48 protein-coding genes and 1 other RNA gene (2 of these 49 cut by a window edge) are annotated in these 57,671 nt (G+C 49.8%); 29 read left to right on the top strand and 20 right to left on the bottom strand.

Features of this window, described 5'->3' with window-relative positions:
• The 5 genes from GL2_RS08590 to GL2_RS08570 all read right to left on the bottom strand — a co-directional run.
• On the bottom strand, positions 1-190 hold the 5' end (the start) of the coding sequence (locus GL2_RS08590; RefSeq protein ID WP_143730264.1) for a rhomboid family intramembrane serine protease. 773 nt of this gene lie to the left of the window's left edge; the window shows 190 of its 963 coding nt (coding positions 1-190); the start codon lies at positions 188-190; its stop codon lies beyond the left edge, outside the window.
• Positions 191-314: 124 nt separating this feature from the next.
• Complete coding sequence (locus tag GL2_RS08585) at positions 315-1,550, bottom strand: UbiH/UbiF/VisC/COQ6 family ubiquinone biosynthesis hydroxylase (RefSeq protein WP_143730263.1); 1,236 nt, start codon at positions 1,548-1,550, stop codon at positions 315-317.
• 41 nt (positions 1,551-1,591) lie between these two features.
• Entirely contained in the window at positions 1,592-2,833 is a 1,242-nt protein-coding gene (locus tag GL2_RS08580) for an FAD-dependent monooxygenase (RefSeq protein WP_143730262.1), read from the bottom strand.
• 66 nt (positions 2,834-2,899) lie between these two features.
• Positions 2,900-4,249 carry a Xaa-Pro aminopeptidase gene (gene pepP / locus GL2_RS08575; protein WP_143730261.1) on the bottom strand — a complete coding sequence of 450 codons (1,350 nt, stop codon included), beginning with the start codon at positions 4,247-4,249 and terminating at the stop codon, positions 2,900-2,902.
• Positions 4,249-4,806, bottom strand: coding sequence for a UPF0149 family protein (locus GL2_RS08570; protein WP_143730260.1), 558 nt, complete (start codon positions 4,804-4,806; stop codon positions 4,249-4,251). The genes pepP and GL2_RS08570 overlap by 1 nt, the downstream gene beginning before the upstream one ends.
• A gap of 207 nt (positions 4,807-5,013) precedes the next feature.
• Here GL2_RS08570 and GL2_RS08565 point away from each other — a divergent pair, with 207 nt between their 5' ends.
• From GL2_RS08565 to GL2_RS08550, 4 genes are all read left to right on the top strand, one after another.
• The gene (locus GL2_RS08565; RefSeq protein WP_143730259.1) at positions 5,014-5,217 is read left to right on the top strand and encodes a TIGR02449 family protein; all 204 of its coding nucleotides are present in this window, start codon (positions 5,014-5,016) and stop codon (positions 5,215-5,217) included.
• Positions 5,217-5,555: a cell division protein ZapA gene (locus GL2_RS08560; RefSeq protein WP_143730258.1), complete on the top strand. Its 339-nt coding sequence runs from the start codon at positions 5,217-5,219 to the stop codon at positions 5,553-5,555. Before GL2_RS08565 ends, GL2_RS08560 begins: the two co-directional genes overlap by 1 nt.
• Before the next feature lie 64 nt (positions 5,556-5,619).
• Positions 5,620-5,800, top strand: a non-coding RNA gene (ssrS, locus tag GL2_RS08555) — 6S RNA.
• A 26-nt stretch (positions 5,801-5,826) separates the two neighbouring features.
• On the top strand, positions 5,827-6,405 hold the full coding sequence (locus tag GL2_RS08550) for a 5-formyltetrahydrofolate cyclo-ligase (protein WP_143730257.1): 579 nt from the start codon (positions 5,827-5,829) through the stop codon (positions 6,403-6,405).
• Between the two features lie 85 nt (positions 6,406-6,490).
• On the opposite strand, the gene GL2_RS21460 is transcribed toward GL2_RS08550, so the two are convergent.
• Both GL2_RS21460 and ilvA read right to left on the bottom strand, forming a co-directional pair.
• Complete coding sequence (locus GL2_RS21460; protein WP_157533578.1) at positions 6,491-6,628, bottom strand: hypothetical protein; 138 nt, start codon at positions 6,626-6,628, stop codon at positions 6,491-6,493.
• Between the two features lie 245 nt (positions 6,629-6,873).
• Complete coding sequence (ilvA, locus tag GL2_RS08545) at positions 6,874-8,388, bottom strand: threonine ammonia-lyase, biosynthetic (protein WP_143730256.1); 1,515 nt, start codon at positions 8,386-8,388, stop codon at positions 6,874-6,876.
• 215 nt (positions 8,389-8,603) lie between these two features.
• Here ilvA and rpiA point away from each other — a divergent pair, with 215 nt between their 5' ends.
• From rpiA to GL2_RS08530, 3 genes are all read left to right on the top strand, one after another.
• Complete coding sequence (gene rpiA / locus GL2_RS08540; protein ID WP_143730255.1) at positions 8,604-9,275, top strand: ribose-5-phosphate isomerase RpiA; 672 nt, start codon at positions 8,604-8,606, stop codon at positions 9,273-9,275.
• Positions 9,276-9,290: 15 nt separating this feature from the next.
• The gene (locus GL2_RS08535; RefSeq protein WP_143730254.1) at positions 9,291-9,917 is read left to right on the top strand and encodes a hypothetical protein; all 627 of its coding nucleotides are present in this window, start codon (positions 9,291-9,293) and stop codon (positions 9,915-9,917) included.
• 215 nt (positions 9,918-10,132) lie between these two features.
• The gene (locus GL2_RS08530; protein ID WP_143730253.1) at positions 10,133-10,525 is read left to right on the top strand and encodes a DUF4168 domain-containing protein; all 393 of its coding nucleotides are present in this window, start codon (positions 10,133-10,135) and stop codon (positions 10,523-10,525) included.
• Positions 10,526-10,561: 36 nt separating this feature from the next.
• Here the strand turns inward: GL2_RS08530 and GL2_RS08525 are convergent, their stop codons facing one another.
• On the bottom strand, positions 10,562-10,876 hold the full coding sequence (locus GL2_RS08525) for a helix-turn-helix domain-containing protein (RefSeq protein ID WP_143730252.1): 315 nt from the start codon (positions 10,874-10,876) through the stop codon (positions 10,562-10,564).
• Positions 10,877-11,269: 393 nt separating this feature from the next.
• Here GL2_RS08525 and GL2_RS08520 point away from each other — a divergent pair, with 393 nt between their 5' ends.
• On the top strand, positions 11,270-12,304 hold the full coding sequence (locus GL2_RS08520; RefSeq protein WP_232053797.1) for an AraC family transcriptional regulator: 1,035 nt from the start codon (positions 11,270-11,272) through the stop codon (positions 12,302-12,304).
• 132 nt (positions 12,305-12,436) lie between these two features.
• Here the strand turns inward: GL2_RS08520 and GL2_RS08515 are convergent, their stop codons facing one another.
• Positions 12,437-13,672 (bottom strand): OmpA family protein, encoded by a 1,236-nt coding sequence (locus tag GL2_RS08515; protein ID WP_143730250.1) that lies wholly within the window; start codon positions 13,670-13,672, stop codon positions 12,437-12,439.
• 385 nt (positions 13,673-14,057) lie between these two features.
• On the opposite strand from GL2_RS08515, the gene GL2_RS08510 reads away from it, so the two are divergent.
• The 5 genes from GL2_RS08510 to GL2_RS08490 all read left to right on the top strand — a co-directional run bounded on the left by GL2_RS08510 (position 14,058) and on the right by GL2_RS08490 (position 22,549).
• Positions 14,058-15,266 carry an acetyl-CoA C-acetyltransferase gene (locus GL2_RS08510; RefSeq protein WP_143732836.1) on the top strand — a complete coding sequence of 403 codons (1,209 nt, stop codon included), beginning with the start codon at positions 14,058-14,060 and terminating at the stop codon, positions 15,264-15,266.
• A gap of 13 nt (positions 15,267-15,279) precedes the next feature.
• Positions 15,280-17,436 (top strand): 3-hydroxyacyl-CoA dehydrogenase NAD-binding domain-containing protein, encoded by a 2,157-nt coding sequence (locus GL2_RS08505; protein WP_143730249.1) that lies wholly within the window; start codon positions 15,280-15,282, stop codon positions 17,434-17,436.
• Positions 17,437-17,619: 183 nt separating this feature from the next.
• On the top strand, positions 17,620-18,768 hold the full coding sequence (locus GL2_RS08500; RefSeq protein ID WP_143730248.1) for an acyl-CoA dehydrogenase family protein: 1,149 nt from the start codon (positions 17,620-17,622) through the stop codon (positions 18,766-18,768).
• A gap of 147 nt (positions 18,769-18,915) precedes the next feature.
• The gene (locus GL2_RS08495) at positions 18,916-20,109 is read left to right on the top strand and encodes a CaiB/BaiF CoA-transferase family protein (protein ID WP_143730247.1); all 1,194 of its coding nucleotides are present in this window, start codon (positions 18,916-18,918) and stop codon (positions 20,107-20,109) included.
• Between the two features lie 904 nt (positions 20,110-21,013).
• The gene (locus GL2_RS08490) at positions 21,014-22,549 is read left to right on the top strand and encodes a cryptochrome/photolyase family protein (protein ID WP_143730246.1); all 1,536 of its coding nucleotides are present in this window, start codon (positions 21,014-21,016) and stop codon (positions 22,547-22,549) included.
• A 51-nt stretch (positions 22,550-22,600) separates the two neighbouring features.
• Here GL2_RS08490 and GL2_RS08485 read toward each other — a convergent pair whose 3' ends face one another.
• Positions 22,601-23,017, bottom strand: a complete 417-nt coding sequence (locus tag GL2_RS08485) for a VOC family protein (protein WP_143730245.1) — start codon at positions 23,015-23,017, stop codon at positions 22,601-22,603.
• 667 nt (positions 23,018-23,684) lie between these two features.
• Between GL2_RS08485 and GL2_RS08480 the strand changes: the two genes are divergently transcribed.
• The 9 genes from GL2_RS08480 (at position 23,685) to GL2_RS08440 (ending at position 35,361) form a co-directional block, all read left to right on the top strand.
• Complete coding sequence (locus GL2_RS08480) at positions 23,685-25,292, top strand: ABC-F family ATPase (protein ID WP_143730244.1); 1,608 nt, start codon at positions 23,685-23,687, stop codon at positions 25,290-25,292.
• A 452-nt stretch (positions 25,293-25,744) separates the two neighbouring features.
• Entirely contained in the window at positions 25,745-26,530 is a 786-nt protein-coding gene (locus GL2_RS08475) for an outer membrane protein OmpK (RefSeq protein ID WP_143730243.1), read from the top strand.
• Between the two features lies 1 nt (position 26,531).
• Positions 26,532-27,893, top strand: a complete 1,362-nt coding sequence (locus GL2_RS08470) for an NCS2 family permease (RefSeq protein WP_197736537.1) — start codon at positions 26,532-26,534, stop codon at positions 27,891-27,893.
• A gap of 11 nt (positions 27,894-27,904) precedes the next feature.
• On the top strand, positions 27,905-28,468 hold the full coding sequence (locus GL2_RS08465) for a phosphoribosyltransferase (RefSeq protein WP_143730242.1): 564 nt from the start codon (positions 27,905-27,907) through the stop codon (positions 28,466-28,468).
• Between the two features lie 242 nt (positions 28,469-28,710).
• Positions 28,711-30,051 (top strand): aspartate aminotransferase family protein, encoded by a 1,341-nt coding sequence (locus GL2_RS08460; protein WP_143730241.1) that lies wholly within the window; start codon positions 28,711-28,713, stop codon positions 30,049-30,051.
• 227 nt (positions 30,052-30,278) lie between these two features.
• Positions 30,279-32,972 carry an aminopeptidase N gene (pepN, locus tag GL2_RS08455; RefSeq protein WP_172621094.1) on the top strand — a complete coding sequence of 898 codons (2,694 nt, stop codon included), beginning with the start codon at positions 30,279-30,281 and terminating at the stop codon, positions 32,970-32,972.
• Positions 32,973-33,404: 432 nt separating this feature from the next.
• Entirely contained in the window at positions 33,405-33,866 is a 462-nt protein-coding gene (locus GL2_RS08450; protein ID WP_172621093.1) for a GNAT family N-acetyltransferase, read from the top strand.
• A 41-nt stretch (positions 33,867-33,907) separates the two neighbouring features.
• Positions 33,908-34,960 (top strand): kelch repeat-containing protein, encoded by a 1,053-nt coding sequence (locus GL2_RS08445; RefSeq protein WP_143730239.1) that lies wholly within the window; start codon positions 33,908-33,910, stop codon positions 34,958-34,960.
• A gap of 26 nt (positions 34,961-34,986) precedes the next feature.
• Positions 34,987-35,361, top strand: coding sequence for a RidA family protein (locus GL2_RS08440; protein ID WP_143730238.1), 375 nt, complete (start codon positions 34,987-34,989; stop codon positions 35,359-35,361).
• Positions 35,362-35,389: 28 nt separating this feature from the next.
• Here the strand turns inward: GL2_RS08440 and GL2_RS08435 are convergent, their stop codons facing one another.
• Both GL2_RS08435 and GL2_RS08430 read right to left on the bottom strand, forming a co-directional pair.
• The gene (locus GL2_RS08435) at positions 35,390-37,582 is read right to left on the bottom strand and encodes a transporter substrate-binding domain-containing protein (RefSeq protein ID WP_143730237.1); all 2,193 of its coding nucleotides are present in this window, start codon (positions 37,580-37,582) and stop codon (positions 35,390-35,392) included.
• A gap of 228 nt (positions 37,583-37,810) precedes the next feature.
• Positions 37,811-39,313 (bottom strand): hypothetical protein, encoded by a 1,503-nt coding sequence (locus GL2_RS08430; RefSeq protein ID WP_143730236.1) that lies wholly within the window; start codon positions 39,311-39,313, stop codon positions 37,811-37,813.
• Between the two features lie 326 nt (positions 39,314-39,639).
• Here GL2_RS08430 and GL2_RS08425 point away from each other — a divergent pair, with 326 nt between their 5' ends.
• Together GL2_RS08425 and GL2_RS08420 are read left to right on the top strand one after the other, a co-directional pair.
• Positions 39,640-41,190 (top strand): CocE/NonD family hydrolase, encoded by a 1,551-nt coding sequence (locus tag GL2_RS08425; RefSeq protein ID WP_143730235.1) that lies wholly within the window; start codon positions 39,640-39,642, stop codon positions 41,188-41,190.
• 126 nt (positions 41,191-41,316) lie between these two features.
• Positions 41,317-44,049 carry a M1 family metallopeptidase gene (locus GL2_RS08420; RefSeq protein WP_143730234.1) on the top strand — a complete coding sequence of 911 codons (2,733 nt, stop codon included), beginning with the start codon at positions 41,317-41,319 and terminating at the stop codon, positions 44,047-44,049.
• Positions 44,050-44,227: 178 nt separating this feature from the next.
• On the opposite strand, the gene GL2_RS08415 is transcribed toward GL2_RS08420, so the two are convergent.
• The 3 genes from GL2_RS08415 to GL2_RS08405 form a co-directional block, all read right to left on the bottom strand.
• On the bottom strand, positions 44,228-44,809 hold the full coding sequence (locus tag GL2_RS08415; protein ID WP_143730233.1) for an HdeD family acid-resistance protein: 582 nt from the start codon (positions 44,807-44,809) through the stop codon (positions 44,228-44,230).
• Positions 44,810-45,224: 415 nt separating this feature from the next.
• Positions 45,225-46,538 (bottom strand): aminotransferase class III-fold pyridoxal phosphate-dependent enzyme, encoded by a 1,314-nt coding sequence (locus tag GL2_RS08410; protein ID WP_143730232.1) that lies wholly within the window; start codon positions 46,536-46,538, stop codon positions 45,225-45,227.
• Between the two features lie 130 nt (positions 46,539-46,668).
• Entirely contained in the window at positions 46,669-48,114 is a 1,446-nt protein-coding gene (locus GL2_RS08405; protein WP_143730231.1) for an NAD-dependent succinate-semialdehyde dehydrogenase, read from the bottom strand.
• 196 nt (positions 48,115-48,310) lie between these two features.
• Between GL2_RS08405 and GL2_RS08400 the strand changes: the two genes are divergently transcribed.
• The 3 genes from GL2_RS08400 to GL2_RS08390 all read left to right on the top strand — a co-directional run bounded on the left by GL2_RS08400 (position 48,311) and on the right by GL2_RS08390 (position 50,391).
• Positions 48,311-49,231 carry a LysR family transcriptional regulator gene (locus GL2_RS08400; RefSeq protein ID WP_143730230.1) on the top strand — a complete coding sequence of 307 codons (921 nt, stop codon included), beginning with the start codon at positions 48,311-48,313 and terminating at the stop codon, positions 49,229-49,231.
• A 461-nt stretch (positions 49,232-49,692) separates the two neighbouring features.
• The gene (locus GL2_RS08395) at positions 49,693-50,070 is read left to right on the top strand and encodes a PH domain-containing protein (RefSeq protein ID WP_143730229.1); all 378 of its coding nucleotides are present in this window, start codon (positions 49,693-49,695) and stop codon (positions 50,068-50,070) included.
• A gap of 90 nt (positions 50,071-50,160) precedes the next feature.
• Positions 50,161-50,391 carry a hexameric tyrosine-coordinated heme protein gene (locus GL2_RS08390; protein ID WP_143730228.1) on the top strand — a complete coding sequence of 77 codons (231 nt, stop codon included), beginning with the start codon at positions 50,161-50,163 and terminating at the stop codon, positions 50,389-50,391.
• A gap of 537 nt (positions 50,392-50,928) precedes the next feature.
• Here the strand turns inward: GL2_RS08390 and GL2_RS08385 are convergent.
• The 5 genes from GL2_RS08385 to GL2_RS08365 all read right to left on the bottom strand — a co-directional run bounded on the left by GL2_RS08385 (position 50,929) and on the right by GL2_RS08365 (position 55,524).
• Positions 50,929-51,891, bottom strand: coding sequence for a hypothetical protein (locus GL2_RS08385; protein WP_143730227.1), 963 nt, complete (start codon positions 51,889-51,891; stop codon positions 50,929-50,931).
• A 181-nt stretch (positions 51,892-52,072) separates the two neighbouring features.
• On the bottom strand, positions 52,073-52,366 hold the full coding sequence (locus GL2_RS08380; protein ID WP_020413592.1) for a PAAR domain-containing protein: 294 nt from the start codon (positions 52,364-52,366) through the stop codon (positions 52,073-52,075).
• Positions 52,367-52,369: 3 nt separating this feature from the next.
• Positions 52,370-52,948 (bottom strand): hypothetical protein, encoded by a 579-nt coding sequence (locus GL2_RS08375; RefSeq protein WP_143729610.1) that lies wholly within the window; start codon positions 52,946-52,948, stop codon positions 52,370-52,372.
• A 16-nt stretch (positions 52,949-52,964) separates the two neighbouring features.
• Positions 52,965-54,872 (bottom strand): type VI secretion system Vgr family protein, encoded by a 1,908-nt coding sequence (locus GL2_RS08370; RefSeq protein ID WP_143729609.1) that lies wholly within the window; start codon positions 54,870-54,872, stop codon positions 52,965-52,967.
• 163 nt (positions 54,873-55,035) lie between these two features.
• Entirely contained in the window at positions 55,036-55,524 is a 489-nt protein-coding gene (locus tag GL2_RS08365; protein WP_143729608.1) for a type VI secretion system tube protein Hcp, read from the bottom strand.
• A gap of 1,122 nt (positions 55,525-56,646) precedes the next feature.
• On the opposite strand from GL2_RS08365, the gene GL2_RS08360 reads away from it, so the two are divergent.
• Together GL2_RS08360 and GL2_RS08355 are read left to right on the top strand one after the other, a co-directional pair.
• Complete coding sequence (locus tag GL2_RS08360; protein WP_143730226.1) at positions 56,647-57,108, top strand: YccF domain-containing protein; 462 nt, start codon at positions 56,647-56,649, stop codon at positions 57,106-57,108.
• Between the two features lie 195 nt (positions 57,109-57,303).
• Positions 57,304-57,671: the beginning of a DUF5694 domain-containing protein gene (locus tag GL2_RS08355; protein WP_143730225.1), read on the top strand. It continues 460 nt past the right edge of the window; the window shows 368 of its 828 coding nt (coding positions 1-368); the start codon lies at positions 57,304-57,306; its stop codon lies off the right edge, out of view.

Below are 57,671 nucleotides of genomic sequence, written 5' to 3'. Positions count from 1 at the left end.
TTTCACCAGCATCCCAGCGCTGCAGCAGGGGCTTAAGTATTTCCGCCAGGCTGGCATCGGGAGTCAGTAACTGCTGCCGGTTTTTTTCCTCGGCAATTCGCAATGGCAATTGATAGCGCTGGATAAAACGCACCAGTGCACTGAGATCCTTGGAAAGGGGAAACGCATAAACAACAATCCACTGACTCAATTCAATAAACCTTTTTTATTCGCTTGCCTGCTACACATCGTTCCAGCGGATTTTTAATCTGCACTCACTGGTTCTCAATGGAAAACCGGTAAATACCAGGCGATATAGTATCGGCAAGCCCTAACTACACCGCCATGGCCCGCAGGATGATACGTTTTTTTAACATGGGGCTGGCATCCACCATACTCAAGCCGGTGTTACGCAACCAGCGCCAGTGCAGGTCACCAGCACCAAACAGAGATTTAAATGCACTCATGGCTTTTAGGGTTGCGGCATTGTCGCCGCGACGGCGACGCTCATAGCGTGCCAACACCGAGGCGTGTGAGGGTTCTAAACCCCGTGACAAGGCGCGGTCAATTTCATCGCTAAGCACGCGCACATCCTGTAACCCCAGGTTCACCCCCTGTCCCGCCAGGGGATGAATACTGTGGGCAGCGTCCCCCACCAGGGCCGCACCGGGACCATGGTAGCGCTCCGCGTGCCGTGCCCTAAGGGGAAAAGAAAAGCGTTCACTGACTGATTCCACTTTGCCCAGCCGGCTCTCGAATGCCTTTTCCAGATTCAGGGCAAAAGCCTGGTCATCCAGCATCAGCAACTCACGAGCGAGAGGGTCATCCGCCGACCAGACCACCGCACAGTGATTATCGTCTCCCAGGCCAGCCAGTGGCAGAAACGCCAGCGGGCCACTTTGCAAGAAGCGCTGCCAAGCCGTATGGCGATGAGGCTTCTCACAGCGAGCCACGCAAACCAGGGCGGTCTGGTGATAATCGGTATCCCGGCAGCGGATGCGCAACAGGTCACGCACTTTGGAGCGGGCACCATCAGCACCAATCATTAGGCGTGTACGCACTATCTCGGCCTGTTCGCGCAACCCCTCCACTGCATTGAGCTGCTCGCCACGCGGCTGCAAATGCCAGAGTCCGCAATCGCGCCACCAGCTCTCAAGGCGAAAGCCATTGACCAGTTCCACATTCGGTAATGCTACGAGTCGTGTCCTCAGGGCGGCAACAATTACATTGTTTTCAACAATGTGGCCGAGGTTGGGCAGCTGTACATCGCGGCTGTTAAAGCTCACAGAACCAGTGCCTTCGGCATCCCAAACCCGCATCTCCACGTACGGACAAGCGCGGCGTGCGGAGATTTCCGCCCAGGCCCCCACTTCTTCGAGCAACTCCCGCGAAGCCTGGGTCAGTGCCACAACCCGCGGCTCATAGTCCTGCGACAGCTCAGGTGCAGTCTCTGACGAGGCCTCCAGCAGGGCCAGGCGCATTCCCGGATGGCGCACGGCCAGAAGTGCGGCCTGGGCCATGCCCACCATACCCGCACCAACAATGGCGAAATCCAAACGGTGTCTATTCATATTCAAGCCAATTCCGCTGTTGTGCCGCTGCAAGGGCACCATTAAAGCCCAAATCCCGCCGCCTGGCTGACAAACTCCGCGCGCAGTGGCGGTACCAGTGTAAGGCCGAGTAACCCCATTTGGCGCATAACCTGCTGAGTGGGGTTTGCTGAAGTAAACAATGCTGGTATGCGGTCACTAAAACCCACTGTCAACTGTTGATCGAAACTGCGCTTGCGACCATAGGTCCGCAGGCGCTCCAGCTGCACCCCTGAGCCCTGCTCAGGCTTCTCACCCACCAAGGCCTGCGCCAAGGCATAGCAATCGCGCAGTGTGAGGTTAAAACCCTGCCCAGCCACCGGGTGCAGGAAGTGCGCACAATTACCGACCAGGACCAAGTTGCGCCGCCACTGCTCTCGCGCCAGGGACAGGCTGAGGGGGTAGCCTTGCACAGCGCCCGCACGCATAAAACGGCCCGCCCGCCAGCCGAAATTTTTTTGCAGGCGCCGCAGACACTCATCCTCGGGCAGTTTACTTAGCGCTTGCGCCTCTCTATCCGGGCAGGCCCACACAAGGGCGGCGCGATGTAACCCCTCTCGTTGCGGCAATGGCAACAGGGCCATGGGCCCAGAAGCGGTAAAGCGTTCAAAGGCAACGCCTCCATGGTCTCGCTGAAGACCAACAGTAGTGACCAACGCCCTTTGTTGGTACTTTATCGTGTCGATTTCTATCCCCAACTGCCGGCACAGAGGTGATCCGACCCCGTCAGCAACAACCAATAAACCCGTGGTCAGTTCATTTTGCTGGCCCTGCTCATCAGCACTCCAGCTCAAATGCGCCCCGGCAACACCCATTCGTACCCTGCTCACCCTGGCTGGGGCCAATACCCGCACCTGGGTATCTGCTACAGCACGATGCAGGATAGGCCCCAACGCAGCATTCTCAATCACAGCCCCCAACATCCCCTCGAAGCTCGCTTGCTCCTGCTCACGCGCTGATAGGGATGCACCAAAGGAGTGACCGCGGTCACTCACCTGGATACATTGGATGGGGGCACAATATTCACGCAAAGCGGACCACAGACCCAACTGCTGGAACAGCTGTAAACTGCCGGCGGCGATAGCTGTGGCACGAGTGTCAAAGCTCGGCAGCCGTAGACTGGCCGAGGCATCTGGCAGTCCTCTCTGCTCCAACAGTGCGACACTGAGATGCGGACAGAAGTGCGCCAGCATCAGCGCCAGGCTGGCACCAGCCATTCCCCCACCGACGATGGCCACATCGAATTGTTGCGCAGCTTCAGTCATAAAACTCCCCCACAGGCTCCCAGGTCATCAATCAGCAAGCTGGGAGGCCGTAAACCCTTATTGTTTCTAGCGAGTCAATAAATCCCGCCCATGGCGCATAGCATATTCGATATCCTCTACAGACTTTGGCGCCGCCGCAGACAGGATTTCCACTCCCTCACCGGTGAGGGCCACATCGTCTTCAATACGAATACCCATGCCACGGAACTCCCCTGCGATACGTTCATCGTCCGCGGGGATATAGATACCGGGTTCGACCGTCATCACCATGCCTGGCTCCAATTGCCGCCAGGCACCGTGTACCCGGTAATCACCGACATCGTGTACATCCATCCCCAGCCAGTGACCAACTCGATGCATATAAAAGCGCTGGTAGGCGCCCGATTCGATCAGGTCCTGCACATCCCCATTTAACAGCCCCAGGTCCACCAGGCCCTGAGCGATCACCTCTACGCTAGCCGTATGGGGGTCATCCCAATGGTTTCCCACACGCACCCGCTCGACAGCTGCCAGCTGCGCAGCCAGGACAATTTCATACAGCGCTTTTTGTGCGCCACTAAAGCGTCCGTTGACCGGATAAGTTCTAGTAATATCTGCCACGTAACCACGGTATTCACAGCCCGCATCCACAAGTACCAGGTCACCGTCATTCATCTGTGCCTTGTTGCTGCAGTAGTGCATAACCAGGGCGTTGCGGCCACTGCCAACGATGGTTGGGTAAGCGGTCTCACGCGCACCGGCATCGACAAAAGTGTGTAAAAGCGCCGCCTCTAACTGGTATTCGTAAAGCCCCGGCTGGCAGCGAGCCATGGCGCGACAATGTGCGGCGGCACTGATATCCGCAGCACGGGTCATCAGGCCCAGCTCATTTGAACTTTTAAACAGGCGCAGTTCGCGCAGCTGGTAATCCAGATCCACTACCTCTGGAGCACCATTACTGCCCGGTGCCTCAGAAATATTTTGCAGATAGCAGCGGATACGCCGGTCGAGGTGGGCATAGCGCCCCATAGGAAAATAAATGCGCTCGCGACCATCCAGTAGTCCCGGCAAAATATCGTCGAGATCGCCAATCGGAAAAGCATCGGACAAACCGAAACGTTGCACTGCCCGCTCGGGACCGAGACGCGGCCCATCCCACATTTCTTTTTCCGCATCGCATTCGCGACAAAACAGAAGGGTTTCCCCCTGGGCACGCCCCGGAACCAGTACCAAAAGGGCTTCAGGTTCATCGAAACCGGTCAGGTAGAGAAAATCACTGTCCTGGCGGAAAGGGAAAAAAGTATCGCGTGATCGGGGCTGCTCACCAGCGGATGAGACTATCGCCAAGCTCCCCGGCGCCAGTTCATCCATCAGGCGAGTGCGACGAAGACTATATTCCGTCTTGCTGATCGCTGCGCTTTTTTTGTTACTGGACATCAGTGTACAGTGGGGCCTTCAGTGGACTGCTTGCCGCGTACTTCGGTAAAAATATTGAGAGCTGCTACACGCACATATTCCTGCAGCTCCAATAGCTGTTGTTCATTCTCCTCACTCTCCTCTACGTGATCGGCATCCACCTGCGAAATTGCACCGATATCTTTCAATGCCTCTTCACTGGTGGGCAGCAGCTTCTCTTCTTTTGCTTTACCGATACCAAATCCGTGCAGGAAGCCCTCACACCAGTGCCCCAATGCCAGGGTGCGTGCAACAATATCGTCATCGTCGCAAAGAACCAGCTGGAAGGAAAAGTCGCTACCATTCAACTGCTTTTGACTCTCCTCAGCTAATTGCAGAAAGTCCTTATTTAAATCTGCCGGTACCACCTCCAGGTCGAGTAACTCTGCCAGTTCGCGCTGCCAGCGTTTTTTGTCTGGCTCAGCGCCCGCCGCCAGTACACCACACGTAAATCCATGCAGTTCACTGGGGTCCGCCTGGCCACCTGCCGAGAGAATGGCGTTGGCGAGAAGCTCGAATCGATTAGTTTCTGATGTCATGGTTACCGTGCAATTTTTCTTGATCGTGAGTTAATTATTGCGCTGCAACAGCAGCGACAGGCAAAAGAACTTGTGTTTTCGGGACAAATTTGTGATTGCCCGCGCAGGTGGAGCGATTGACCCACCTTTTCGCCGGCAATATAGTAGCGGAATCCCTCGCAGTCTGTCGTGTTGCGAACCCAGACGTCGACCCCAAACGCAGGAAATATGGATAAGCTGCAAGCGTTAGAAAGCACTGTGGATTCACTGATCGCCCGCTGCCAACAGCTGGCTGATGACAACCGTGAACTGCGTCGGCAGGAAGCCGACTGGCTGCGCGAACGCCAGCGCCTGATAAAAAATAATGAGGCCGCCCGCTCGCGGGTCGAAGCCATGATCAATCGTCTCAAGGGGCTAACGCAAGATTCCTGATGGCTGACTCTGCACTAACATCCGAAACCGTCACCGTATCCATTCTCGGTAAAGAGTACCGCGTAGCCTGCGCCGACAGCGAGCGTGCAGGCCTGCAAGCATCCGCACGCCTCCTGCATGAGCGCATGGCGCGAATCCGTTCAACCGGCACAGTGATCGGCATTGAGCGAATCGCAGTCATGGCTGCACTGAATATTGCCCATGAACTGATTCAGGCCAAAGCGGAGTTGAGCAGTGTCCCCCTCCAACAGGAAATGCTCGACCGCCTCAAGGACAAAGTACAAAACGCACTGGGCGAAATAGACCCAGAGACGGAGCCGCAGTCATCGCAAGAATGAAGGCACGTCCATTCCCTACAAATTTCCAGTTAACAGCCCCCCTCCGTCCAAGTTATAATTAACTCATACCCTGGGGTGTTGGCCAGCAGACTATGTCCTTGAGCCGATAATCTTACCCCGGTGGTTTCCAGCGGGTGCTGGTGTGCAAGTCCGCCATGCAGCGGAAAGCCTTATGTACTCCGGAGACCGCCACCTTGAACCTTACGGTTCGAGGCGCCGTCTACAGCCACATACTCGGGGTTCCCATTTCTTTCCAGCCTTCCCCTTATCCATGAGCGAAAATAAAACGCAACTGCGCCGACGTATGCGCGCAGGGCGACGGGAACTCAGCGCTTACCAGCAGCGCCTGCATGGTCGCGCAGCTATTACCCTGTTAAGCCGGGTTCCACAGATGAAACGCGCCCGCCATATTGGTATTTACTGGCCAATGGATGGGGAGTTGGATATTCGCCAGTTATTACAACGCTACCCAGGGAAAGATTTTTACCTGCCAGTACTACCTGTAGAGCCACACCCACATTTGGGCTTTAAACGCTGGGGCGGTGAGCCGCTGCCATTCCGCAACCGTTTCCATATTCCTGAACCGGTGCGCAGTCCCAGTCGTTCAGCGCACCTGCTTGATCTGGTGCTGGTCCCCCTGGTCTCCTTTACTCCCAGTGGCTCCCGTTTGGGTATGGGCGCAGGTTTTTATGACCGCACGTTTGAGCACAAACAATTATTGCCGGGTACCGGCCCACAGCTAATTGGCGCCGCCCACCAGTTGCAATGCGTGAGGCAATTACCCACTGACAACTGGGATATACCATTGGACATGGTAGTGACAGAAAAGCGTATCTATCGATGCAACTAGTACGAGAGAGAAAACAAAAAAGGCCGAACACTTAGTGTTCGGCCTTTTTTGCTGTTTCGTGGGCAGAGCGCCCCCCGGCATCAGCCTAACGGGTAACCACTCCCTGTTGCAGAGCGGCCGGTGGCTCGGATTCCGAGGCAAATACCTCAGTCAAACCACTGGTGCTCAGCAGAACGCCCGCGACAAAGACAACCACAGCGATTGTCAGCGCATCGGCTTTCATTGGGACCATCCTGTACAATCAATTTTTTTGTTATGTGCGTTTCGCTCCGCATATGACCGAAGCCATAGCAAAAGTTCAACGACCAAAGAAGATACTGAAGAATCGGCGGAATAGTAACCGGTTGTTGGATATTTTATGTGTTTTTTGTCGCATTTTCACACAAGGGGGTTCGACAAAGCCGAAATTGCAGTCTACGCACCCAACAACTTCTGAGACGCTTTACTCAACTAATGATTTTCCCGGGCTCAGCTGCCCAGGAAAAAGCGGTAAGCGGGATTTTCAGTTTCCTCCCAATAGGGAAACTGCAGCCGCTCGAGCAAACCCGAAAGTTTTGCCCGAGCCCCTGGCTCAACCTGTAGCCCAACCAGGACCCTTCCATAGGCAGCACCGTGGTTGCGATAGTGGAACAGGGTAATGTTCCAGCGCCCGGCCAGGTGTTCGAGAAATTTCCGCAAAGCGCCGGGACGTTCGGGAAATTCAAAACGGTATACAACTTCATCATTCAGCCCTGGGACTCGCCCCCCCACCAGATGGCGAATATGTAATTTGGCCATCTCATTCTCAGTGAGATCGGTTACCTGATAACCGCGATCTTCCAGTTTATTAACTAATTGGTGCCGATCATCATCGGCAGTCACCTGCAAGCCGACAAAAATATGTGCTTCCTCATTACCGGCATATCGGTAATTGAACTCGGTGATGGCGCGGTCTCCCAAATCACGACAAAAGCGCAGATAGCTACCGGGGCTCTCGGGTATACGCACAGCGAGCACCGCCTCGCGCTTTTCGCCGATTTCAGTCCGCTCGCTGATATAGCGCAGACGATCAAAATTGATATTGGCTCCGCTACAAACAGTGGCGAGGGCTGAATTACGGCAATCACTCTGTTCAGCAAATTTTTTCAGCCCTGCCAGCCCCACAGCTCCGGCGGGTTCGGCAATGGATCGAGTATCTTCAAAAATGTCCTTGATTGCCGCGCAGATCTCATCGGTGCTCACAGTGATCACACCATCTACCGTTTCACTTAAAACCCGGAATGTTTCCTCACCAATTTGCGCCACAGCAACACCATCGGCAAACAGACCCACCTGAGGCAGGCGCACTCGATCTCCACTCTCCAGGGCGGCTTTCAAGCAGGCTGCATCTTCAGGTTCAACCGCATAGACTTTGGTTTCCGGTCGTACATATTTGATATAGGTGGCCATGCCTGCGGCCAGCCCACCCCCGCCAACAGGAATAAATACTGCCTCCAAATTACCTGAGTGCTGGCGCAACATTTCCATGGCCACTGTACCCTGGCCGGCAATCACATCGGGATCGTCATAGGGGTGCACAAAAACCAGATCGCGTTCATCAACCAACTTCCTGGCGCGCGCGGCGGCCTCATCGAAAGTGTCCCCGTGCAATATCACTTCCGCTCCACGCATACGCACCGCATTGACCTTGATCTGGGGTGTGGTCTTCGGCATCACTATCGTTGCGCGCACCCCCAACTGGGCTGCTCCCAGGGCCAATCCCTGTGCATGGTTCCCCGCCGAGGCAGCGATTACACCACGAGCACGTTGTTCAGCGGGCAGCTTTAGCAGTTTGTTGTAGGCACCACGTATCTTGAAAGAAAATACAGGTTGAAGGTCTTCCCGCTTGAGCAATATACGATTACCCAGCCGGTGGGAAAGCTGGCGCATCGGCTCTAATGGCGTTTCGATGGCGACATCGTAAATGCGCGCGTCTAAAATGCGCTTGATATAAGATTTGGGCATGGCGTGTTTCGGTTGCCGTTGCGGTAAATTTCTGTGCGCGACTCAGGGAAGCCTAGTAGCAGAAGCATTGGCAAAATACCCCCAACGCACGCAACACCGGCAGGCCAGTCTAATCCTTGCCCGACACAATTACCATCAAATAGGCTGTTTTGCGCTTTTTTTTATCGAAAGGTGAAAATAAAGTAGAAATAATTGCACAGGAAACTATCCAGAGTATGACCCAGGATGAACTGAAGCAGGCCACTGCTCGCGCCGCTATCGACTATATTTCCCCGCGCCTGGAGGCCGACTCCATCATCGGTGTAGGTACAGGTTCCACGGCCAATTTTTTTATCGACTATCTGGCCGAGATCAAGGGTAGGTTCGACGGTACGGTTGCCAGCTCCGAGGCCTCGGCACAAAGGCTCAAGTCCCACGGTATTCCGGTCTATGAGCTAAATAACGCCGATAGCATCCAGTTTTATGTAGATGGCGCCGATGAAGCCAACCCGGCACTGGAATTAATCAAAGGCGGCGGTGCAGCACTGACACGGGAGAAAATTGTCGCGGCCTGCTCTGACGAGTTCATCTGCATCGCCGATGAGAGCAAGTCGGTTAAGATATTGGGCGAATTCCCCCTACCGGTAGAGGTGATTCCCATGGCGCGCTCTCTGGTTGCTCGCGAGCTGGTCAAACTCGGGGGAGACCCTGTCTACCGGCAGGGCGTTATTACCGATAATGGCAATGCAATCCTCGATGTATACAATCTGAAAATCGAACAACCTATTGCGCTGGAAGAAGCGATCAACAATATCACCGGCGTGGTTACCAATGGCATCTTCGCCAAGCGGCCAGCGGATCTGTTATTACTCGGTACCAGCTCCGGGGTTAAAACCATCACCGCCTAACTATGCAGTCATACTATGCGACAAAATAATAAAAAGGGGATTCTGGTGGCGCTGATTAGCGCCGCGATCCTGGGCTCGGGCTGTTCTACCACCCCCCCCAGTAATCCCGACAATATCTGCTCCATTTTCCGCGAGAAAAAAGGCTGGTATGGCGAGGCCAAGGCCGCTGAAAAAGAGTGGGGTTCACCTGTAGCAGTGATGATGGCCATCCTTCATCAGGAGTCCCGTTTTGTGCATGACGCGCGCCCACCGCGCAGCAAAATACTGGGCTTTATTCCCGGACCGCGCCCCTCAGATGCCTTTGGTTATGCCCAGGCGCTGGGGAGCACCTGGCGCGGTTATCAACGCTCTACTTTTAGCTACGGTGCGGATCGGGATGATTTTGGCGACGCAATCGACTTTGTCGGTTGGTACAACAACACCAGTGCACGTCGATGCCAAATCCAGTCCAGGGATAGTTATCACCTGTATCTGGCCTACCATGAGGGCCATGGCGGCTTTAACCGGCGCACCTTTAGAAACAAGGCCTGGCTTAAAAAAGTCTCACACAAAGTATCCGCGCGTGCGAAACACTACCAGCAACAGCTCAACAGCTGCGAACAGTCCCTGAAGAAGCGCAAGAAATTTCTCGGCCTTTTTTAGGCCCTGCGCATCGATATCAAAAATTCGCGCGAGTGGCGGGGAAAGGCGCCACGTCCGCGCCGAAACTGGCTACCCTGAAACTAATGTCCCAAAGCTGAATGCTCTGGTGCCTGTAAGCTCCCACTAGGTTCCATTGCATAACGCTTTTGCCCTAACGTGACGCTGGGTGCTCCCTCAGAGAAGCAAAAGCGTCCACAGACTTTCTGGAGTGCCCGATGAAGCCCTTTACCAAATTCCTCACCCTGTTCACCCTGCTGCTCACTATGCCCTTCGCCACCGCGCAACCCGCATCGCCCCAAGCCAATGCCCCCAAGGCCAGTGCTCCTAAAGCGTCCTTTAGTGAGCCCCAGCTCAAGCAGTTTGCCGATGCCTACCGCTCTATTGTGATGCTGAGCCGGGAATATGCCCCAAAGCTCAAGGCCGCCGCTGATATTAAGGAGGCTGAGGCCCTAAACAAAGAGGCCCAAGGCAAGATGATTGCGGCAATAGAGAAAACGGGATTATCCAAAACCAAGTACCAGGAAATAGCCACCAGCATCAAGTCCAACCCGGCACTTCTGGAGAAGGTCAACAAAATACTCCAGCAGACACACACCAAGCCGCAGTAAAGGCGACTGAGCGGTACACCCAATCGGTGCGCCGCTCTAATCCAGGGTAATTTCCAGTACCTGACAAATAGCTGGTAAATTACTTCTTACCCAGGTGCGGTCGAAAGAACCCCAATCGCGCAACAGGTAATAACCATCGTTGTGGCGTACTCCTTCCTGAACAAATTCCACCAGAGTGCCATGCCCAGGCAACCCCTTGGCAATAATGTCCTGTACTGTGCGCCGCGGCCAGCCAGTCGCCTCTTCCAACGCAGGATTATTTGGACGGGGAGTCTGTTCAATTAAATAGGCGATCAACATGCGCCGACAGATTGTCGGGTTCAGCTGGCTTTCAACGGATGCGGACGGCATTTGGCCACTCCTTCATTGGCATGTCACTTTATTGTTAATCCCTATGACTCTCAGGTCTAGTAGTTAGGCCGCCTCTTTTACTCACCTCTGGAGCTGCTTGCTAAAGTAGTTCTCCGTGCGGCTCGTCGAGCAAATGTTACTCCAGCGGCGTGAAAAAATGTGGATAAATGCAAAATAACCAATAAAAACATATACTTATATACAAAACCCATTTGAAAAAGATAAGCTTTTCACTCTCTGCGGGCTGTATTATTGATCGATACAGGCCTCCCAGCTTGCCCCTTTGTTACTCCCACTCCCTATAAACCTGACATTCCCGTGCGCTTTGCGCATAATCCATGCTGCACTTGAGAATGACACGCAGCTTACAAAATAATGTTGAGGGCTGAGAGAGTGGAAAGCGAGACCCCTAAACTCCGCGAGGACCCAGGTATACCCGCTACGGTAGTGCGCGCCCAACTGGTTGGCGCTCATACAGCGGGGCTGGATTGCCTGCAAATACTGCGCGACAGCGATATAGAGCCCGCCCTGCTTGAGGACCCCGACAGCCGGATCGGCCGCGATCAGATGGCTAACCTGCTGCGCCGGGAATGGGACCTGCTAAACGATGAATCTGGTGGTTTCCTGGCGCGCCCCTGGCTGCCCGGCACTTTCGCCATGATGGGCCATGCCTGTATCAGCTGTCCCAATTTGCGCCGTGCACTGCTACGCTCAGGGCGTTTTATCAGCATGGTCAGCGACGATCTACATATCAAACTGGTGGAAGATGGCGAAGAAGCCCGCTTGATAATCCATCACAGCAATGACAAGAAACTACCCAACCAGATTTTTGTGGAATCAATAGCCGTCATCTGGCTGCGTTTTTTCAGTTGGTTGATCGATCGCACCATACTGCTGGAGCGTGTGCTGCTGGCCTTCCCGCAGCCGGATTACAATGAAGATTACAACGAAATGTTCCCGTGTCGGCACTACTTCAACCAAGCGGAAACCTGCCTGGTATTCAGCACCCGCTATTTGCAAATGCCGCTCGTACGCGATGAACAGCAACTGGCAGAGTTCCTGTCCCGCGCACCCGAGTGCCTGCTCACCCAATACAAGTCCGATCACAGTTTCACCGGTCGAATAAGGCGCATGCTGCAACAGCAAAACAGTATCGAAAACCTGTCTCTCGACGATGTCGCCGCACGCCTGTACACGTCTCCGCAGACATTGCGCCGCAGGCTCAAGGAGGAGGGCAATAGCTGGCAGGACATCAAGGACTCTGTGCGCCGCGATATGGCCGTATTCCAGCTTAAGCAGCAGGAGACGGCAGTGGCAGAGATTGCTGAGAGACTTGGCTTTTCTGAGCCCAGCGCCTTTAACCGCGCCTTTAAGAAGTGGACGGGGCTCGCTCCCGGCGCCTATCGGGAAAAATTCCGTAATGATTGAAGCAATTTACCTAGGTTGAAGGCAATTTCCCTCACAGAGAATTTAGGCAATTAAATTGATAAAAAGCCCCGCTAATTTTGCGGGGCTTTTTATTGCCTCTTTATTCACATGGCTTCTGCTAGCAATTTTCTATCATTGAAAATTCACTACTCTCACACTGATACGCTCATTGTCCATTTGCCTCTGCTCTTTCTTCTCGGCTTCACCCTCAGGAACTTCCTTGGCCGACCCCATACCGGTAGCAGTGATCCGGTTGGCCGCAATTCCCTTCTGCAAAAGAATTTCCCGCACTGCATCTGCACGCTCCTGGGAAACTTCCTGCTCCTCAATTTCATTGCCCTCCCCTTTTACATGTCCCTCAATGGCAATACTCAGGTTGGGGTGTTCCTGCATGATCTTCGCTAGTGCCACAATATCAGGGGCAGAGGGATTGAGGATCTTGGCACTACTCCCTTCAAAATTGATCCTAAGGGGAAATTCCCGATCCGGTTGGCGAGCAAAACTCTTGAGGTAATCGCGCAAATTACTGGCGAAATCATCTGGCCCCAGTTTCGCTTGGGCATTGCCATCTGTCAGGTCCCCAACTGGTTCAGAGGGAGACTCCATAAAAGCCTGCTCCTGAGTGGTCAAAGAGGGGCGGTTTTCAGGCGCCTCCTCCCTTCCTTTGTCCATACACATATTCAGTGCATAAAGCGCTACCAACACCAGTAGCAGCGGAAAAAACCAGCTACTGAAACTGACTGGCTTGCGCTTCTCACCATTTCCATGCAGGGCTTCAGGGCGCGGCTCCTGTGGTTTGGCATGACCATGGGTAACCAGCGATGCACCCAGCTGATCAAAGCCGGGTACATTGAGAGCTTTAAGCAGGTCATCGGGAATTTTATCCTGTAGAAATTCACGCTGACCGATCAGGAGTGATGCCAGGTCGGAGACATCCATCTTTTGCGCTTTTACCTGGCCACTTAACAGGGAGGTAATAATCGGCAGAGCCAACTTGAGCAAACGGCTGCCATCGCCGCCTGATAATGCTGTAGAGGCAAGTTTTATCACCTCTTCAACACGGGTGCCAAAAACCTTTTGCAGCATGCCCGCGCCAGATTGCAAAATACTGTCGAGCTTGTCTTTATCTGAGAAGCTTTCTGTTACCGTTGAGAGGTCCAATGCCTCATTATCGGTAACCATATTGAATAAATACCCCATGCCAGTTTTACTGCTGGCTTTATTCAGCATCCCGGCCAGGGAATAAGCGAGGCCGGTATCCAGTGCCTTCTGGCCCTGCTCTGCGGGAATATCGAGCACCGAGGCCAGTGCGCCAATGCCCGAGGTACCCAGCTGGCTCGCCGCCAGTGCCAGTAGATTTTCCGACATAGCCAAACCTCACTGTCAGTAATCTCACGGTCGACCGCTAGCCTTCTTCAGTCCCAGCAAATGAAAAACACTACACAGTTCAACTGCTTATTCAGTATTTGCTGAGTCTGTGACAAACCTGCGTCGCCGGGAATTTTCTAACCACACTGAAAACTTACCCGCCAATATCTATTGGCAAGCAATAAAAAATAATGCGCCTTATTTGAGTGTATGGCAGCCCGCTCACCGGGTTAGTTTGATTTGGAATAATCGATTAAAAATATCTTCCCACACCTAATTATCACAGCAGACATCCACGTCACCGCCCCTGGCGTCTTTCATCATTGCGCCTGCGTCGCACACCACTATGGTTATACCCGCAACCAAAAATAAAGAGGCCAAGACCGTGCCCACAGAAGCCTATATCTACGATTCAATCCGCACTCCTCGCGGGAAAGGAAAATCCAGCGGAGCCCTGCACGAAGTCAAACCCATCACCCTGCTCTCAGGCTTGCTGCGGGAATTGCAGGGCCGCAATCAGCTGGACACCTCAAAAGTCGATGACATTGTCATGGGCTGTGTCACCGCAATTGGCGATCAGGGTGCGGATATCGCCAAGGTGGCCGCCCTGGCTGCGAACTGGAACCAGGATATCGGCGGCGTCACCTTGAACCGCTTCTGCGCCTCCGGGGCCGAATCTGTCAACCTGGCTGCAGCCAAGGTGCGATCGGGCTGGGAGCATCTGGTAGTCGCCGGTGGCGTGGAATCCATGTCGCGGGTGCCTATGGGCAGTGACGGTGGCGCCTGGGCCATGGACCCTCAAACCGCCATCGACACAGGCTTTGCACCCCAAGGTATCGGTGCGGACCTGATCGCCACCCTCGGCAGCTTTTCCCGGGAAGACGTCGATAAGTTTGCCCTCGAGTCCCAGCGCAAGGCTGCCGCGGCCTGGAAACGGCAAGCTTTTGCCAAGTCGATTATTCCGGTACGAGATCAAAACGGCCTGTTGATCCTGGATTATGACCAGCTTGTACGCCCGGATACCTCCCTGGAGGGACTGGCTAACCTGAATCCTTCCTTTGCCGGTATGGGAGACCTGTGTTTCGACAGCATCGCCATCTCCCGCTATCCACAGGTGGAAGCCATTGAGCATGTGCATACCGCCGGCAACTCCTCAGGGATCGTTGATGGTGCCGCAGCAATCCTTATAGGCAGTGAACAGGCCGGGCGGGACCTGGGCCTCAGCCCTCGCGCGCGTATTGTTTCCGCCGCGGTGGTTGGCAGCGAGCCTACCATCATGCTGACCGGGCCAGCACCTGCCACCCACAAGGCGCTCAAAGCCGCCGGCTTAACCGCACAGGATATCGATCTGTATGAAGTAAATGAGGCCTTCGCCGCAGTGGTATTGCGCTTCCAACACGAGCTGGATATCGACCCGCAGAAACTCAACGTCAATGGCGGCTCCATCGCCATGGGCCACCCATTGGGTGCCACCGGTGCGATGTTGATCGGCACTGTACTGGATGAGCTGGAACAGCGGCAACAGCGCTACGGCCTTGTCACCCTATGTGTGGGTGGCGGCATGGGCGTGGCAACCATAATTGAGCGGGTGTAAGGGGAGAAAAAATATGAAATCCATTCGCCTCGAGAAGGACAGCGACAACATCGTCCACCTGATCATGGATAACCCCAATGCCTCGGCAAATGTAATGGACAGGGATTTCACCGATTCCCTACAGGCCGTGGTGGAACAACTACAGCAGCAGGATTACGCTGGCATTATTGTACGCTCGGCCAAAAAAACATTTTTTGCCGGCGGCGATCTCAAATCACTTTACGCAGCCGAAAAAGATCAAGCTGAAGCATTTTTTGCCGCCTGTGAATCCCTGAAAGCCAAACTCCGCTGGCTGGAGACCCAGGGTAAACCAGTAGTGGCAGCGATCAACGGCACCGCACTGGGTGGTGGCTGGGAAATTGCCCTTAGCTGTCATCAGCGTATCGCCTTGGATGACAAGACACTTAAAATCGGCCTGCCCGAAGTCACACTGGGACTACTGCCCGGCGGAGGTGGTTGTGTTCGTATGCCTCGCCTGCTGGGTATCCAGAACGCCTTGCCTTTCCTGCTTGAAGGCAAGCAGGTAGGTGTAAAACAGGCTCTGGAGGCGGGCCTGATTCACCAAACCGCCAATGATACAGACGACCTGCTCAAGAAAGCACGAGATTTTATCCGGGACAACAACAGTACCCAGGTTTTACAACCCTGGGACCAACCCAATTACCGCATGCCTGGTGGGGATGCCAAAAATCCCAAAAACGCCCAACTACTGATGATCGCCCCGGCCATGCTGGAGAAGAAAACCCATGGATGCCTGCCCGCCCCTGAAGCGATACTGGCAACCGTAGTGGAAGGTGCACAGGTAGATTTCGAAACGGCCACACGTATCGAGTCCCGTCACTTTGTCGAGCTGACCTGTGGCCAGGTGGCGAAGAATATGATCGGCACCTTCTGGTTTGCCCTCAATGATCTCAAAGCCGGTGCCTCTCTGCCCCAGGCGGCACGCAATCAGGAAACCCAACCGATACGCAGGATCGGTATCTTGGGCGCGGGTATGATGGGCTCGGCGATCGCCTATGCCTGTGCCAGTAAAGGTGTCGAGGTTGTCTTAAAAGATGTCTCTATGGAGGCGGCACTGAACGGTAAAGGTTATGCGGAAAAGTCCCTGCACAAACGCCTGCAGCGGGGTCGCACCGATGAAGGGCGTATGCAGGCAATCCTGTCCCGAATCCAACCTACTGATAATGCGGCTGAATTAGCTGGCTGTGAGCTGGTAATTGAAGCTGTATTTGAGGATCGGGAGTTAAAAGCCAGAGTCACCAGTGAGGCCGAGAGACAGTTGAGCGACAACGCTATCTTTGCCTCCAATACCTCCACCCTGCCAATCACCGGCCTGGCTAACGCCTCATCGCGGCCAAAAAACTTTATTGGAATGCACTTTTTCTCCCCCGCCGACAAAATGCCACTAGTGGAAATCATTTGCGGAGAGGAAACCAGTGAGGAAACCCTGGCCCAGGCATTCGCTTTTGTTTTGCAAATTGGCAAGACACCGATCGTCGTCAATGACAGCCGTGGATTCTTTACTTCACGGGTGTTCGGCTGCTTCACCAACGAGGGCATCGGCATGCTCAGTGAAGGGGTCAATCCCGCCACTATCGAAAATGCTGCCTCCCTGGCCGGTTTCCCGGTGGGCCCCCTGGCAGTCAGTGACGAAGTGTCCCTGACTTTGATGGGGAGAATTCGCCAGCAGACTATTAACGATCTGCAAAGGGAGGGAAAAACTGTTCCTAGCCACCCAGCCGATGCTGCGATAGATCATATGTTGGAGCTGGGGCGGGCAGGTAAGGCCGCCGGAGGAGGGTTTTATTCCTATCCGGAAGCTGGCAAAAAGCGCTTGTGGTCAGGTCTACAAGAGGAGTTCCCCCCAACTGAGCAACTATCTTTGCGGGATGTCAAAGAACGTCTGTTATTTATCATGGCTATAGAGACCCTGCGCTGCTATGAGGAGAAGGTCCTACGCAGTGTGCGTGATGCGAATATCGGCTCTATTTTTGGCATCGGTTTTCCGCCGTGGACCGGTGGTGCCCTGCAATACATCAATCAATACGGCGTTGCAAAATTTGCCCAGCGCGCCCAGCAACTTGCCGAAGCCTATGGGGATAGATTTGCTCCCCCGACTGTATTGATAACCCTGGCAGAGTCGCAGAAAAACCTGGAAGACAAAGAGTAAATTTCTGATTAAGCACTCATTTGTCCCCCAATCCCGCAGCACCAAAAGTGCCGCGGGATTCTCATTTCAGCAACTATATTCTTTTCATACAAAACCCATAAAACCAAGGTTATTTTGATACCGTTATAAGCACATACTATTATCCAAAGTTCCAGATAATAATGAATAATGATGGAGTAACAGATGATACCTAGAACCGTTTACAACGAGGAGCATGAGCAGTTTCGTGATACTGTACGAAAGTTCCTCGAAAATGAAGCTGTCCCCTATCATAGCCAGTGGGAGAAAGATGGGCAGGTTGATCGCGCCCTGTGGAATAAAGCTGGGGAAATGGGCTTCCTCTGCCCACAGATTCCAGAGACTTATGGCGGCCTGGAGCTGGACTATGGCTACAATTCCATTATCGACGAGGAAATTGCCCGTGCCGGTCTGTCCGGCATTGGTTGGGGGCTCCATTCCAACATAGCTGTACCCTATATCATCAAATACGGCACAGAAGAACAGAAGCAGAAGCTCCTGCCCAAATGTATCAGTGGTGAAATCGTTACCGCAATTGCCATGACCGAACCCGGAGCCGGCTCAGACCTTCAAGGAGTAAGAACCACGGCCATCAAGCAGGGAGATCACTACCTACTCAACGGCTCTAAAACTTTTATTACCAATGGCCAGCACGCCGATCTAGTGATAGTTGTTGCCAAAACCGACCCCGGAGAAGGCGCTTCTGGGGTAAGCCTGTTACTGGTGGATGCCAACTCTCCAGGGTTTAAAAAGGGCAATAATCTGGAAAAAATCGGCATGAAAGCCCAGGATACTTCCGAGCTATTCTTCGACGATGTCAAGGTTCCAGTGGAAAGCCTGCTGGGAGCAGAGGGCCAGGGATTTATTTATTTGATGCAGGAATTGCCTCAAGAACGCCTTAGTGTTGCCATCTTTGCCATGGCCAACGCCGAAGCTGCCTTGCAATGGACCCTGGATTATGTACGAGAGCGCAAAGCTTTTGGAAAACCGATCTCCGCTTTCCAGAATACCCAGTTCAAATTGGCTGAACTCGATAGTGAACTCACAGCTCTGAGAGTTTTTGTGGATCGTTGTCTGGAATTGCACTATGAGAAAAAGCTTGATGTCGCTACAGCAGCCAAAGCAAAGCTGCTAAGCACCGATTTTCAATGCAAATTGCTTGATGAGTGTGTCCAGTTACACGGTGGCTTTGGCTATATGTGGGAATATCCAATCGCCCGCGCCTGGGCCGATGCACGTGTCCAGCGTATCTATGCCGGCACCAATGAAATTATGAAGCTGATTATTTCCCGCGAACTATTGCGGGAAGTCTGATTCCTGATCTCTGGCAAGCAAACTGCTTGCCAGTAAACTTCTACTGTGCAATACACATGATTTGCTCATAGCATTTGCTGGATATGGATCTCAATAAGCCAGCTCTATTGCGCTATCGTATTATAATTAAACTAGACCAATAATTTTATGGACGATCATAAAAACCCTCTTCAAGGGCTTAAAATCCTGGATTTCACGACCCTTTTGCCAGGTCCCTACGCAACTATGTTACTGGCCGACATGGGTGCAGAAGTTCTGCGAATTGAATCCCCAACACGCCCTGATATGTTGCGCGGTCTACCCCCGATAATTGATACTGAAAATCCGGTATCCGCTGCACACGCTACAATTAATCGCAATAAAAAATCCTTGGCATTGGACCTAAAAACCCCTGAAGCAAAGGAAATCATTCGCCGCCTCCTCAGAGAATACGACATTGTTATCGAGCAATTCCGTCCCGGCGTAATGGAAAAACTGGGGTTCGGATACGAATCGCTCCGTGCAATCCGCGCGGATATTATCTACTGCTCGATCACCGGCTATGGGCAGAGCGGCCCCCTCAAGCAGCGGGCCGGCCACGATATCAACTACTTGGCCCGCTCAGGCCTGGCCAGCTATTCCGGCCGAAGCAAAACTGGCCCCAGCCTCAGTGGTATGCAGGTAGCCGATATTGCAGGAGGCTCCCATCACGCAGTTATGGCAATCCTTGCCGCAGTATATAAGCGTATGCAAAACAATTCCGGTGTACATATCGACATCAGTATGACTGATTGTGCCTTCGCTCTGAATGCCATAAATGGAGCAAATGCTCTGGTTGAAAATTGTGACCCTCAGTTGGAAATGGAATTGCTCAATGGTGGCAGTTTTTATGATTACTATCGCACAGCGGATAATCGCTACCTGGCTGTAGGCAGCCTGGAACCACAGTTCGCAAAAGCATTTTTCGCGGGGATAGGTCATCCAGAGTGGATAAACCGTGTACTGGAAGCAGACCAGCAGGAACAATTAAAGCGGGATATCAGCGATATAGTAGCCCAACGCAACCTTAGGCAATGGACAGATATTTTTGACGGTAATGATGCCTGTGTAGAACCTGTACTCAATTTCAGCGAGGCCGCCGAAAGCACATTAATACAAGAACGCAAAATGCTTTGCCTGGCAAGCACATCTAACGGATATACCATCAGGCAAATAAATACCCCGTTTTGTTTTGATGGAGAAAAAAACCAGCGATATATTGCAGGATCCCCCCTGGGTGAACACAACCAGGCTATTTTACAGGCTATCGGCTACGAACCAGACGAGATTGATACGATTTCTTCTCAAGGAATAACTACCTGAAGTAATTCTCTCATACTGTCCAGGCTGGCAACATACCTCGGATTCAGCTTTCCCAGAAAACCCTGACTCACTGGTAAACCTATACTTTAAAATCCAAACTAAGGCATGCTAGCTTAACTTGATAATAGAGGAAAACAAAAAACCCTAGAGAATAGCCTAAAATAAGCTATAGAGACACTTACAGGTCTGCAGTCTAATAAGAGCAATCCTTTCCAACCGAAAAACTATCGAATTGGCCAGCACAGTTACCAACTTTCGAATTCTATTTATTACTTGACCTGAAATGAACTTCCCAACAACTATCATACCCAGATATTTAACTTTTATAAAAAATCCCTTTTTGAAAATTAAATACTGCTCACAAATTAGTATTTCGCAGTTCTAGATACCTAGGCGTCACCAGATTGCTTAAATCTTATAAATGCCATTATCTCTGTGATGTAAATTGACATGCATTAACTTGAGTGATTCACCCTATCATAAACTTCCTCAAATAGGACCAGAACACAAACATTATTATATTTAATCTTGCCAGCAGCCTTTAAACACGATTCTATACTGAGAAAATATCCTCAGAGCAAGATCCTTAAGACAACCCAGAATAGTTTGACATAGTGGCAAAGTGATATTACAAACGGAGGATAAGGATGAAAACGCTTCCGCTCAACCAGCAAAATTAACCTAGAATTTCAGTTTAATTGGCAGGAAGCTATAATCAGATTAACTGTTTCAAGCAGAGCTTACCCCACCCAACAGAAGGCGAGGCAAAACTGCAGGATGATTCTCCTCTCAGTAAATATGTCACCACCATTGATTTGGGCAAGACTGCAGAATTGAAAGTATCACATTTCGAATTTGAACTATTAAACTGCCAACTAAATGGCTAACAAAGGGAGGAGTGCCAGTGAAAACTCTTCGGCTGATTCTTGGAGATCAGCTCAATTACAAGCATTCTTGGTATCGTAACGACGACCCGGACATTTACTACTTCATTGCCGAGATGCGACAAGAAACGGATTACGTTGTTCACCATATCCAAAAAGTAATCGCCTTCTTTGAAGCCATGCGTGAATTTTCAGAATGGTTAACTTCACGTAAAAAACACGTCATATACTACCAACTACAAGATAAGAAAAACCAGCAAGACCTTTCAAAAAATATTAAACACCTGATAGAAAAATACGGATTTATAAAATTTGAATATCAGTTGCCTGATGAATATCGGCTGGACCAGCAACTGAATAATTTATGTGCTGACTTGAAAATAGACTTTGAGGCCTATGATACTGAACACTTTCTTACCAAAAGAAACGAATTGGCAGAGTTCTTCAACGGTAAAAAGAACCTTTTAATGGAAAGCTTCTACCGTAATATGCGAAGGAAGCACAAGATATTGATAAATGGTAATAAGACCCCAGAGGGAGGCAAATGGAATTACGACCAAAGTAATCGAAGGAAATGGAAAAACAATTTCGAAATTCCGCATCAATGTCAATTCCGAAGATCAGTAACTGCAACCTTTAACCGCATCGTAAAATCCGGCATTAAAACCCTGGGTGATGTTGATCCAAAACATTTTCCTTGGCCAAGTAATCGCAAGGACAGCTTGAAAATGCTTCGCCACTTCTGTAAATACCTGCTACCGCATTTTGGGGACTATCAGGATGCTATGGACCCAAATGAAGCTTATCTTTTCCATAGCCGCTTAAGTTTTTCCCTCAACAGCAAGATACTTAGTCCTTTAGAAGTCATAGAGACAGCGATTGACCAGTGGAAATTAAACAAAAAAACGATTCACATCAGTCAGGTTGAAGGATTTATTCGCCAAATCCTCGGTTGGCGCGAGTATATGCGTGGTATCTACTGGAGAGAAATGCCTAATTACAGCAAGCAGAATAAATTGCAGAACTTTAATTCGCTTCCTCCTTTCTATTGGAATGCAGACACGGATATGAACTGCCTACACCAAACCATCAAAAATAGCCTGCAGCATGCCTATGCGCACCATATCCAGCGCCTGATGATTACTGGCAACTTCGCGCTATTGACACAGACAAACCCGGATCAAGTGGAAGCTTGGTACCTTGGTATTTATATAGATGCCATACAGTGGGTGGAAATGCCCAATACTAGAGGAATGAGCCAGTATGCCGATGGTGGCCTGGTTGCGACAAAACCATATATTAGTAGTGGGGCCTACATTAACAAAATGAGTAACTACTGCGGGGATTGTCGATATAAGGTTAAAGAGCGAACTGGAGAGGATGCATGTCCCTTCAATAGCCTTTACTGGAATTTCCTCGCAGAAAAAAAGGCACATTTCAAAGGAAACCCACGGATGGGAATGATATACAGCTTATTGGATAAAATGAGTCGAGATGAGCTAAAAGCACTTAAGAAAAAAGCAAATCAGTTTATTCATAACCTAAGGCATGAATAGAGTTAAATACCCAGTTATACAAAGTGAACAACTGGGTATTTAACAATATTACTATTTAAACATCAGTTCCGGGTTAACCATCGTCTTCATTTCCAGAACATTGCCGTTTGGATCTTCAATGAAGAAAGTTTCCTGCTCATACTCACTACCAACAAAGCGGCGGTAAGGTTTATCCAAGTATTCGAGCCCAGCATTTTCTATACGGGCTTTAAGGGCCTGGAACTCATCCTCCGGCAGGTGAATACCAAAATGGGGGACAGCAACTTCCCCCATATCTACTTTGTGACGTACATTAGGCAGCTTTTCTTCACTTTGATGTAAGGTCAGTTCATTGCCCCAGAAGTCGATATCCACCCAGCGACCTTCCTCACTATTACCGGTTTTACAGCCAAGTACATCGCAGTAAAAAGTTTTCGCAGTCGTCAAGTCCCCTGCAGGGATAGCAAGATGTAGACAATTAGATTTCATAAAACCTCCAGTCTTTGCCTGCTCCTAAGGGAAACCGAAAAATTGATAGACTGGCACTAACTAGTCATTAGTACTCCAATCCTCAATCCCCCTGAAAGCAGCAACATTGTCGGTGCCGCCCAAACTACCCAAAGGATACAAATAAGATCAAATGATCCCGTTAATTATTTAAATGAAAGTGGCCGCTTTATTCTGTGGCGACCTTTTGCCAGGGGTATCCCATAACCAGGAGTCATAAAGCCATTTTAATCTTAACTACAGATCCTGGAGCTAAACAGTATACAAACGTATATCATCGTATCCTATCTAAAGATGGAATATCCTCCTAGACGGACAACATACTTTAACACAGATATTTCAATCGATAATATTGAGAGCGGGGTTATAACTAGGCTAGAAGTCAACTTGTCGCTGCAACGGAACTGTATGCAGTCCGGGAACCCCCTTTAGAGATTTGCCATCGTGATCTCGTCATATTAAGGACAGGCTCAGATCCAGTTCTGGCTTACTTGAGTTGCCTCTATACGATATCCAGACTGCTTAATTATTGAACATATTCCTCGACACCTCAGCCACAAATCCTTATAGTGCGGACCGCCGCAGTACACCTCCAATTTTGGCGAAGCTGGTTTACCAGTGCCCACTTGCAAGTTCCAGGGATACGCTCTTGATCACCACCGCAAATATCACCATGCAGTTTGGTGCCCAGCCACTGTTTGAAAACATCTCCGCAAAGTTTGGTAATGGAAACCGATACGGTCTTATCGGGGCTAATGGATGTGGAAAATCGACCTTTATGAAGATTCTGAGTGGTGCCCTGGCCCCCTCAGCCGGCAATGTGTCTATTGCTCCAGGGTGCACCGTGGGTACTTTGAGCCAGGACCAGTTTGCATTTGAAGAGTACACCGTGGTCGATGCAGTAATTATGGGCGATGTTCGCCTGTGGGAAATAAAGCAGGAGCGTGACCGCATATACTCTCTGCCGGAAATGAGCGAAGAAGACGGTATGCGTGTAGCCGAGCTGGAAGTCCAATTTGCTGAGTTGGACGGCTATAGCGCAGAGAGCCGCGCTGGCGAAATCCTGCTGGAGGCCGGCATCGACGAGTCCCTGCACTTTGGCCTTATGAATCAGGTAGCTCCCGGTTGGAAGCTGCGTGTATTACTCGCCCAGGCACTATTTGCTGATCCAGATATATTGCTACTGGATGAACCGACTAACAACCTTGATATCCACACGATCAAATGGCTGGCAGATGTACTCAATCAGCGCAAAAGCACCATGATCATCATTTCCCACGATCGCCATTTCCTGAATTCAGTCTGCACACATATGGCGGATATTGATTATGGTGAATTGCGAGTTTTTCCGGGTAACTATGAGGACTTTGTTGCAGCCTCAACATTGATACAGGAACAACTGCATGCGGAGAATGCCAAAAAGAGTGCCGAGCTGGATGAACTGCAAAGCTTTGTAAACCGCTTTTCCGCCAATGCCTCCAAAGCCAAGCAGGCCAGTTCCCGCGCCAAGAAGATGGAAAAGATCAAGTTAGAGGAAATTAAACCCTCCAGCCGGGTTAGCCCTTATATCATTTTCAACCAATCTAAAAAGTTGCACCGCCAGGCGCTGACTATGGAAGGGGTATCTCATGGTTTTGAGGGGGAGATGCTTTTTAAAGGCGGTGAAATGCTGCTGGAGGCAGGTACACGCCTGGCAGTTATCGGTGAGAACGGCGTTGGTAAAACTACCTTCTTGCGCTGTCTGGTCAATGAGGTCCAGGCCAACAATGGTGACATCAAGTGGTCGGAAAATGCCGCTATCGGTTACTGTCCACAAGATAGCAGTGCTGATTTCGACAGTGATCTGACGATATTTGAGTGGATGTCTCTGTGGCGCACCCCCAAACACGATGACCTGGCAGTACGGGGCATTCTGGGCCGACTGTTATTTACTGCAGATGATGCCAACAAGAAAGCAAAGGTATGCTCCGGTGGCGAAAAAAATCGCCTTCTGTTCGGCAAGCTGATGATGATGGACACCAATGTGCTGATCATGGACGAACCGACCAACCATTTGGATATGGAAGCTATTGAAGCTTTGAACAAGGCTCTGGAAAAATACGAGGGCACATTGATTTTCGTCAGCCACGACCGCCAATTTGTCTCGTCCCTGGCGACCAGGGTTGTTGAAATCAAGGATCAGACGCTGATCGACTTCCAGGGCACCTATGAAGAGTATCTGGCGCACCAGTCAGGTGCAGAGCAACAGGTAGCCTGACTTTTAATAAGAGATTGAAGCAGCCAGGTTGGGGCAGTATCAATTCTTGCCCCAACCACACTACTTTCCAGGTGGGAATCACATCGCAAAGCACCTTCTCCTACGATAAATGCGTTCAGTTCAAAACAACACCTACAACAAAGTCTGCTACTGGTACTCAAAGAGCTTTGCCCCACCCCGGCCAAATCAAAATCTACTGAAAACCTGCCGAAGGCTCTCTCTAGATCTATTTCCTAGCAAATGCGATAAATACCAAACAAAGCATTAATTTTTACCCAAGTTAAGAGTTTATTTACTTTTTCCTGCCGAATAAGCCCCCAGGCATCATTAAAAAACACTGGAAAACAGGTCACAAATTCTGGTACATTCCGCGCCTATTTTTTAACCAACTGCCGACCCCAATGTCGACCGCCAGTGCGGATTCCGCCTGTCGCCGTAACAGAGGTAATAGAATGAAACCAACCAAGCCCCTGCTACTAATGGCCACTGGCCTGCTGTCTGTAGCTGCCCAAGCAGAGATGACCTGGAGCGACTACAGCCTCAGCCTGCTGTATGGCCGCGACTACAAGGTAAATTACAGCCTCTCCACGGATGATTCCGAGCGCTCCGTGGTTACTTTTGAGCACGCCAGTGGCCACAGCTGGGGTGACCTGTTTATTTTTGCCGATTATCTGGACTCAGAAGATGGTTCCAAAGAGCTTTATGCTGAAATTTCACCGCGGTTGAGTCTTGGGAAACTCTCCAATAGCGAGCTGGCTTGGGGGCCAGTGACTGATGTTTTAGTAGCTACCACTGTTGAACTGGGCAATATGGATGACCCAGATGGCTTGACCGCTACAGGCCCGCACTTCACCAATATTCTGACAGGCCTTGGCTTCGATCTCGCGGTACCGGGTTTCTCTTTTGTTCAGGTCAATGCCTACCGCCGCGACAACGACGATAAAGCCAGCAACGAGCAGCTGACTCTGGTCTGGGCCATGCCGTTTACCCTGGGTGATGCCAGCTTTGTGTACGACGGTTTTATCGATTGGACCAGTGCTTCTGCAGATGCACACCCGAGTATGAACTTCACCTCCCAGCTCAAGTGGGATGTGGGCGCTAACTGGGGCGACCCCAAGGCACTGTATGCCGGTATCGAATATGTCCACTGGGATGACAAATTTGGAATCAGAGATGGCTCCTTTGCAGTTAATTCCAATGAGCGCAACGTAAACCTGCTAGTAAAGTACCACTTCTGATATGAAACCCTCTGATATCCAAACATCAGCGACCCCAGGGTCCGGCATCCCACAGGCAGGCGGCAATGCCTCCCTTCTGGAAAAGCTGTTCAAGCTGTCTGAACGTCAGACGAATGTCCGCCGGGAAGTGATTGCCGGTGTGACCACATTCCTGACCATGGCTTACATCATTTTCGTAAACCCCAATATCCTGGCTGCAGCCGGTATGGATAAGGGCGCTGTATTTATGGCGACCTGTCTTGCGGCGGCGATAGGCTGTCTGATTATGGGGCTATACGCCAACTACCCTATTGCCCTGGCACCGGGCATGGGCCTTAACGCCTTCTTTGCCTATGTGGTCGTTGGCGAGATGGGATATAGCTGGCAGGTGGCACTGGGTGCGGTGTTTATATCAGGAGTGATATTCCTGCTTCTCAGCATCTTCAAGCTGCGGGAGTGGATTATCGACAGTATTCCACTCTCCCTCAGGCAATCATTGGCGGCCGGTATTGGCCTTTTCCTGGCAATAATTGCCCTGAAAAGCGCGGGTATCGTTGTGGCCAGCCCGGCCACCCTGGTAACCCTAGGGGATCTCAAATCTATTGAGGCCATGCTCGCTGCCCTGGGCTTCTTTATTATTGTGGCTCTCTCCTACCGCCGTATGCTCGGTTCTGTGATGATCGGTATTCTCGCCGTGACCATCATTGCCCTGGCAATCGGCAAGGTAGAGTACACCGGCCTGATTTCCGCTCCCCCCAGCATGGCTCCCACTTACCTTGAGTTGGACATTGCTGGCGCCTTCGAAGTGGGTATGATCAGCGTGATCTTCGCCTTTCTGTTCGTAGATCTATTTGATACCGCTGGCACCCTGCTCAGTGTCTCCGACCGAGCCAAGCTACTGGACAAGAACGGCAAACTGCCGGGTATGGGCAAAGCCCTGATGGCTGATAGCTCCGCTTCTGTAGTAGGTTCTGTGTTGGGCTCCTCCACCACCACCTGTTATGTGGAGAGTACCGCAGGCATTACCGCCGGAGGACGCACTGGCCTGACCGCAGTGGTCTGCGCTGGCCTGTTCCTGCTGGCAACCTTCTTCTCGCCACTGATCGGGATGATTCCCGCTTATGCGACTGCAGGCGCCCTGCTTTATGTTGGTGTGCTGATGACTTCTGGCCTGTCCTCCATTGATTGGGATGACATCACCGAAGCCGCCCCCGCAGTGATTGCAGCAGTGATGATGCCGCTGTCTTTCTCTATCGCCCATGGTATTGCACTGGGCTTTATTGCCTACGCGGTCATCAAAACATTGAGCGGACGCAGTAAAGACGTCAGTATCAGTGTCTACGTGTTAGCGGCACTCTTTGTTGCCAAGTTCGCATTTTTCTGAGGGGTACATAGATGAAAAAGCACTTTATCAGCGCACAGCAACTCCTGACGGATTCTTACGCGCTTGCGGAACAAATCTACCGGAGCGGCTTTCGCCCCAATTACATTGTCGGTGTTTGGCGTGGCGGGGCTCCAGTCGGTATCGCAGTACAGGAACTGCTGCACGTGATGGGTGTGGATGCGGACCATATCGCTATTCGGACTTCGTCCTACCTCGGCATTGGCGAGCGTGACAAGAATGTACGTGTACACGGCCTGAATTACCTGATCAAACGTCTTGAATCCCATGACTCCCTGCTGATTGTGGATGATGTGCACGACTCCGGCCTGAGTATTCAGCAAACGGTCTTGGACCTGCGTGCGGCCTGTAAAAAGAACACGCCAGAAATTCGAATCGCTACGCCTTACTACAAGCCGAAGAACAACAAGGCCAAACGCGAGCCGGATTACTTTATCCACAAAACTGAAGAGTGGCTGGTATTTCCCCATGAGATCGACGGCCTCTCGCGGGAAGAAATCCTGGAGAATAAGCCAGAACTGGCACCCTATGTTGACAGGATTGCCACTGCCGTTTAATCGTGGCTTGTACTGGGGGCCTGTCCCCCAGTTCTTCTTCCATTCCCCCTGACATCTTCACTACTCTCCCAACCTCCCCATATAGCCCACTGGTGGTAATAAAATTAAGCCCCAGCACTTACATACTTCAAACCTTTCTTAATAGCCTCCGCTTATGAAACTAAAGTTAGTTTCCTACAATTTATTAAATAGAAAAATTGGTCCAGAATTAATTTAATGGAGCCAAATGTCGGAAAATAAAAATGAACGACAAACTCGCAGGGCTTACTCAGGTCCAGCTCGATTCCCACTGGATGCCCTATACCGGCAACCGCCAATTTAAACGGGACCCCCGCATCCTCACGGCCGCCGAAGGCTGTTACTACACCAGTGCCGACGGCCGTCCAATCTTTGATGGCCTCTCAGGGCTTTGGACCTGTGGAGCTGGTCACAGTCGACCAGAGATTACCGAGGCCATTGGGCGCCAGCTGAAAACACTTGACTACGCACCTGCTTTTCAGTTTGGCCACCCGGGATCCTTCGAATTGGCCGAGCGAATCACACAGTTTATGCCGACAGGTCTCAACCGTATTTTTTTCACAAATTCCGGCTCTGAAACAGCCGAGACCGCACTGAAAATTGCCCGTGCCTATTGGCGCAAAAGAGGCTTAGCAGCAAAAACCAAACTTATCGGCCGTATAAAGGGCTACCATGGCGTAAATTTTGCCGGAATCAGTGTTGGTGGCATAGGCGCTAATCGTGCAATGTTTGGACCAACACTAGATGCAGACCACCTGTCACATACACTTTTACCAGAAAACCGCTTTTGCCATGGACAGCCTCAGCAGGGGGCATATCTGGCCGATGAATTACTCGAATTAATTGCCCTGCACGATGCCAGCAATATCGCAGCAGTGATCGTTGAGCCCATGGCCGGCTCCGCCGGCGTACTACCGCCTCCAGAAGGCTACCTGCAACGTCTTCGCGATATCTGCAGTGAGCATCAAATACTGTTGATATTTGATGAGGTGATCACAGCCTTTGGAAGAATGGGCACTGCCACTGGGGCAGAGTTCTTTGGTGTGGTTCCAGACATCCTAAATACCGCTAAGCAACTGACCAATGGTGTTTTTCCCATGGGCGCAGTCGCTGTGCGCCAAAGCATCTACGACACTTTTATGGAGCAAGGGGGCCCGGCCTACCAACTAGAACTCCCCCATGGCTATACCTATTCAGCCCACCCGGTAGCCTGTGCCGCAGCACTGGCCACCTTGAATATTTTGGAGCAGGAAAACTTATTCAAACGCGCCGCTGAGCTAACTTATGTACTGGAGGAGTACATACACCAGCTTAAGGATCTGCCTTTGGTCAATGATATCCGCAACTGTGGACTGGCTGCAGGTCTGACCATTGACTCCGCTCCAGGGGAACCCCTACGACACCCATTCCAAGTCGCTATGAAAATGTGGGACAAGGGTTTCTACGTTCGCTATAGCAGCGACACCCTCCAGTTGGGAGTGCCCTTCATTTCAAGTAGCGAAGAAGTCGACGGCTTGGTCAACGCCCTCGCCGAATCTATTCTCGAAGTAGCCAATGGCAAATAGCTCTAACTCAGATTCCACACACTTGCGACCAACAGCTCACCGCACCAGACCAGCACCTCAACGCACAAGCCTGCTCACTGGAATCGTGCCAATTAATCCCCTGTACAATTGACTCCTACGCACCTCAGAAGAATTGATGGACCGACCGATGAATGAATGCTAGAACGAGGTGGAATGCTTATTACCGGCAAAATAAAAGCAATAACAAAGAAATATGTGAGAATGCAATGATCAAAGCCAGCAAACAGGCAACACTAAAACTTGTCGTCACTCTGCTATGCACAGCCATACTGGTAGCCTGTGGCCAGGGGTCCAGTACGCTACAACCACAGAGCGATGTCACTAACACAACGCTGGTAAGAACCGATACATCGGGGCTATCGGAAGCATATGCCAAATTACGCAAACAACAAGTAGCCCAAGTCGACTATCACCTGAGTGTCAACCTGGACAGCACTGGTGAGAGCTTTTTTGGAACCGTACGCGCCGATATCAAATTTACAAAAAACCTGCAGCAACCCCTCACTATCGATTTTGCCGGTGGCACGGTCGAATCAGTAAAAGTTGATAGCCAGGAAACACCCTTTGAATACAACGGCCACTTTATCAGTATTCCTGCATTGCACCTGCCGGATCAGCAGCATTCTATTACGGTGAACTATCAGCACCCGTACTCTAATGATGGATCTGGACTGCACCGTTTCGAAGACCCGAAAGATGGCAAAGTCTATATGTATACCGACTTTGAGCCCTATGATGCCAACCGTCTTTTCCCCCACTTCGACCAACCAAACCTGAAGGCCCGTTACACCCTCGATGTTACGGCTCCCAAGAATTGGATAGTGATCAGCGCAGAACGGGAAAACCGTATTGAGGAAAAGGGAGAGCTGAACCATTGGTTTTTCCCGCAAACTCAAAAATTTTCTTCCTATGTATTCTCTCTTCACGCAGGTCCCTATCATATCTGGGAGGACGATGCCGGAGGTATTCCACTGCGACTCATGGCTCGCCAGAGCCTGGCAGAGTATGTTAAAACCGAAGACTGGTTTACTTTTACCAAACAATCCTTTGAGTTCTTCCAACCCTATTTTGAAATAGATTACCCCTTCAAAAAATATGATCAGATCCTGGTACCTGATTTCAATGCCGGAGCCATGGAAAACGTTGGATCGGTCACCTTTAATGACGCTTACATCTCACGTGGAGAAAAAACCCAGGCACAACGTATGCGCCTGGCTAATGTTATTGCGCACGAACTGGCTCACCAATGGTTTGGCGATCTGGTAACCATGAACTGGTGGGATGACCTCTGGCTCAATGAGAGTTTCGCCACCTATATGGCCAACCTGTCACTGGCTGAAAACAGTGAATTTACCAACGCCTGGGAGAACTTTTACCTGGGTACCAAGCAGTGGGCTTATCAATCCGATCAACGCCCTACTACCCACGCCATCCAATTGCCGGTGAAGAATACCGATGAAGCTTTTGCCAATTTCGATGGTATTACCTACGGTAAAGGTGGCTCAGTACTCAAGCAATTACCCTATTACCTGGGAAAAGAGGAATTCCGTAAAGGTGTCAGTAATTACCTGAAGGAACTCTCCTACCAGAATTCAACACTTGATGATTTTATGGGGCACCTCGGTAAAGCTTCCGGTATGAACCTGGATACCTGGCAACAGCAATGGCTCTACCAAGCAGGCCTCAATACCATCGAAGCCAGTTTCCAGTGTAAAAATGATCAGGTTAGTGATCTGACCCTCAAGCAGAGCGCCCCCGAAGAGTACCCAACACTACGCGAACAACGCACACAGCTGGGCTTCTACCGGATGGACGGTGAAAGTATGAAACGCTTTGCCACTTTGCCAGTTCTGTACAGTGGCGCAACCACAAAGGTCGCAGATGCAGAGGGGCTGCCCTGCCCACAAATTCTCTACCCCAATGAGGGAGATTGGGCATTTGCCAAAGTGAACCTGGATACGGTAACTGTGCAGAATATGGCTCAGCATATAAATGCTATTGAGCAGCCCTTTGCCCGTCTGATGTTGTGGCAGAGCCTGTTTGACAGTACTTATGATGCAAAACTGCCTTTGGACGAATACATCAGCTTTATCATCAACAACGGTGCGGCAGAACAGGATATCAATGCTATCAGACTGAATGCGCGCTATCTCAGTTTTGCTTACCGCTACCTGAATCAAATTTCTATTGATCAAAAGCGCCGCAGCGAACTACAACTGGCTATTGAAGATTTTGTTTGGAAACAGCTTCAACAGGCATCCAGCGGTAGTGACCAGCAGAAAACCTGGTTTGGTATTTTCACCAGCGTGGCTCATTCCACAGAAGCTCTCAACAACGCTAAGCAGATGTTGAGAGGTGAACTTGCTGTAAACGGCCTGACACTGGATCCCGATATGCGCTGGCAATTGATTAGCCTGCAAAATCGCTATCTCTTTTCTGACTATGAACAGGCTATTAGCAGAGAACTGGAAAAAGATAATTCTGACAGGTCAAAACTTAACGCTTTAGCGGCTGAAGCTATTAGACCCCTGCCAGAAATTAAGGAAAAATGGTTAGACAACTTGATACTGGATAGGAAAAAATTCAAGTTGAGCGAACTTCGCAGAGTTACTTCATCACTATTCACCTCTGAACAAATTGAACTTTTTAATACCAATAGCAATCGGATAATCTCTGCCTTGGAGCAGATCAATAATGAAGGCTCTTCAGAGTTGATCAGTACCTACGCATACATGTTTCCCCTTATGTGTTCGGAGGAAGGTGTTCAGAAAATTAGTGATACACTGGATCAGAAACGGCAGCTCAAGCCTATGTTGGTCAAAGCATTGAAGAACCATCGCTATACTAGCGAGCGCTGTATCAAGATTGGACAGACTCTGCTAAAGCAACAGCAGGGTTAATCTTTACATGCAAAATACAGCATCAGGACCTTTACTCTATCTATTAGCAATATTCCAGATCACGAAAATCTCTAAGGGCCCTTAGGTCCTTTTCTTAATGATTGTCGCTGTAAATTATCAGATACACTTAAATTGAAATAAATCCATTATTTAATACAGGCATTTATCAGAAAAATATACCCAAAAATAAATATCACCTTTCCTTCCCTTCAGCTTTCGAATTTTACGGAGGCCCCACCCATAAAAATTTAATCTAAAATAGCAGACTGAAAAACCATCATCCAGCTTCACTCTCGAGCAAATATCCATACGCGCCCCTTTTCATAATGGGGATAGCACAATTCCAAATATGCTAGAAATTCATTAAAATTCATTCATATCAACAAACCAACTATGCCAATATTCAACCAGTAAAATTAAAGGCATTATGAAATGAAGATTGTAGTACAAAAAGATGATTTATCTGATGGCTCTATAAGTGCACTACTGGAGTCCCACCTGAAGGAAATGTACCAACACTCTCCTCCAGAAAGCGTTCATGCCCTAAAACCTAATAGCCTGAAGGATTCAACAATCACTTTCTGGGCTGCTCGAATCAATGGCGTTATCGCGGGCTGCGGGGCTCTCAAAGAGATCTCAACATCTCTGGGTGAGATCAAATCCATGAAAACAAACCAACTATTTTTGCGCAAAGGCGTTGCCAGGGCAATTCTAGAAGAGATTCTACAAGAAGCAAAGCTAAGGAATTATAATGAAGTTAAGCTGGAAACTGGCAGCAGTGAACCTTTTACTCCCGCAGTTGCACTTTATCGGCAATATGGTTTTAAACCTTGCAGCTCTTTTTCAAACTACAAAGAAGACCCTCACAGTTTGTTTTTTACAAAAACAATCTAGTTAAATAAAAAACCATAACAGTTTAAGAGAGCCTTCAAAAAATGGAAATATCCAGAAGAAATTTTCTAAAACTTTCCGGAATGGCACCACTTTTAATTAGTGGAACCTCTAGCGCGGCTAAAACTGCGCGAGAAAGTCCAGACTTATGTTTATCAAGCTTGCCTGACCTCGCAACTCCCATTCAGGAAATATATCCTGCTGTCTTTTCTGATGAAATTTATATTAGCGGGGGATTTATTCCCTCTCCCAAGCCAATATTTTTTGGTCTATCTCCTTCGAGTCATAGCTATATTTTTTCACCGAAAACATTAACCTGGAGAAATGGCCCCGCACTCCCAGAAGCCAGACACCATCTTGGTATGGCAGCAAATTCCCATTACCTGTACGGACTTGGTGGCTTCCACGGAGAAAAAGGCAATGCCTGGCAAGCCAGGGCTACAGTTTACAGGCTTTCTAGAAATGTCAGTGAGTGGAAGCCGGCACCTCCGCTTCCAACCCCTGTAGCCGAAAGCATATATGCCAGTATTTCCGACGACATTCATGTTATTGGTGGAAAATCCCCCAATAATCATTCCAAAAATATTGATACAAAAAAACATTATATTTTAATAGGCAACAACGATTGGGAAACAGCAGCCCCGGCCACTATCAACCGGAACTCAGCCGCTGGAACAGTACTGAATGACAGGATATATGTCATTGGTGGTCGCCAGATCGGCAACAATACAAGGAAAGCCAGAAACCTCTCTTTTGCCGAAGTTTATGACCCCAGCCTGGATAAGTGGGAAAAGATACGGCCAATGCCACAAGCACTTGCCGGACTCACCGCGACGCCACTCAATGGAAAAATCATCGTTACTGGAGGCGAGGCTTTCGGTCCAAATGGAAACTGGAGGACAGGAAGTGTATCCAGTGCCATTTGGAGTTATAACCCCATCAGTGATCTCTGGAGGAGGGAAGCTAAGCTTATTAAGACACGACATGGTCACGGTGCCGTGACTATCGGTGATATTCTCTATATTATTGGTGGCGCCGCTAAAGTTGGCCCTCAGGATACACTCTCCTCCATGATCCAATTAAGCTGGAACTATTAATTTTTTTCAATCCTAGAAGTAAAACTATGCTAATCAGAAGAAATTACCCCTTCCTGCCTGTAGCGAAAGGTCCAATGTCTCATGCCGTCATTCATGAAAATTGTCTTTACATATCAGGATTAGTAGCTATGGGCACGGACGCTCAGACGGAAGATATAACAAAACAAATCCACGAAGTGCTTTCTCAATTAGAGAAAGTGCTCTCTTACGAGGGGCGCACCAAGTCCGACTTGATTAAAATTACAATATTTATAAAAGACGTAGACAAGCTTAGTATTATTCGCGAGGAGTTATTTGCCTTTTACGACAACGAATATCCGGCCTGCTCACTTGTGGAAGTTTCTAGTCTCGTACACGAGGACCTTAAAATAGAAATTGAAGCAACAGCGGCGATGGCATAATTTGCTACTACTGGGAGTTTGGGAGATATCAGTTAGCATTCAAATAGTATTGATTGCGCTCAATACCTAAATATCCAATATACCTATCCCTAATCTCCCGCACATAATTTACCGGCTCCCGACCACGCACATAGCCAAAACGGCTTTTCCGGTAGTATTCAGGTTGCGACAATAGCAACATAGCCTCTTCGACATGGCCAAACCATTGATCTGGATCCAGTTCCAGATTCTGGGCTAGGTTTCTGGCATCCCGTACATGGCCGTGCCCCGCATTGTAAGCAGCCAGGGTGAAATATATTTTTTGTTCCAGAGGCAGTTTCTGTGGAAAGCGCTGGTCCAACCAGTCGAGATAGGAAACTCCCGCACGAATTGCATTGTCAGGTTCATAGAGATTACTAATACCCAGTTGGCTTGCCGTTCGCGGTAATACCTGCATCAGTCCTTGAGCTCCGGCAAAAGAGCGTGCCTTTGGATTAAACTGGCTTTCCTGATACATTTGCGCTACCACCATGCGCCAATCCCGGTCGCTATTCCGCGTATGTTTTTGGACTAAAGGATCGAAGGGTGATAACACATCTGTATTGCGCAGGCGCTGCCCCTGATGCCGAAGAATACGCTTCCTTTCTTTAAAGTACTTGTTATAAGTGACATTAAAAAAGAGGTCACGATTGTGTTTTTTCAAAAACCTATTCAATTGTTCCAATAATCCGGACTGCCCCATGCGCACTGCCCAGGCGATTTCACGATCACCTGGAAGTTCACCCACTACCCTAAAATCATCGCGGTAAGTGCTTTCAATTGCCACCAAGTGGGAGTCGGCAATGGTAAAGGGGAAAGCACCACTGGCTACCGCGTCAATCAAAAACTCAGTGGTAGCTCCCTCAAGGCGCTGGATTTGCAGCGGTACCCGATCCTGCGCATGCTGCTCCTGCAATAATTTCAATAAGCTGTCGTGATAACTGGTTTGTGGGTTTATCGCTACAGTCTGCCCCGCAAGTAGCTCTTCCAAGGGCAGGTTATTATTCTCGGTAGCGGCCTGGGGCTCAGCCACCAGCAGCTCCTTGACGGTCATATAAGGCCTGGAAAATACCAGCCCTTGCTGGCGTCGACTCTCGGTGATTGTGAGGGATGCCGCAATCATATCCCCCATTCCCTTCTGTAGCGCCTCGGCCAAACCCATTTCCGAGTCTGGAACAATCATACTGAGGCGCAACTTGTGATCACTGGCAAATTTTTTCAGTAAGTCGTAATCAAAACCCATCAACTCTCCACGCCAGATAAAGTAAGAGGCGGGGTGATTACGCGTGAGAACTCTGAGGGTTCCACTTTCTAAGATCTGCTGCCAATTTCTCAACGGCTGCTCACGACTTTGACTGGCCAGTACCAGTTCGGCGGTAAAAAACTCATTCAGTTCCCGCCGGAGGGATATAGAGTCACGGCGTACTGCCCAGGCGATTGCCCGTTCAGAATTGAGCCTGGAACTGCTGGCAAGCTGTGGATAGGCTGGTAAAAGCGCACCGGCCAGATTGCTGTCAATAATGGTCGCTGAGTACTTTCCCGCAGCCACCGCAGCGAGTAGCTCCTCATTTTCTACAGGTCCATCCAGGTAGTCAATTTCAAAACTCTGTTCATCTACACTGTGAGTCAAGGTTTCCGCAAAAGCACTGCCACGTCTCACGACAACCTGTAGTGGCCGGCTGGACATTGGCTGAGTTTCCATATCCCGCCGGGTTATCAACAATTCACTGACAAATTGCAGGGGGCGAGTAAAGGAAACCAGGGCTTGTCGCTCTCCGGTGCGGGAAAAGTTGCTGGCAATCACATCACCGCGGCCTTCGGTAAGTGCGGGGATCAGCTGTGCGAAGTTATCCACATATACCCACTGAGGTTGCAACCCTCGGCTGCGAGCGAACTTTTCTGCGAGCTGCCTCCACTCGAACACCGGTAACCCCTCTCGTGGCAGGGAGCTCTCTTGAGGACCTCTCGGCGCAAGCAGACGCAAGGTGCCCCGCTCCCTCAGCGCGGGCAAATCCCCCAGTTCCACATAGTTTTCAAAAACCGGGACTTTGGGCAATTCCGGTTGCTGCTCCGGCGCCGATGGTTCGGGAGCTACAAGAACAATATCGGTACTGTTTCCAGTAGGTACTTGCCGCTTTTCGCAGCCTGAAAGCAGGAGCAGTGAAATCAGTATAAGGAAAACAAAAAACTGTCTACTGTGCACAGTGCACCTTTTTATTTTTTATTGGAAGTGACACCCCTGGTAACAGTTGGCACTTCGCTATTTGGAATGACCGCTGTTGAGAAAATCGTACCAGCTTTAATGGAATGTATCCCCCCAAAAAAAAAGCCCGGCAAAATCAATTGCCGGGCAAATATACGTTGGCGACTGTAGGTTGTCTCTTACATGAAGTGACAAGCCTTCTCTTATTAGATGAGCCTCTTATTGTTACTAAATGGATTTAGGTTTGCCCTGTAGCTCCGCCAATCTCATTTTTATTTGCTTGCTCTCTTCCTCATTGGAAAGCTCAAACATCAGCGGCTTTGCAACCCGTGCAAAGTATTCCACATCTTTCTGTTGGTAGAGCTCTTCAGCCATCCACTGGGCAATATGCAGTTCGCGCGGCGCACGAATGTAAGCCTGCTCCAGCTTCTCCATGTACTCTTCCTGAGGGTAATTCAACATCTCCATAGCCATAGCTAGGCCAAACCAGTGAGAAGCATTTTGCGGCTCCTCCTCAACCAGGTATTTAAACTCTTCACGCGCTTTTTTTAAGCTACGCAGATCACGGGCTTTGTTGGGAACTGTGGCCTGTTGGTTAACTGTCAACCAGGCATGTGCACTGAGGTACCATGGCTGATTACGATCTTTGCGAGGCACACTGGCGAGCAGGTGACTGGCCTGGGGAAAGTCCCCCATACGTAAATCTGCACTGGCCTTGATGGCAGCCAGCTTAGTACTGTAAATACCAGTTTGGTATGCATAGGTCATAAGGTCATCCAGTGCCTGCAGGTTGTAACCGGACTGGGCAATGAAGCTAGCCAGAACGTCAACTGCCTCCCGCTTTGGCAAGCGCCTTACTTTGGGCTTGGCTTCTTTAAAGTCTGCGGGTATTTCTCCACTGACCACTTCGTATTCACCAGAATCAAACGCGGCGACATATTCCTTTTCAAGTTCATTAACCGACATACCCAGGGCTTTCTCCAGTGACTTCACCGGGTCAGCGCCATCGTTGTAGGCTTTAACGAACTGCTTAAACTCTTCCGCCTTATCGCCTTCCATCATCAACCAATGGGATAACAACCAACCACTGGCATAGACATCGGCCTTCTCCTCTGCATCGGTGTTATATACGGTTGAGCGCAACAGCTGTTTTAGGGGCATCAAACCTGCATACATAAGAGTCTGAGCGCGCTCCTGCGGTATTTCACCCAGTTCATAGCGGCCTTTCTTGGGAAAGGACATGGTCGCCATAAATTCAGCAAAACCCTCACTGTACCAATAGGGGAAATGTGTCGTATTGCCGTTATAAGAAAGGAAGTGGGTGTACTCGTGGAAAAGGAATTCGCGAGCTTTTAGCTGCTTCTTTACACTGCGGCCATCGAGGTTTACCAGGGCATAGCTGCCTTCTGCAGGAGTATCGAAAAGGCCGTTAGTCATTTCAGCAAGCTCCGCGCCTACCAAACCGGCATAGGTTTCACGGTCACCCGCAGCGTAAATGGTGAGCTTCGGACTATTCGGGTCCACTTCCAATAACTTTGTGGCTACTGCTCGATAGCGTTCCAAATCTGCGACCAGGGTTTTTACCGCAGTGGGATCGCCATCGGTTATTACACGGAAGTTTTCACTATCTACCTCATACCAAATTTCCTCACCGAGATAGCGGGGAGCGGCATTGGCAGTCAGCACAATACCGAAAAAAAATACTACAAAAACAGCTGCGCGAGAAACCATAGTTCGGGCCACCAATCATTGTTGCCGAAGCCCTCCATGGCCAAACAGTGAAAGACACAGACTACCGTTTTTTCTTGATTAAAAAAAGAACAATTTGATCACAAAACACCCTTACACTATTTTCACGTGACTGGTCAGACAGGATATTACTTTGAGATATGACAAAAAAACCGGAGGGGATAGCGACAAACTGCGAGACAGGCGTCTCATTTTTGCTCCAGCTGGCATACAAAAGGAAGGCCAGCTTCTATATATTGCGCTATTGACCATTCTGCTACGGACGGTCAAAAAAATAATAATTATTTGCTTTGATGAGAGAAACAATAATGAAAACCACACCACTACTGGCGCTGCTCGGCGGCGCCATGATGTCAGCCCATGCCTGGTCAGCACCGGAATTTATTTCCGACCTGGATATCACCTCTTTTGATGGAACTGTGCTCGATGCTAACTTGTTCGTACCGGAAACCCCTGCACCGGCAGAGGGCTACCCCACTGTCATCTTCACCAATAGCTGGGGGCTGGAGAAGCGCCAATACCATTTCCAAGCCAAAGAGCTGGCGGAAAATGGCTATCTGGTATTGAGCTACTCCACCCGCGGCTTTGGCCACTCGGGTGGTCTGGTAGACGTAGCCGGTGAAAATAGCATCGCCGATGTGGGCGTACTGATCGACTGGCTCGAATCCAATTACTCAGTGGGCAAACTGGGCATGGCCGGTATTTCCTATGGGGGCGGTATTTCCCTGCTGAGCGCGGCACAAGATCCCCGCGTCGATGCCGTAGCCGCTCTGTCCGGCTGGGCTGATGTGGTTGAAGCGCTCTACCCCAATGAAACTGTTAACCTGGTTTGGGGCAGCCTGCTCGTGACTACCGCTTTTGATAAAGAAGCCGAGTTGGAGCAAGTCTGGGATGACCTGCGCAGCGGCCAGAATCTGGAGCAGGTTATCGAGTTCGGTGCTAAACGCTCAGCTGTCAGCTACATTGATGAGCTCAATAAAAACGGCACCGCTGTGCTTGTTTCGAATAACTTTGCTGACTACCTGTTTAAGCCCAACAGCATGACAGACTTTTACTCCCTGCTTGAGGGACCCAAAAAGCTAATGCTGAATCCTGGCACCCACGCCATTACAGAAACCCTCACCGGCAACGACGGACATATCTGGTCCACCAGTTTCCGCTGGTTCGATCACCACCTGAAGGGCGAAGACAATGGTATCGACCGCGAACCTAAGGTGGACATGACCGTACGCATCAGCAATGAGTTGGAGCACTACGAGGACTACCCAGTTACTCAAGAGAGCACCACCTGGTACCTGCAGCCACGCTTTACCATGTTTAACAGCGGCGGCATGGAAAGCGGCAAGTACGACGGCTGGAACTGGAGTAATGAATTCCACGGGGGCTGGGACACCTTTGCCGGTACTGGCATCCCGCTGGTTTCCGATGCCCTTGAAGGTTTCGGCATCCCAGTTTACGCACCGATGATGGCCATCAACGGCTACTATGCCATTGAGTACAAATCACAGAGACAGTCAGAAACCCTGCAGATCCGCGGTGCCCCTAAATTGGAAATGTGGATTGAGCCCAGCAAGGAAGAGGTTCAGCTGAATGTACATCTCTACGATGTCAGCCTATTCGGTCTCGGCCGCCTGATCACCCATGCCCCTATCACCGTGCGTACCGATGCACCCGGCAAAAAGCAGAAGATTGATGTTGAGTTGTTCACCACCAGCTACGATGTGCCGGCAGGTCACCGCGTAGTAATGGCCATTGATACTCAGGGCCTTGTTTACAAGAAGCCGGAAGACACCAACTACACCATCACTGTGCCTTACAGCAGCAGTAAGGTCTCCAGCCTGACTGTGCCACACCTCTAAAAGACTTTAGCCCGGCAGGCAACTGCCGGGCTTCAGCTCCTCTTCCCCTTACCTCACCGCAAGCCTTCGCGTAATTTTCCGCCGAACAGTTACAATGGCCCTTTTTTGGCCAAGTACTCTCAGCCTATGAACAAGAAGATACCGATCGCCCTGCTGGCTGCTGCCTTGCTGTCCATGGCCGGCTGCAACCCGGCAGAGAAGGCTTCACAGAAACCCGATCAATCCACCACTGCTGAAACTGCATCTGTAGAACTCCATGATGCACCGGTGGGCAAACTGCCCGAGGGTGTGCGCCCCATCGGCTACCGCGTTGATCTGACTCTGGACCCGCGTCAGGATAACTTTAGCGGTAGTGTTGCCATCGATATCCAGCTGGATGATGCTGCCGACCATATCTGGCTTCACGGTAAAAACCTGGAAGTGAGCAAACTCAGCGCACAACTGGCAGACGGACGCAAAGTCGCTGCCCGATACCGCCAGGTGCTCGATAGTGGTGTCGCTGCCATAGAATTTACCGAGTATTTGCCCGCCGGCAAGTTCACTCTGCTCATCGACTACAGTGCCGATTTTGATCGCAACCTGGCGGGCCTGTTTAAAGTAGAAGAGCAGGGCAGTGCCTATGCCCTGGCCAAATCGGAATCCATCCAGGCACGCAAATACCTGCCCGGCTTCGACGAACCCGGCCTGAAGGCGCCCTTCTCTATCAGCCTGACGGTTCCTGAGGGCTATGCCGCCATTAGCAATGGACCTGAGCTGAAACGTGAAGCCGTCAGCAAAGGCATGGAGAAGGTGACTTTTGCTGCCACACCACCCATGTCCACTTACTTGCTTTCCCTGTCTGTTGGGCCTTTTGATGTAGTACAGCGCCCGGCTATACCGCCCAGTAAATACCGCAAGGAGCCCATTCCTCTACGCGGATTCGCACGCAAAGGGCGCGGCGGGGACATGAACTACATCCTCGATATCACGCCTAAAATGGTGGAGACTTTCGAGAACCAACTACAGCGTCCCTATCCTTTCAAGAAGCTCGATATTATCGCCGCACCCCAGTGGCCCAGTGGTGCCACGGAGCTATCTGCCGCTATCACCTATCGCGAGCAGCGTATCCTGGTGGGTGATAACCCCGCTCCCGGTGCCCGTCTGGCCCTGGTGGAAGTACATGCCCACGAAATCGCTCATATGTGGTTTGGCAACCAGGTGACGCCCCCCTGGTGGGACGACCTATGGCTAAAAGAGGGCTTTGCTACCTGGGGAGAGCCACTGGTACTACGTATCATGGAGCCGGAGGGAGGCCACGACTTGAACGCCGCGACTTACGCTATTGGCGCCATGCAGCTGGACTCCCTGGCCAGCACCCGTGCCATCCGCGAACCGGTGACAAACAACAACAACATTCGCAACGCCTACGACGCCATCACCTACTCCAAGAGCCTTGGAGTAATTAATATGGTGGATAGCTACTTTGGAGCTGAACGCTTCCGCCCAGCCCTCGGCCGCTACCTCGAAGCCTTTAGCGGAGGAGAGGCAGACTCGCCGTCTTTCTACAAAGTCATCGGCGAAGAGACCCATACCCCGGAACTGACTGAAACATTCCGCAGCTTCGTTGAGCAAAAGGGTGTACCACAACTTGAGCTGGCACTGGATTGCAGTGACCCAGCCCAGACAAGACTGCATGTAAGCCAGAATCGTTACAAAGCTTTGGGTTCCCCCATTAAAGATACCGGACAAAAGTGGAGCATCCCATTCTGCTTTAGTTATGCGGGTGACGAGCAACAGTGCCAGATACTGACAAGCAAGCAAGAAACACTGGAGATAGCAGGTAACACCTGCCCAAGCTGGGTAATGCCCAATGCCCAGGGAAGCGGCTATTATCGATGGAATCTGCCCAAGGACCAGTGGCCGACCTTGCTTGAACACTTTGCTGAATTTACTCCCACCGAGCAACTCTCTGTTATAGACAGTGCTTTCGCAGCCTTTGAAGCCGGCAAACTGCCCGCTACCCAACTGCTTGAAGTTGTGCGCCAATCCGCGACGGCAGAAAAGCGGCAGGTAATCACCATGCCCCTGCGCTATTTGCGCAAATACCGTGAAAACTACTTGGTTGACGGGCAATCTGCAAAATTCCTGAGCTTCACCCAGAACCTGTATCTGCCGCTACTTAATAACAGCGCAGCAAACAATGACCCTGACCAGCAGATGCTGCACAGCGAGCTGCTCAGCTTTATGGCTCTAGTGGCTGGCGACCAGGATACGCGCAAACAGTTAATGGATAAGGCAGTCGCTTTTACTGGTTACAAAACACAGCGCGACCCGCAGGCACTCGACTCCGATCTTTACGCCGCTGCATTGACTGTGGCCGTGCAGGATGCCGGTGAGGATTTTCTCGCACACTTGATAAAAGTTCGCAGCGAGCTGGACGACCCACGCTTCGAAAATGCCAGCGCCAGTGCGATTGGCAGCAGCAACAATCCAGCGCAACTGGATGTTATCCAGAAGGTGGCACTCAGCGAAGAAATGGGGCCACGCGAGGCCTTTACCCTGATCCAGTACTCCCTGGCCCAAACCGAAGTGCAAGAGCCAAACTGGCAGTGGCTGCGGAATAATTTTGAAAAGGTGGTGGGAAAAATTCCAGCACAGATCCGTCGCCGCACCCCAGCTTTGGCTGGTGTTTTCTGCGATGCAAAGCGCCTGGAAGAGTTACAACAGCTATTCGCTGAACGTGGCGATCTCGCTCCCGGCTACCAACGCAGCTTGGCACAAACGGAAGAGCGTATCCAACTATGTATGGCACTGGAAGAAAAAGGCCGTTCTTTAATGATGGCAATACCAAAGCCGAATAGTCTCGCAAACAACAATTGATAATGCAGTAAGCACTGAAAATTAATTATTTATTGAGCTTTATATTCAAAGGCAAAACAGAGTATAAAACCCCTGCCACCACCTTCTGTGGCCGGGGTTTCGGTTGTGACTGTTAAGAGATCTATTTACGGGCTGTATCGGGAGAGGGTTATCTTCTCCCGGCATTCCAGTTCCACTTTCAAGACTCGTCCTTATTGTGCTTGCGTAAGCGAAATGCCAACCAAATCATCGGCAGACCAAAAATAATTGCATAGGCACCAATAACCCACACCAGTGCCAAGGCACCCGCACCAGGGCTAACCAAAATCGCAATGCCGAAAATCACTGACAGAACGCCAATTGCAATTAGCAACCACTCGTTGTCAATCTCTTTGCGCAGGCGAATCGCCCCGACAATTTCAAAAATCCCCCGCACCAGCGCCCAGGCACCGATAAAAATCACCAAAACCAATGCGGTCACTTGAGGAAACATAAAAGTTACTATGCCCGCAGCCAAACTAACCAGGCCCGATACAATCAGCCACCATAGGGGCGTGGATTTATGCCGCCCCATTACTGCCGCCACCAGGGAAAAAATGCCATCGAGAAAAGCGTAAATACCGAACAGAAAAACCAGGGTGAGTAGTGACAATCCTGGCCAGATAAAAGTAAGCACCCCAAAGATTACTGCGATAACACCGCGCAGTAACAATAGCCACCAGTTGGCAGAGAGCACCTGCAAAATGGGGCCGGAGGAAAGGGAAGTGGTATCAGTGGACATAGAGCAGTCACCGAGTAGAACATCTATTTTTAATTTAAGCGCCATAGTCCATGGACGACCAGTTTTTTAGGAGCATTTCCCAAATAAACAGACTGAATCTACAAATTACACGGTGAAGTTTTCTGTAGGGGTTCCCATCAACTACAAGGGAAAGCTACTGAATAGGCAGGGAGGCGGCCCACGAGCGCGACCATACAGTCGACTCTGCAAAGACTGTGATCGCGCCGCAGGCCGCTATCTCCAGTGTAGTCGCAACGGATAAATCGAGTTATTAGTCGAACAGGCTTAGAAGTCAGGAGCATATAACATAGGGGAAACACAGGGCTATAAAGCTTGTGGCTCAGAGGGCAGAGAACGAAGAAGTTTGGAAGTTACTGTAATGAACCGGCAGCCCGAAGGCTGCCGAGGGAATTGATCAGGCCAGCTCGCCAATCACACCACGCAGCTTATCTACCACTGCGTCGATCTCGTGCTTCTCGATAATCAGCGGCGGAGACATGCACAGTGCATCGCCAATCCCGCGCGCCATAACACCAGCCTCCCAAGCCATACCGGAAGCCTTAGCCCCGAATTTGCCTTTCAGATTTTCAGGTGCACGCAGTTCGATCGCACCAACCAGACCGTAGTTACGCACATCTATTACGTTGTCCATATCTGCCAGGCTGTGCAGGGCATTTTCCCAGTGCTGGCCAATCTCTCCAGATGCACGTGTGAGCAGACCTTCACGTTCATAGATATCCAGAGTCGCCATACCCGCAGCACAGGCAACCGGGTGCGCGGAGTAAGTGTAACCATGGAAAAATTCCACCATACCCTCTGCGGCTGCACTCATGATGGTGTTGTGAATCTCATCTTTTACAAACACCGCACTCAGTGGCACCGCCGCATTAGTAATACCCTTGGCTGAGGTGATCATATCCGGGGTTACATCGAATTCAATAGAGCCAAATGCAGAGCCGGTACGGCCCCAACCGGAAATTACCTCATCAAAAATCAGCAGTAGATCATGCTTGTCACAGATCTCACGCAGTCGCTGCAAGTAGCCTTTGGGCGGAAGTACTACACCACCGGCCCCAGCAAAGGGTTCAACAATCACCGCAGCTATCTGGTCGGCACCGTGGAAGGCCACCAGGCGCTCCAGGTCTTCCGCCAGCTCCACCCCATGCTCCGGCAGGCCACGGCTGAAAGCGTTGCGCTCAATGTCCAGGGTGTGACGCATATGGTTGGCTTTAACCGGCTGGCCGAACCCCTGGTAATTCGGTGCAATACCACCGACGGAAATACCGCCGAAGTTCACTCCGTGGTAACCCTTCTCACGACCGATAAACATGGTGCGAGTGCCCTTGCCACGTACGCGTTGGTATTGCAGGGCAATTTTCAGTGCAGTTTCTACCGCTTCAGAACCGGAGTTACCGAAAAAAACATGGTCGAGGCCATCCGGAGTGTGCTTGACCAGGCGCTCGGAATATTCGAAGCCCAGCTCATGGCCAAAATTAAAAATGGAGCTGTAGTCCAGAGTTTTCGCCTGCTGGTAGATTGCCTCGGCGATCTCAGTACGGCCGTGACCAGCATTGCTGCACCATAGACCGGCAGTGGCATCGATAATCTGACGCCCACCTTTTTCGGTGAGATAAATACCCTCTGCGCTTTCCACGATCCGCGGTGCGGATTTAAAAGTGCGATTGGGGGTAAAAGGCATCCAGAAAGCGTTGGTTTGCATTTCAGACATGAACTGTATCTCCGCAAGTTCCCTGAAGTTTCAAAATGTTTGGATGCGGGAGCCAGGGGCTCCCACTAATCTGTTCAGGCGCTTGTTCACTTTGTGACAAGCGCAGACCAATGCCGTTCAAACCGGTGAATCAGGCTCCGAAGCAGCAGTACTTGGTCTCGTAGAATTCGGCCATACCCTCGACGCCGCCCTCGCGGCCAATACCGGATTCCTTATTCCCACCAAAAGGCGCGACTGTGGTAGAGAAAACGCCGGTATTGCAGGCGATCATGCCGTAATCCAGCGCCTCTACCACACGGTTTGCACGACGGATATTCTCACTCATCACATAAGCGGCCAGGCCGTAGGGAGTGTCGTTCGCACGGCGGACCACATCGTCCTCGTCGGTAAACTTCTGCACCGCCGCAATCGGCCCAAAGTTTTCCTCTCGGGCAATGCGCATTTCATCGGTAACACCGGTAATCAGGGTGGGAGCAAAATAGTTTTCGCCATCCGGCAGCTGCTCACCTCCAGCCTCTACACTGGCTCCAGCGGCAACTGCATCCTGTACCAGTTCCTGAACTCTCTCCACCGCACGGCGGAAGATCATCGGACCCATGGTCACACCGACTTCAGTACCATGGCCAATTTTCAGGGCCTCCACTTCCGCACGCAGTTTTTCCACAAACTCATCGTGTACTGACTCATGCACATAAATACGATTGGTCGCGACACACACCTGGCCGGCGTTGCGGAACTTGGTTGCCACACAAGCCTTCACAGCTGTGGCCAGATCCGCATCATCGAATACGATAAAGGGCGCATTACCACCCAGTTCCATAGACATTTTCTTCACCGTGCTGGCGCACTGCGCCATCAGCAACTTGCCCACAGCAGTGGAACCGGTGAAAGTAAATTTGGCTACCCGCGGATCCTGGGTCAGTATTTTGCCAATACCCGGCGCATCACTGCCGGTTACCACATTGATGGTGCCCTTGGGCAGGCCCGCCTCTTCCGCCAGCTGGCACAGAGCCAGTGCAGACAGCGGGGTCTCCAGCGCCGGCTTGATGACCACAGTACAACCGGCAGCTAAGGCCGGCGCCGCTTTGCGGGTAATCATGGCGTTGGGGAAGTTCCAAGGAGTGATACAAGTCACAACACCCACCGGCTGGCGGATGGTGCTAAGGCGCATCCCCGGGTTATGAGTGGGGATCGTCTGACCGTAAGCTCGACGGCACTCCTCGGCAAACCACTCGATAAAAGAGGCACCATAAAGAATCTCACCCTTGGCTTCTGCCAGGGGCTTACCCTGTTCCAGGGTGAGAATTGTCGCCAGGTCATCGCTGTTGTCTACGATCAGCTGGTACCAGCGCTTGAGAACAGCAGCGCGTTCACCTGCTGTGCGACGACTCCATTCTGGGAAGGCTGCGCTGGCAGCAGCTATAGCTGACTCCGCATCCGCAGCTGAACCATCAGCCACATTACCCAGCAGTTCACCATTGGCCGGATCGCGCACCTCTGCAGTGCCCGTGGCACTCCGCCACTCTCCATCGATATAGTTCTGAAACTTCAACAGGTCTGGATTCGCCAGTTTCACCGGAAAACTCCTGATATTTGGATGTTATTAATCGTATTGCGGCGATTCTGGCCGCAGCTGAGCGATAGGGATAGTAGTATTTTTGCAACTAAAGTTTAAATTTATCAAACTTTATGGCTGGGCAATCTGAGCCTTCGCCCAAAAAGCTAAATAATACCGGCTAAGTTACGGTAAATAACACAGGAAGAGTTGGTAAATGAGCAAGACAAAAAGCGCCTTGGGCGGGCGCCTCAGCGACATGGACCTTCGCCTGTTGAGGGTTTTTCGCGAAGTAGTACGTGCCGGCGGCTTGGCCGCCGCAGAAGTGTCACTCAATATTGGCCGCTCCACCATCAGCGTGCATATTTCTGATCTGGAAACCCGCCTGGCTATGCAGCTATGCCTTCGTTCTCGCGGGCGCGCCGATTTCAAACTGACTCCAGAGGGGGAAGCCCTCTACCAGGCAATTTTGGAGTTGGATGGACATCTGGACACCTTTAGGGGCCAGGTTAACGCCATTCAATCCCAGCTCACCGGTACCCTGCGCTTGGTGATGCCGGATGATGTACTTGAAATCCCCCAGCTGGACTTGCCCGCAACCATTGCCCGCCTAAGGGGGCAGGCTCCCCAGTTACACCTGGAGGTCCAATTGGCCGCACCCCAGGAGCTGGAATTGGAGATCCTCGCCGGCCGCGCAGATGTGGGTATCAACCCCCTGCATTCACACAGGCCAGGTTTAAAATATCAACCTCTGTTCCAACACCAATCCATGCTCTACTGCGGCGCCAATCACCCCTGTGCCAAGCCTGGCCAGATTAGCGAGGAGTTACTGACACAGCAGGAGCTGGCCGCCCCCAGCCATGCAGTTCTCTCCGGCGCCGCGCATCTCTACCGACTATTCCCTAACCGCTCCACCGCCAACCATATGGCCGCAAGACTCGCCATGATTTTATCTGGATGTTTTATTGGGTTTCTTCCGGAGTATCTCGCACATAATTATGTGGAAACAAATCAACTAATCCCTTTACTACCTGAGAAGTTTCACTACAACATTCAAAATGCTGCAACTTTCAACAGAAGTGCGGCGGAACATCCAGCAATCAAGCTATTCCTGGAAGCATTGCTGATACGTGAATAATTAATGCAGGGATAGAATACTATAGAGTTTGTCAAAGTTATCCGTATTCATTCTCTCTTAAGGACCACAGCAGACAAAGTAAGGTAATTAGAATGAGAGAGTGTGTGATTTCCCTTGTTCGGGAAGCGTTAATTTGGGCAATAAACACTAAGAAATATATCAGATATCGATAGTAAAACTAAAATTGCTGTGATCAGCATATGAAGTATAAAAATAAATACTCTTCAATATAAAACTGCCAAATGCACCCGAAAAACAAGAAATTCCATATGGACAATAAATACCTGGAACAACTGCACTAAAAAATAACAATATTATCCAGATTAATGATGAAGTTGAATATTTTGGAAAGCAAAACTAAGTGTTAGGTACAATAAAATACGATAAACACATGCTACTAATTGTGGATTTATAGTGTTAGTCTTCCTTACTATCAAAATTTAGATTTTCCAGGGAAAACAGTGATCGACTTCAAAAATTCCTCAATTTTTAAACTAAAGCCTATTGACACTTCAATAGCCAGGGATGATTTCAATAAATTCTTAATAGATAACGAATCAATCTTTTCCGGCTTCAAGACAATACGAGATCAGGTAGTATTTACCAATAAGCGTATTATTACTGCCAATGTCCAGGGACTAACAGGCTCCAAAGTCGATTATACCTCCTTACCCTATAGCAAAGTACAAGCCTTTTCTGTTGAGACCGCAGGCACATTCGACATGGACTGCGAAATAGAAATTTATCTAGGGGAAATAGGGAAAATCACCTTTGAAATAAAAGGATCATTTGATCTTATCCAATTTAATAAATATATCAGCCAATATGTACTGAGCTGACATATTCACCAACAACATTCTTTGTCTTCACAATGACTGGAATACAATGTCACCAAGGCCATAGTCACCAAAAACTTGAGAGGGAAGTTCATGTCACACATGTGGTTAGAAAGTCTTATTACTGAAAATGCGCAACAGGGCTTTGAGCTAGCGATGAAATTATCCAGAATGGGGGTAAAATATACCCAACCTTCTGATGAAGTGAGAGGGAAATTAAGATCCTCTTATGAGGAAAATGCCGACAGCTTGATTGCCTCTTCCCAGGTCGTAGCGATCAACTTCCAAACTGTAGCCGCAGCCAACAACTACTGGCGCAGCTAATCCATGATTATGCGCTTTGTGATTGATAAATTTTTTAATTTTATATGGAATCACAAAGCGTATTTAAAATACCCTAATTAAAGCCAAGTTTCGAATAATAAATACAATTGAGAAGAGGAAGGCCAGATTATAAAGTCAAGATCTTCCTCAACCAAGAGAGAAATCACTAGTGAACTACAACTAGCGACCTAGCACGAACAATAACAGATCAACGATTTAAGAATTAGCCATGCTTAGCGCGAATAGCATTTTCAGGGATATTTAATGGGTCATCAGGGAAGAAATCAATAATATCGACTAGACCGATATCAGCCAACTCCTAAAAAATAACTTCATCAGTTATTATCCATATCCAGCCCTTGGAAAAACCAGGGTACGCTTGGAATTTCGGGAACAGTTCACTTAATTCGGGCTAAGATACCTAATGTAGGAAATGAAATTCCTCAATAATTTACAATTAGTGAACTGCCTCCCGGAGTTTTCCTTATTCGCTTAGCAGGCTTGGGGATATACTTCGCTTACCCATAATACTTCCTTTCAAGTTATTTCCAAGGTAAGTAGTGCCACGTCATGCACAAACCATGCCAGCGAGTCTGCATTGTTCACCGCTTCCATCTCTCCAATTTGTTGCATGGTTTTAGCCGCAGGATTTTGTCCACGAAGTTGATTTAATGCCTGCTCTACAACACGCGCATTTGCTTTAGCTTCTTTATCGTCATCATTTTTCAGCTCTTCCAGATAAATGCTCTTCCATACACCACAGTCCCTGATGGCTGGATCTAATTTATCCAAAATACTTCCATCATCCTTGAAGTACGCATGATCCACTGTTTCCGCGAATCTATGTGTTGCCTCGTGTATCAGAGTGATAATGCAGTATTGCCTACCTTTCGGCCAAATTTTATTGAAATTCAAGTGAATGGGGTAATAGAGAGGTTTCTCATACCCCCCCCCATTGAGTTGCCCCCCCAATAAAGTCGACACCCAGCCGTTTTTCTGATCCCATTTCGTTTTCCTTATCTTATATGCTTGTTTGGCAGCGTTGGGCCAACTTTCTAAAAAGTCCTGCCACACAAAACCCGCATAATGTTCCGTGGGGTCTCCCTTACACATTGCCCACGAGACATAAGTCGAAGCTTTTGCCAAGTAAGGCATCTGTTCCCTATCCGCAAGATCCACCCCACTAAACAGACCCGACTTAGTTCTCATTAACCGGCTAAGTATCGCATTTAAACAAGCCCTGTATCTTTCTTGTGAACAATCTGAGGGAAGACCGAAGTAGTAGGAAAGTAAATTACGAAATCTATCTGAAACATTATCAGGTTGAACAAGGGCTGTGGTGCACGTTGGTATCGCCACATCGAAAATTTCCTGCGCGTCATCCAGCCAACTTCCACATGTTGTTTTCACTTTCGTTTTAAACTGGGGCAGTTCACTATCATTGACCAACACATTAAAATTCACACCATACTTGGTGCTGCGACTGATTAAATTTGTCATAATTATTTACCTACAATCCTTTATTTTTAATTAATAACTTCAATTCATTCACGCAGCGAGTAGATCATCTCACTGCCCCATAAATAATTCTTTCGGGTTTCTTCCACCCCTGCTTGCTCTTGGTCGACGGTTTAATCGGTTCATAATATATACACCATGATAAGCAATGATGACGTGAAGCTTAACCGCCAATCAAAACTGTCGGACATCCAATTACGATCTTGCCCCCATGGCCAGTTGTATCTCCCATGCGGGCAGCAGGCTTTTTTTGCAGCAATACGGTAGTACTGCCCATAGCTACGGTATCGGGCGGTCCCACACAGGTACAGGCACTGCCGACTGTGGCTGAGGGCATACCGCCGATAATAACGGTGGGTGCTCCGGGGCTTAAAATTGGCCCGCCCACATGGGGCACGGTGCCTGTCACCATTGGACAGACATGCATGTCCGTAATACGCGAAGCCGGCTTGCCCATTATTTAGTCCTCTATCCTGCCATTGCCGCCGCGTGCCAGGTCCAGCCCTTGACTCATATATCGGGCGAATCTTTTGCCGGGATCGACTGGGTCAGATAAAACTGCCGCGAGAGTGACACTACCGGCGACGGCGTGTGCATAAAGATGCTCTGGTGGCTCAACCACAGGCTCGCCTTCAGCCGCCAGACTTCCATGACACCAACTCGCCGCTGTAGCAGCCCAGCTCGCGGGGGTTTTGTGCTTGGTTTTATCGCCCAGTGTTTTGCACTTCAAGCGAATCTCTTCATTGGGCTTCTTGGCCCAGCTTTCTGCGGCTATTAATGCATTTACATTGTCTTCATCAGTTTCAGGACCCTGGATATCCCGAGCCGCGAGACAGGCCCACCAAACAGCTTCACGTTTGGGGAGTCCGTGTGCTAATAGTTTGATGGCATCTGGGTAAAGACACGCATCAACCAGTTGATTAATACTGACTTCGGGAGCGGTATCGGGTACCAGGTGTTCTTCCGCTTCCTCGCTCACCTCAAAATTTTTCAGTAATTCTGCTGCGGTCAATGCCTGTACTTTAATCAGGTCAGTCATTAGTGATTAATCCCCATCAGTTGATCATAGTCACGCCGCCTTTCAGGGTAAGCATGCCGCCGCCCTTCACTTCGGCAGTGGCGTCGCCTTTGCAAGAAAGCATGGTGCCTTTGATGGTGATTCCCGCTGGGGTTAATTTGATACTGCTTCCCCCGACCTTTAATTCAATTGAAGCTTTTGAGGATATCTTGATAGCGCCCATGGCATCTGTGGTTTGTGAGCCCTTGCTAATTTTGAGTGTGTGATTACCTGAACCAATAGTGACAGTCTGGTTTCCTTTATCCACATTCAATTTTTGGTCACCTTTGGCAATAGTGACTACTTCGCTACCATCAGTTACGGTAATGCTACGATCCTGTTTAACTTCGAGGGTCTGTTTATTTTCTATTTTACCGGACTGGTCATTATGGATAACAAAGTTGTGATCCTTGCCGGCCTCCATATAGATTTCTTCGTTGCCACCTTTGTCATCAAACCGCAACTCATTGAAGGTGCTGCCTTCATATTCGGTTTTCCAGCCGCTCTGAGTGGCGGTGTAATTGGGGCCGGGATTATCGCCGTTGTACACCGCTCCGGTAATTAAAGGACGGTCGGGGTCGCCATTGATGTAGGTAACAACCACTTCCTGGTTTACCCTGGGTACAAAGTTTGCTCCCCAGTTTTTGCCTGCAAAGGACTGCATCACTCTAACCCAGCAACTATTTTGTTGTGAGTTCCAGGGGAACTTCACTTTCAGTTGGGTGTAGGGGTCCTGAGAGCTGTCGGATGCGGTTGCTTTAACTTCCAATACACGTGCCACTTGCGGTGAGTGTATTTTCTTCGCAGAGACATTCGGCTGTGGGCGTGGCATTACCGCAGATGGAATACAGCTGAAGGTATTGTGGAAGTGTGTTTCGTTACTGTTACCGTCTGCAGCTGAAACATGCACAGACGTAATAAGATACTTCCCTTTTTCGGACGACAGGCTGTGGTCAAAATTAAAACGCCCGCCGGCAGTAAAGGAAGGGCAGTCGCTACGTCCATGGCTCACATCAAATAGTGCTTCCTGAGCCTCCATGGCGCGCTCCGCCAGAGCCTTGTGGTAGCTATCCGTGAATTTGTGTTTGTGTTCGCCATCAGCCTGGAAGTGGTTCAGGCCATATAAACCACGCAGATAGTTAGAGACATCATTCAGCTTGCTGGTGGTTTTAACTTGCTGCTTATTGTCTTTGGTGGCAGTAAATTCACTGTAATCTTTGAGCTCAAAGCCGCCGCCATGGTAGTTGAAGTTTCTTCTCCAGCTACTCACTGTGTTTTTTGTGGGGTGGCTGCCACCTCCGTCATACTCAATTTTTGCACTTTCACAGTCGTAAAAATCCTGAGGATCATCGCAGAGCACCAGCTCATGCTGTCCTTCAGAGTGCTTGAAGTAGTAGGAGATGCCCTCTTCTGCCATTAAGCGATTGATAAATTCAAAGTCGCTCTCGTCAAACTGTACGCAGTATTCACGGGTGATGTATTCGGCATTTAGCTTTAAGGTCAGTTTGATAACCTTGCTGTATTCACCGAGCACTTCCTCGAGAATTTGCTTGGCAGACTTCTTTTCGAAAACTCTGTTGGAGCCTCCGAGGCTCGTGAACCACAGGCCAGGTTGAAGAATTGCGCTATAACTGCGCACGCCTTCGGCGTTTACATCGTGAAGGGAGAACTGGGTAACATAGCCATTAATATGGCGCGGTGTCTCGGAGTGGTGGATAGAGACGGTTACCGGTTTGCCAACAAGGTCCTTTTGTTCGATTGCGTGATCATCCGACAGAAGCTGTACTTCATAGCGAAAAAGCTTGGAGACATGCTCCTCACCTTGTAAGGTCGTTGCAATCAGCGCATCCGTGCCGACAGGGCTGTCGACCGTAATCATTCTTTTATCTTGATTGAGTGTAGCCATGGGCAGCCCCAACTATCCCTACGGTGCCAAATAAGAAATGAGATTTTGAAAATCTGCAGTTCTTTAGGTCAGTGCTCGTGTAAGCACTCAGCTAAAGAACTGGAGGGCGGTAGCCCGCAGATACTCTGCAGGCCACCGTTCAACCCGAAAAGAGTCGAACCAATTACAGCGGAGTCGCTGTAGTGAGGTCGTATCCAACCTTCATGTTCTTCGGGTTCTTGTTGCTCTTATCAGCGTGGTCCAGCTCTGCTTCGATTTTGGCGAAGCTCAGGGAGATAGATTCCTGAGGTGCACCACCGGCAGAAGCGCCAATGCTGTAAGAAGAGATGATTACGTCGGTCAGCTTGTAAACAGCGTATTTTTCTACAGAGTTAGCACCGGTCTGTACTACGTGGATCTCTACAGGTACGCCTTCGTCACCAGTTACAGAGGACTTGAACAGGCCACCGGAAGCTGCGTCGATGCGCTTGGTGAGGCTAACTTCGCTCAGGCTTGGACGAGAGGCTTCGCGGTTGGAGGTAGCACCGGCTTCCATGGTGATACCGCGGCCAACACCAAAGTTGAAGCTGTCAACTTCGATCCAGTCTTCGTAACCTTTGGCGGTGACGTTACCTTTGGTGGCTTTGTTATTGAAGTTCAGGTAGATAGCCATGGGGATTCCCTCTTGTTTGGCTTTTGATGTTGGTGGTTAATCCTTTACCACGGCGAAGAGTCAGTAGCTCAGGTAACGTCGCAGTGGCAACTGGGGTGATTTAAACAGAGGGAAAAGCAAAAAAAAACAGTATTTTTCTGTTATTAAATCGACTCTGGCACCAATTTAATATCTAGCTGACTGTCGGAAAAGTTTCTTCACGACAAATCAAGGTAGATAACTTTGTGGCGAATTGGATGTACGCCATTCAATAGAATATTGTTGGCTGCACCAATACCGCTAAATGAGATATTTTTGCCGCCCCAGTTTCCCCTAATGCATGAAGTGCCCATCAATACTTACTGGTCCAAAAGTAACCGTACCCACTACCAATAAACACTCACTATAAGAATTATTTTCATTAATAACCCAGGGCATACGCCTCAAGGATTAAATTAACCCTAATCATCCCACCAAGAAAACACTAGCAGAATAAATTTGAAAAAGCCATTTAAATCAATGGCTTACCTTGGTAAATTCAAATTAATTTCATTATTCGACCCAAAAAAGGGCACCTCCTCCGGAAGGAGATGGCAGAAAAAATTCGATTAAATAAAAACTGAAGCCTTATTAAATCTGCAAATATAATTCCGAAATTATATTACTTCGCACAAACAATTCGAGTTAATAGGAGTTGTGAGGCTTTTATTAAAAGCTTTTCGCTCGCATTAAAATCAATAAAGGTCAAAATGTGAAACCAAAAAATTTGTAGTCACAAAGTTAAAATATAATTGTGTAAAATAAATATACATTACAACTGATACAGCATTAAAAAAACCAAACCATTAACATGCACTTTTCTGCCTGATATGGCCTACAAGAAATGTCGTCAAGTAAATTTATCTTTCATAGCATTACACATACCTACAGAAAATTGAAAGCCTACTGGATTCAGAACAATGTACACCCAGACAAAAAAAGATTGAATGAGTGCATCCAAACAACCCATATAAACCATCAAATTCATAGATCAGTTATTCTGAAACAACGAAGCATATCAGTGATTGATTGTAAACTATAAATCTGGCATCTTCCGACCGGTTAATTTTTTAGGCAAAATAAGCGGAGCGATAAAGTAAAAGTATGAGAACTCTGGGGAATTTTCTTTGGTTTATTTTGGGTGGCTTCATAATGGGGCTTTGCTGGTGGTTTTTTGCTCTTATCGCTTTTATCAGCATTATAGGTATTCCCTGGGGAAGAGCCTGCTTTGTGATGGGTAAATTCTCATTCTTTCCTTTTGGCCGTGAAGCAATATCCAGAAAAGAGCTGACTTTGGCTGAGGATATCGGCACCAGCGGCTTGGGCCTGGTGGGCAATGTGATATGGTTCCTGGTCGCAGGGCTTTGGCTGGCCATTGGCCACTTGTTGCATGCTGTTGCCTGTTTTGTCACCATCATAGGCATTCCCTTTGCTATCCAGCACCTGAAGCTTGCCGGTATATCTCTATCCCCAATTGGTAAAACTATTGTGATTACAGAAGTTGCCCAGGCCGCAAGAATGAAAAATGCAGAGGCCACAGTCTCAAGAATGCGTGGTAGCACTTAGTGCTGCAGGAGATAACATTACTAATAGTGAAGCCTGATCTGGCTAGCCATCAAAGCAAAACCTGGAATAGTTGTACCAGATATTAAAGTTAAAAAGCAGCAAAAGAAAATTTTTGCTGCATCTATTTGTGATACTCCAGCGTCTTACATTGAATGGTAGTCGTCATTCAATTAGATCGATACAAGGAGTATAACAATGAGAAAAATTACCACCATCTTAACTAGCACACTTGTCCTAGTTATCAATTCTTTAAGCTATGCCCATGAAAAACAAATAACACATGATCAGGAAATACAACCTGCCCAAGTAATGCTATTTGGGGTTTTTCATTTTCACAATCCTGGGCTGGACTCAGTAAAGTCAGAAGTAATTAATGTGCTGACACCAAAGAACCAGGACTATCTGGAGAAACTTACCAGTAAACTGGCAAACGAAAACCCCACTCACGTACTGATAGAGTGCCCTCCAAAGCGACAGAAAATAATTGATCGCCAATTTAGCTCCTATACAAATGGAAATTACAAACTCAATGTCAATGAGAACCAGCAACTCGGTTTTCGCAT

It is taken from the genome of Microbulbifer sp. GL-2 (genome assembly GCF_007183175.1).
Lineage (GTDB): Bacteria > Pseudomonadota > Gammaproteobacteria > Pseudomonadales > Cellvibrionaceae > Microbulbifer.
The sequence above is the reverse complement of the archived record's forward strand: the minus strand, read 5'-3'. Positions and strand labels throughout refer to the sequence as shown.

Bases quoted from the DNA above. Each gene is read 5' to 3' on its own strand.
- GL2_RS08585 (WP_143730263.1), bottom strand. From the start codon at position 1,550: ATGAATAGACACCGTTTGGATTTCGCCATTGTTGGTGCGGGTATGGTG.
- GL2_RS08580 (WP_143730262.1), bottom strand. From the start codon at position 2,833: ATGACTGAAGCTGCGCAACAATTCGATGTGGCCATCGTCGGTGGGGGA.
- pepP (WP_143730261.1), bottom strand. From the start codon at position 4,249: ATGTCCAGTAACAAAAAAAGCGCAGCGATCAGCAAGACGGAATATAGT.
- GL2_RS08570 (WP_143730260.1), bottom strand. From the start codon at position 4,806: ATGACATCAGAAACTAATCGATTCGAGCTTCTCGCCAACGCCATTCTC.
- GL2_RS08565 (WP_143730259.1), top strand. From the start codon at position 5,014: ATGGATAAGCTGCAAGCGTTAGAAAGCACTGTGGATTCACTGATCGCC.
- GL2_RS08560 (WP_143730258.1), top strand. From the start codon at position 5,217: ATGGCTGACTCTGCACTAACATCCGAAACCGTCACCGTATCCATTCTC.
- GL2_RS08550 (WP_143730257.1), top strand. From the start codon at position 5,827: ATGAGCGAAAATAAAACGCAACTGCGCCGACGTATGCGCGCAGGGCGA.
- GL2_RS21460 (WP_157533578.1), bottom strand. From the start codon at position 6,628: ATGAAAGCCGATGCGCTGACAATCGCTGTGGTTGTCTTTGTCGCGGGC.
- ilvA (WP_143730256.1), bottom strand. From the start codon at position 8,388: ATGCCCAAATCTTATATCAAGCGCATTTTAGACGCGCGCATTTACGAT.
- rpiA (WP_143730255.1), top strand. From the start codon at position 8,604: ATGACCCAGGATGAACTGAAGCAGGCCACTGCTCGCGCCGCTATCGAC.
- GL2_RS08535 (WP_143730254.1), top strand. From the start codon at position 9,291: ATGCGACAAAATAATAAAAAGGGGATTCTGGTGGCGCTGATTAGCGCC.
- GL2_RS08530 (WP_143730253.1), top strand. From the start codon at position 10,133: ATGAAGCCCTTTACCAAATTCCTCACCCTGTTCACCCTGCTGCTCACT.
- GL2_RS08525 (WP_143730252.1), bottom strand. From the start codon at position 10,876: ATGCCGTCCGCATCCGTTGAAAGCCAGCTGAACCCGACAATCTGTCGG.
- GL2_RS08515 (WP_143730250.1), bottom strand. From the start codon at position 13,672: ATGTCGGAAAATCTACTGGCACTGGCGGCGAGCCAGCTGGGTACCTCG.
- GL2_RS08505 (WP_143730249.1), top strand. From the start codon at position 15,280: ATGAAATCCATTCGCCTCGAGAAGGACAGCGACAACATCGTCCACCTG.
- GL2_RS08500 (WP_143730248.1), top strand. From the start codon at position 17,620: ATGATACCTAGAACCGTTTACAACGAGGAGCATGAGCAGTTTCGTGAT.
- GL2_RS08495 (WP_143730247.1), top strand. From the start codon at position 18,916: ATGGACGATCATAAAAACCCTCTTCAAGGGCTTAAAATCCTGGATTTC.
- GL2_RS08485 (WP_143730245.1), bottom strand. From the start codon at position 23,017: ATGAAATCTAATTGTCTACATCTTGCTATCCCTGCAGGGGACTTGACG.
- GL2_RS08475 (WP_143730243.1), top strand. From the start codon at position 25,745: ATGAAACCAACCAAGCCCCTGCTACTAATGGCCACTGGCCTGCTGTCT.
- GL2_RS08470 (WP_197736537.1), top strand. From the start codon at position 26,532: ATGAAACCCTCTGATATCCAAACATCAGCGACCCCAGGGTCCGGCATC.
- GL2_RS08465 (WP_143730242.1), top strand. From the start codon at position 27,905: ATGAAAAAGCACTTTATCAGCGCACAGCAACTCCTGACGGATTCTTAC.
- GL2_RS08460 (WP_143730241.1), top strand. From the start codon at position 28,711: ATGAACGACAAACTCGCAGGGCTTACTCAGGTCCAGCTCGATTCCCAC.
- pepN (WP_172621094.1), top strand. From the start codon at position 30,279: ATGATCAAAGCCAGCAAACAGGCAACACTAAAACTTGTCGTCACTCTG.
- GL2_RS08450 (WP_172621093.1), top strand. From the start codon at position 33,405: ATGAAGATTGTAGTACAAAAAGATGATTTATCTGATGGCTCTATAAGT.
- GL2_RS08445 (WP_143730239.1), top strand. From the start codon at position 33,908: ATGGAAATATCCAGAAGAAATTTTCTAAAACTTTCCGGAATGGCACCA.
- GL2_RS08440 (WP_143730238.1), top strand. From the start codon at position 34,987: ATGCTAATCAGAAGAAATTACCCCTTCCTGCCTGTAGCGAAAGGTCCA.
- GL2_RS08430 (WP_143730236.1), bottom strand. From the start codon at position 39,313: ATGGTTTCTCGCGCAGCTGTTTTTGTAGTATTTTTTTTCGGTATTGTG.
- GL2_RS08425 (WP_143730235.1), top strand. From the start codon at position 39,640: ATGAAAACCACACCACTACTGGCGCTGCTCGGCGGCGCCATGATGTCA.
- GL2_RS08420 (WP_143730234.1), top strand. From the start codon at position 41,317: ATGAACAAGAAGATACCGATCGCCCTGCTGGCTGCTGCCTTGCTGTCC.
- GL2_RS08415 (WP_143730233.1), bottom strand. From the start codon at position 44,809: ATGTCCACTGATACCACTTCCCTTTCCTCCGGCCCCATTTTGCAGGTG.
- GL2_RS08410 (WP_143730232.1), bottom strand. From the start codon at position 46,538: ATGTCTGAAATGCAAACCAACGCTTTCTGGATGCCTTTTACCCCCAAT.
- GL2_RS08400 (WP_143730230.1), top strand. From the start codon at position 48,311: ATGAGCAAGACAAAAAGCGCCTTGGGCGGGCGCCTCAGCGACATGGAC.
- GL2_RS08390 (WP_143730228.1), top strand. From the start codon at position 50,161: ATGTCACACATGTGGTTAGAAAGTCTTATTACTGAAAATGCGCAACAG.
- GL2_RS08385 (WP_143730227.1), bottom strand. From the start codon at position 51,891: ATGACAAATTTAATCAGTCGCAGCACCAAGTATGGTGTGAATTTTAAT.
- GL2_RS08380 (WP_020413592.1), bottom strand. From the start codon at position 52,366: ATGGGCAAGCCGGCTTCGCGTATTACGGACATGCATGTCTGTCCAATG.
- GL2_RS08375 (WP_143729610.1), bottom strand. From the start codon at position 52,948: ATGACTGACCTGATTAAAGTACAGGCATTGACCGCAGCAGAATTACTG.
- GL2_RS08370 (WP_143729609.1), bottom strand. From the start codon at position 54,872: ATGGCTACACTCAATCAAGATAAAAGAATGATTACGGTCGACAGCCCT.
- GL2_RS08365 (WP_143729608.1), bottom strand. From the start codon at position 55,524: ATGGCTATCTACCTGAACTTCAATAACAAAGCCACCAAAGGTAACGTC.
- GL2_RS08360 (WP_143730226.1), top strand. From the start codon at position 56,647: ATGAGAACTCTGGGGAATTTTCTTTGGTTTATTTTGGGTGGCTTCATA.